Below are 52,890 nucleotides of genomic sequence, written 5' to 3'. Positions count from 1 at the left end.
GATCAGCGCAATCCGTGGCCGCCCGCGCAATCCCTCCGCTTCGAGTTCGGAGCCCGGCCGCGGTGGGAAAGGGACAGCGTCGCCATGGCAGACCTTCAGGAAGCCTCCGTCACCCTGCCGAGCGATCCCGCTTCGGTCTCCGTGGCACGGACATTCGTCGCCGACGTCGTCTCCGAGTGGGGCCTGCCGGCCGGGGGCGCGGCCGTGGAGACGATCCGGCTGATCGTCTCGGAGCTGGTGACCAATGCGGTCCAGCACACCTTCGGCCAGTCGCCCACCTTCACGGTGGACCTGGAGCTGGAGCGGGACGAGAGGCTGCGCATCGGGGTGACCGACAGTCACCCGCGCTGGCCCCAGCGGCTGCCCGCCGCCGTGCGGCAGGACAACGGCCGGGGGATGGTGATCGTCCGCGCGCTCACGGCGGAGAGTGGCGGCAGGCTCAGCGTCACACCCACCCGGGAGGGCGGGAAGACGGTCTGGATCGCCCTGCCGTGGCCGGCCGGGACGTCCGGCTGAGCGGCACCCGGCCTGCGCGGCAGGCCGGGCGTCGGGGCTCCCGCGTCCGGCGCGGGAGGCCAGGTCGTGGCCGCGACCTGGCTCCCCGGCCGGGCGGCGGGGCCCGGTGGCGGGCCGCCGGGGGTCCACCCGGCGGCCCGCACGGGCTCACTGCCGGTCCGTCAGCGCACCCGGCCGTACTTGACGCTCTTGCTCCAGATCTTGTCCAGCTTCACCCAGGACCCCTTCTTGGGCGAGTGCCAGATCTTTCCCTTACCGGCGTAGATGCCCACGTGGTAGACGTAGCCGCCGGAGTGGAAGAACACCAGGTCCCCGGCCTTGCGCCCGGAGGCCGACACGCGCTTGGTCTTGTTGTACTGCTGCTGGGCGGTGCGGGGCAGCTTCTTGCCCGCTCTCTTGTACGAGTAGAGCGTGAGCCCCGAGCAGTCGAAGCGGGACGGCCCGGTTCCTCCGTACCGGTAGGGCGCTCCCTTCTTGGAGGCCGCCACCTTGAGCGCCTTGCCCGCGTGGGACGTGGCGGCGTGCGCCTCGCTCGTGCCGCCCGGCACGAGCAGCGAACCGCCGAGGGCGGCGAGGGTGAGGGCCGATACGGCCCCCGCCCGGCTCATCAGAAACGGGACGTTTGTCTGCGCAGTCATGCGCAACCCTTCGTCAGCCGCCTGTGAAGGATGACCTGTCGGGTTCGGGCGGACGAAGGTGCCCGGCCGCGTGACGCGGCTTCACCCCGAGGGACGTCCGGACTTTCCGGCTGCCCCGTACTGCTCGGGTCCTCCACTCCTGCCGAAGCACTTCCATCGACCAGTCATCCGAAGCGGCGGCAGGACTCGGCGTCCGCTCGGACCGCCCCGCCGAGGTGACGGGGGCTTGTCGTCCCAGGGATCTTGACCCACGACATGGCGGAATTCCGAGCGGAAACGGCGTTATGTGAGTTTTAACACCCTTGGTCCGTTCAGGTGGACATGGCCTCCGGACGGTCCGGCCCTCGACACCCGAGCATGCCCGCACCAGGGCCGGAATAGAGCATTCCGAGAGATTGGCCACGGTGATGCGCAACTCGACCGTAGTTGGCGCCGAGGCCGCGAGTACATCAAAAGGAGTAGCTCGACCGTCACCCGTATGGCGGTTGACGAGGTTCCGCCGACCGCTCCGATTCGTCCGTTCCCGGGGGTTCACCGAGGGATGTACCGCTCACCGGTACTCGGCTCACCGGTTATTGGTTCGGTAAAGAAACAGCCGTACGGCCTGTTGCCGGTAGCACGTCAACCGCGAGGATCGCGGAGTACCCATGACAGAGAGGCAGTTCCAGGTGAGACGTACAGCGGTGTTCGGCGCGACCGGCACTCTGATGGCGGGCGCGCTCATAGCCGGGGCGATAGCCGCCCCGGTCGCCCAGGCCGAGGCCCGGCACTCAGGGGGGTCCGAGGCGCGCGGTGTCCAGATCGCGGCCGAACGCGCCGCCCGGCAGGGCATCGACTGGGCCGACTGTCCCGCCGACTGGGGACTCGCCAAGCCCATCCAGTGCGGCACGGTGACGGTTCCGCTCGACTACGCCCGCCCGAACGGCCGGCAGATCGAGCTGACCGTCGACCGCATCGGCAACACCGGCACCAAGGAGGAGCGCCAGGGCGCGCTCCTCTACAACCCCGGCGGCCCCGGCGGCTCGGGACTCCGCTTCCCCACCCGGGTCACCGGCAAGAACCCGCTCTGGGTGAACACCGCCAAGGCGTACGACTTCGTGGGCTTCGACCCGCGCGGCGTCGGCCGCTCCACCCCCATCTCCTGTGTCGACCCGCAGGAGTTCGTCAAGGCCCCCAAGGCCGACCCGGTCCCCGACAGCGAGGCCGACAAGCGCGCCCAGCGCGCACTCGCCGCCGCGTACGCGGACGGCTGCGCCGAGCGCAGCGGCTGGATGCTGCCGCACATGACCACCCCCAACACCGCCCGTGACCTCGATGTCATCCGGGCCGCCCTGGGCGAGCGGAAGCTCAACTTCCTGGGTGTCTCCTACGGCAGCTATCTGGGCGGGGTGTACGCGACCCTCTTCCCCGGCCATGTCCGCCGGATGGTCGTCGACAGTGTGGTGAATCCCTCACGGGAGAAGATCTGGTACCAGGCCAACCTGGACCAGGACGTCGCCTTCCAGATGCGCTGGGACGACTGGAAGAGCTGGATCGCCGCGAACGACGCCACCTACCGCCTCGGTGACACCCCCGAGAAGGTCGAGCGGCAGTGGCTCACCCTGCGCGCCGACGCCAAGCGCGCCCCGCTCGGCGGAGTCGTCGGCCCGGCCGAGCTGACCGGCTTCTTCCAGGGCGCGCCCTACTACGACTCCTCCTGGGCGCCGGTCGCCCGGCTCTGGAGCAAGTACGTGGCCGGTGACACCCGGCCGCTGATCGACGCCGCGTCGCCGGACCTCTCCGACACCGCCGGCAACATCCGCTCCGAGAACAGCAACGCCGTCTACACGGCTGTCGAGTGCGCGGACGCCAAGTGGCCCACCAGCTGGAAGAAGTGGGACCGCGACAACACCCGGCTCCACCGCGACTACCCCTTCATGACCTGGGCCAACGCCTGGATGAACCTGCCGTGCGCGACCTGGTCCACCCAGCAGCACACCCCGGTGGACGTCAGGAGCGGCAAGGGCCTGCCGGGCGTGCTCATCGTGCAGGCCGAGCGGGACGCGGCCACCCCGGTCGCCGGCGCCTACGAGCTGCACAAGCGGCTCAAGGGCTCGCGGGTGATCCTGGAGAAGGGCGCCGGTTCGCACGGCGTCACCGGGATCGTCAACGCCTGTGTCAACCAGCGCGTCGACGCCTATCTCCTCAACGGGACCCTGGACAGCCGCAATGTGACGTGCGAGCCGCACGCCGCGCCGAAGCCGTAATCCTCCCCGCCGCACCCGGGACAGGGGCCGCCGTCACCGGCGGCCCCTGTGTCATGTCCCGTCCCGGGCGCTCTCCCGGCTTCCGTCCCGGCCCCCGTCCCGCTTCCGGCCGCGGGCCTTCCTCGCCTGTTCCAGCTCCGCCTTGACGTCCGCCGCGTACCGGTCCACGTACTCCTGTCCCGAGAGCCCGAGGATCGCGTACATGATCTCGTCGGTGATGGCCCGGATCACCGCCTTCTCGTTCTCCATGCCCGCGTACCGGGAGAACTCCAGCGGCTCCCCGAAACGCACGGTCACCCGCTTGATCTTCGGCCAGGTCTGGCCGGGCGGCTGGATCTCGAAGGTGCCGACCATCGCGCAGGGGATCACCGGCACCCCGGCCCGGAGCGCCATCACCGCCACCCCGACCTTGCCCTTGTAGAGCCGGCCGTCGTGCGAGCGGGTCCCCTCCGGATAGATCCCGAGCAGCTCGTCCCCGCTCAGCACCCCGAGCCCCTCACGGATCGCCGCCTGCCCCGCCTCCTTGCCGGAGCGGTCCACCGGGATCTGCCCCGCGCTGCGGAAGAACGCGGCGGTCAGCCGGCCCTTGACCCCCGGGCCGGTGAAGTACTCCGCCTTCGCCAGGAAGGTGATGCGCCGTCTGAGGATCGCGGGCATCAGAAAGTGGTCGGAGAAGGAGAGATGGTTCCCGGCGACGATGGCCGCGCCCTCCTCGGGGATGTGCTCCAGCCCTTCGATCCGGGGCCGGAACAGCAAGCGCAGCAGTGGCCCGAGAAGGACGTACTTGAGCACGTGGTAGAACACCGAGGGGTCTCCCTGCTGGGGTGAATCCGGGCGAGGGCTACGTTCCTCCAGGCGCGGGGGAAACTCAAGCAGGCCCGCGCCCCGGGCCGGGGCCGTCAGCGCGTCCGCTCCGCTCCCCACAGCGGGAGCGTCTCGAAGAAGGCCACCGCGTCCTCCCGCCAGTACGGCCGCCAGGACGCGGCCTCGGCCGACGCCGCCCGCGCGTACTCCCGTGTCCGGGAGCGGAGGGCGGCGTCGATGCCCCGGGCCCGGGCGAGGTCCCGGAGCCGTTCGACGGTCTCCGCCGGGCAGTGGGGATCGCCCAGGGCCGAGGTCACGGCGGAGTGCTCGGCGCCGGTGGTCCCGTCCAGAAGGGCGCGGACGGTGTAGGTGTGGCGCCCGTCGCGCAGATCCGTCCCGACGGGCTTGCCCGTGGTCTCCTCGTCGCCGAAGAGGTCCAGATAGTCGTCCCGCATCTGCTCGGCTATCCCCACCAGCACCGCGTACCGCCGCAGCCGCGCGTCATGGCGGGCCGGGTTCGCGCCGGCGGCGATCAGGCCCATCCGCAGCGGTGCCAGGATCGAGTAGCGGGCGGACTTGTACTCGGAGACGGTGTGCAGGAAGTCCTCGCCGGGCAGCGGGGGGAAGTCCCGCTCCAGATCGACGATCTGGCCCAGAACCGCGTCGGACGCCGCCCGGACCTGGACGTCGAGCATCGCCTGCCGCAGCGTGGACGGCAGCTCCGCGTCGAGCAGCACCCGCAGCGAGAGGAAGGCGGCGAGATCGCCCGCCAGGACCGTCAGTCCGAGGGCGGTCCCGGGGTGGCCGGGGAACTCCTCGCGGTACGCGTAGTACGCCGAGGGGCCGCCCCGGCGGACGGGGGAGTCGTCGATGAGGTCGTCGTGCACCAGTCCGTGGGTGTGCAGCAGCTCGACACTGAGCGCGGCGGCGTCCAGACCGGGGACGTCGTCATCGGTCACCAGCCGGGCCGCCTCGTGCAGAAACGCCACCCGCAGCCGCTTCCCGCCCCGCAGGGAGTGGTCCCGCAGCAGATCCAGACAGCGCGGGGTGAACCGGGAGAGGCCGGGGGCGTCCAGGGACTCCCGCAGTCCGTCGAAGTACGCCGCGAACAGCGCGTCGAACCGGCGCCGGTAGCCGGCCACCCGCTCCCGGGTCCGGGCGGCGGCGTCGGTGGCGGCTCCGGTGGCGGTGCCGCCGGCGGCCTCGGTGCCGGAGCCGGTCCCGCCGGTACCGGCACCGGTGTCGATGCCGGTGCCGGCACCGGTGTCGTCGGTGTGTGTCACGGTGTCCCTTCTCTCCTCTCGGGCCGCTTCGCGCGGGCCGCACCGATGGTAGTGGGGGAGGGATCATCCTTTCCGGCGCTTGTCCCGTCCCGGCCCCGACCGCGCTGTGTTGCGGACGGCTCCACCCCGGGTCACGCTGGTCAGTGACCCGAAAGCGACAAGGGGTCACTCTCCGCACTCGGGGACCCTGTGGCCGACGAGAGGACCCGGTCGCGGTGAGGAGCCACGGTCATGCAGATTCAGGCCGCCTGCCGGTACGTCGTGGAGGTACGGGCATCCATCGAGCGGATTCCGCAGATCCGGCGCATTCTCGCGGCGCATCTGCGGTACTGGAGGCTCGAATCGCATATCGTGCCCGTCTGCCGGGCGGTCGACGAGCTGATCGGCAATGTCGTCCGGCATGTGCCCGGGGACAAGACCTGTGTGGTGGAGCTGCGCCGGACCGGCCGCCGTCTCACCGTCTCGGTCGCCGACAGCGGTCGCGCGCTGCCCCGGCTGACCAGCTCCTGCCCGCCGAGGGGCGGGCTCGCCGCGGTCGTGCTGCTCAGCGACAGCTGGGGCACCTGCGCCACCGCCACCGGCAAGGTCATCTGGTTCAGCCGCCGGGTGAAGCGGGCCGAACGGACGCCGCTGACCTCCCCGGCGCCGGGAAGCCCCGCGCCGGAGACCCGGCCGCTGCCCGCCGCCGTACCGGCCCGCCAGGGGCCGGGAACGGCGCCGGGCGCGCTGTCAGGTGCGCTGTGAGGTGACCACCCCGATCGTCACCAGGCCGAGCACCACCCAGCCGAACCAGAGCCAGCCATTGCTGCCGAGTGCCGCGGTGTACGCGGTCACGACCACCAGGGTCGAGACCGTGAGCACGCCCATCGCCTTCGTCGAACCGGACATATGCGCCCTCCTGGGCCGCTGTGGCCGCTGAAGGTCATCGTCACCCGGAGACCCCGGTTCGCGCTACCGGCCGCGCGCTTCGAGCGAGGCGAGATAGGCGTTGTACGCCGCCAGCTCCTTGTCGCCGTCCCGGTCGGCCGCCCGGTCGGTCCGGCGCGCCTGGCGCTGCTCGGAGCCGTACCACTGGAAGACCAGCGCGATCAGCACCAGCACCGAGGGAATCTCGCTGAACGCCCAGGCGATCCCGCCCGCCGCGTTCTGGTCGGCCAGCGCGTCGATGCCCAGGGACGCCGGCGGGCTGGCGTAGGCGCCGACCATCGGCTCACTCGCCATCATCAGCGCGATGCCGAAGAAAGCGTGGAACGGCATGCCCGCGAACAGCTCCAGCATCCGCATCACATAGCCGGGCCGGTGCGGCCCCGGGTCCACTCCCATGATCGGCCAGAAGAAGACCAGACCGGTGGCGAGGAAGTGCACCATCATCGCGATATGGCCGGGCTTCGACTCCATCAGGAGATCGAAGAGAGGGGTGAAGTAGAGCCCGTACAGACTCGCGATGAAGAGCGGGATGGTGAAGGCGGGGTGGGTCACGATCTTCATATAGCGGCTCTGGAGCAGGGCGAGCAGCAGCTCGCGCGGCCCCGTGCGGCCCCGCCCCGCGACCGGCAGTGCCCGCAGCGCCAGGGTGACCGGTGCCCCCAGCAGCAGCAGAATGGGGGAGACCATGCTGATGATCATGTGCTGCACCATGTGCACGCTAAACATGACCATGCCGTAGTCATTGAGCTTGGTGCACATCGCGAGCGCCACGGTCAGCACACCGGCGACGAAGAAGAGGGTGCGGCCCGGCTGCCAGGCGTCCCCGCGCCGGCGCAGCCGCAGGACCCCCCATCCGTACAGCGCCAGCGCCAGCAGACAGCCGGTCAGAAAGAACGCGTCCGGCGAGAACTCCAGCCCCCGCCCCAGCGTGAACGGCGGCAGGTCCATCGACGTGCCGTGCCCGCTGTGATCCATCCGCCGGCTCCTGTTTCGTCCTGGTTGTGCGGCTTGCCGGAACCAGACTAGAGCCGCCCCCGGCCGCGATCACGACCGGGGGCGGTTCCGCGCGGTTCACCGCCGCCGGGGGCTCACACCACGCACTGGGCCTCGGCGTACCGCTCGGCCGGGACGGTCTTCAGCGTCTCCACGGCGTGGGCCAGCGGCACCATCACGATCTCCGTGCCGCGCAGCGCGGTCAGCATGCCGAACTCGCCCCGGTGCGCCGCCTCCACCGCGTGCCAGCCGAAGCGGGTGGCGAGCACCCTGTCGTACGCGGTCGGGGTGCCGCCGCGCTGCACATGGCCGAGGATCACCGGCCGCGCCTCCTTGCCGAGGCGCTCCTCCAGCTCCACGGAGAGCTGGCGGGCGACCCCGGCGAAGCGCTCGTGGCCGTAGACGTCCTTGCCGCCCTCGTCCCAGCGCATCGAGCCCTCGACGGGCTTGGCGCCCTCGGCGACCACCACGATCGCGAACCGCTTGCCCGCCTCGAACCGCGCGCCGACCCGCTTCGCCAGCGCGCCGATGTCGAAGGGCCGCTCGGGCACGACGATCGCGTGCGCCCCCGCCGCCATGCCGGAGTGCAGGGCGATCCAGCCGGTGTGCCGGCCCATGACCTCCACGATCAGCACCCGCTGGTGGGACTCGGCGGTGGTCTTCAGCCGGTCCAGCGCCTCGGTGGCGACCCCCACGGCGGTGTCGAAGCCGAAGGTGACATCGGTCGACGCGATGTCGTTGTCGATGGTCTTGGGCACCCCGACGATCGGCAGACCGCCCTCGGAGAGCAGATGGGCCGCCTTGAGCGTGCCCTCGCCGCCGATCGGGATGATCGCGTCGAGCCCCAGGTCGGCGACGTGCCCCAGGGCGCGCTCCACCCCGCCGCGGAGATCCTCGGGGCGGACCCGGGAGGAGCCGAGGATGGTGCCGCCCCGGGCGAGAATGCCGCTCACGGCGTCCAGGTCGAGCTTGCGGTAGTCGCACTCCAGCAGGCCCCGCCAGCCGTCGTGGAAGCCGATGACCTCGTCACCGTGGTCGACGACAGCGCGATGCACGACGGAGCGGATGACGGCGTTCAGGCCGGGGCAGTCGCCGCCGGAGGTGAGCACACCAATGCGCATTGCCCGAAATACCTTTGCAACGTGGGCCGACTCCCGGACCACGTCGTCCGGCTGGTTTTCCGTCACCCTACCGGCGGTCGGTGGCGGGAACCGAATGGGGCGTCCCATCAGATGGGACGCCCCGGGAGCCCTCGGCGGGCCGGCCTCAGGCGGGCTGGGTCGCCGCGGCGATGCGCTCGTCGCGCAGCGCCTCGTACCAGCGGTCGTCCGTCGGCGGCAGCGCGTTGACATCGAGCGCCAGCTTCAGCAGCAGATCCGCGATCTGCGGGTTCCGGGCCATGACCGGGCCGTGCATGTACGTGCCGAAGATGGTGCCGTTGTACGCGCCCTCGGTGCCGTCGCCGGTGCCGTTGCCCCGGCCGATGAGGGTCCGGGCGAAGGGGCGGGCGGTGGGGCCGAGGTGGGTGACGCCCTGGTGGTTCTCGAAACCGGTCAGCTGCGGCAGCCCGAAACGGGGGTCGATATCGGCCAGTACGTCACCGACGCACCGCTCGCCCTCGCCCCGGGTGGAGACCACGTCGATCAGCCCGAGGCCGGGCTCGCGCTCACCGAGGTCGTTGATGAACTCCTGGCCCAGGATCTGGTAGCCGGCGCAGACCGAGAAGATGATCGCGCCGTTGGAGGCGGCCCGGGCGAGCCCCCCGTCCCGGCGCAGCCGCTCGGCGGCCAGCCGCTGCGGGCGGTCCTCGCCGCCGCCGATCAGGTAGATGTCGCCCGAGGTCGGGATCGGCTGGTCGCTGCGCACGTCGACTCGCTGCACATCGAGCCCGCGCTGCCGGGCCCGGCGCTCCACGACCAGGGCGTTCCCCTGGTCGCCATAGGTGCTGAGCAGGTCCGGGTAGACCCAGACCAGACGCAGACTGCTGTCGCTCATGTCTGTGATGTCCTTAAAGTCTCTGCGGCTCGTCGGATCAGTTGCCGACGCGGCGGCGCACGTCCTGGAAGGCGGTGTAGTTGCCGATCAGCTCGATCCGTCCCGGCGGGGCGTTGCGCACGGCGTCGTCCACGGTGTCGTACACCCGGAAGTCCAGGCCGGCGACCTCCAGCCGGACGGCCAGGTCGAGCCTGCGGTCGCCGATCACGGAGATCGGGTGGCCCGCGAGCCGGGTGTAGTCGACGTCCCAGAGCCAGGAGGTGTCGGTGCCGTCCGCGCCCCGGGCGTTGACCGCGAGGATCACCGGGGTCGGCGGCGGGTCGATCAGGGAGAAGGTCTCCAGCCAGCCCGCCGGGTTCTTGGCGAGCAGCAGCCGCAGATCGCGCTCCAGGAAGCTGACCACGTCGTAGCGGCCGGCCACGGCCTGCACCGAGTACATCCGCTCCAGCGCCACCTGCGGCGGAACGCCGAAGCAGGCGGCCACGGCGGCGGAGGTGGCGGCGTTGGCCTTGTTGGCGCGGCCGGGCAGCTGGAGCCGGATCGGCCAGGCCGAACCGTGCGGGTCCAGGACGTAGTCGCCGCTGAGCACCCAGCTCGGGGTGGGGCGGCGGAAGCCGCACTCGCCGCAGAACCAGTCATCGCCCGGGCGCTGCATCACACCGCCGCAGGACGGGCACGACCAGGCGTCGTCCTTCCACTCCTGGCCGGCCGCCACCCACACCACGTGCGGGGAGGAGGAGGCGGACCAGACGATCAGCGGGTCGTCGGCGTTGGCGATCACGACCGCCTTGGAGCCGGCCAGCCCCTCCCGCCACTTCTCCGCGAGCATCCGGGTCTCCGCCGCGCGGTCCAGCTGGTCGCGGGAGAGGTTGAGCAGCGCGATCGCCTTGGGCGTCACATCGCGCGCCACCCCGGCGAGGTACTTCTCGTCCACCTCGATCACACCGAACTTGGCATCCGAGCCGCCCGCGAGGGCGGAGGTGATACCGGCCGGCATATTGGCGCCCAGCGCGTTGGAGACGACCGGGCCCGCGGCGCGCAGCGCCTCGGCGATCAGTCGCGTGGTGGTGGTCTTGCCGTTGGTGGCCGACACGAGGACGACGTCCAGGTGTTGCGCCAGCCGCCCGAGCAGATCCGGGTCGAGCTTGAGCGCGACCCGGCCGCCGATCACCGAGCCGCTGCCGCGTCCGGCGGCGCGGGAGACCGCCGCTGCGGCTCTGCCGGCCGTCACGGCGAGCTTGGCGCGCGGCGTCAGTGGCTCCGAGTTGCCTGACATCGTCCTTGATCCTCCTTGCATCGGTCGGCCCAAGCCTATCCACGTCCGGACCCGCCCCCGAACCTCGGCACCGCCCGGAACGCCGGACCCCCGGCTGAACGTAGGCTTGGCGCCATGCGAAACCGGCCGATCCCCGGCAGTTCCGGACTCGTGCGGCCCATGAGCCTGCTCGGGGACGCGGTGCTGCACAGCCCCTGTGAGAGTGTCACCGACTTCGGTCCCGCGCTCGGGCGGCTCATCGAGGACCTGTACGCCACGATGTACGCCGCCCAGGGTGTGGGGCTCGCGGCCAACCAGGTCGGCGTGGGGCTGCGGGTCTTCGTCTACGACTGCCCCGACGACGACGATGTACGCCATCTCGGACATGTCGTCAATCCGAGGCTGACCGAGGCGGACGGGGTGGTGGTGCGGGGCCCCGAGGGGTGTCTGTCGCTGCCGGGCCTCGAAGCGGGGACGGAGCGGTTCGACCACGCGGTGGTGGAGGGGGTGCGGATGGACGGTACGCCGGTGCGGGTGGCGGGTACCGGCTTCTTCGCCCGCTGCCTCCAGCACGAGTACGACCATCTGGAGGGGCTGGTCTATCCGGACCGGCTCACCGGGCTGCGCCGTTCCCGGCTGCTGCGCTCGGCCCGCCGGGCGCCCTGGTCCCGCCCCGGCGACCGCTGAGCACCGCCGCGCCGCACCGGGTCCGCGGTGCGGACGGGGCCGGAGGGGGTGCCGGAAGGCGGGTGGATCGGGCGGGGTGCCGGAAGGCGCGGGCGGGCCGGAGGGGGCGCCGGAGGGCGGGTGGATCGGACGGGTGTCAGAAGCCGGGCCCGCCCGCCCGGTCCGGGACCGCGGCGAGCCGCCCCCAGAGCAGATCCGCCAGGCTGCGCACCAACTCCGCGCGCGAGCAGGGGCGCTCGTTCAGCCACCAGTCCCCGGCGGCGTGCATCATGCCGACGATGCCATGGCCCCAGACCCGGGCCAGCCGCTCCCCGTCGGGTCCCAGGTCGACCCGGTCGTGGATCACCTTCGCCAGCTCCTCGCCCAGCCTCCGCAGCAGCGGCGCCGAGTGGCGGCCCACGTCGAAGCCGGCCTCGGGCGAGCCGGGCTCCGGCTGCTGGGTGTCCTCCGCGGGGTGCATCAGGAAGCGGTACACCTGCGGCCGGGTCTCGATGGCCGCGAGATAGGTGTCGAGCGTCGCCTCGATCCGCTCCCGCCGGTCCGCCGGCGCGTCCAGCGCGGCGCGCAGGGAGTCGAGCAGCGCGTCGGTGTGGCGCTTGGCCAGGGCCCGGTAGAGGCCGCCCTTGTCGCCGAAGTGCCGGTACAGGATCGGCTTGGTGATCCCCGCCTCCGCCGCGATGGCGTTCATGGAGGCCTTCGGGCCGTCCCGGAGCACCACCCGGTCCGCGGCTTCCAGCAGCTCCCGGCGGCGCTGATCGGCCGGCCGAGCCTGATCGGAGGACTGCTGTGTGATCTCCATCGGTGCATCTCCCCGCCCGAGCGATTGCGTCACGCCTGCGCAAACTAACACTCCGCACCCGGCCGGGGGATCGGTCCCGTCCCGGTTGACACACCCTTCCCACCGGCAACACACTGCCGTTACCGCAAGTAACGTCCAGTGCCTCCGTCCGGGGGCTCCGCAGCGCTGGAGGGGACATGGCCGGGTTCACCCTCGAACTCAACGACGACCAGACGCAGATCCGCGACTGGCTCCACGGCTTCGCCGCCGAGGTCATGCGCCCGGCCGCCGCCGAGTGGGACGAGCGCGAGGAGACCCCCTGGCCGGTGATCCAGGAGGCGGCCAGGGCCGGCATCTACTCGCTCGACTTCTACGCCCAGCAGTTCTTCGATCCCACCGGCCTCGGCATCCCGCTGGCCATGGAGGAGCTGTTCTGGGGCGACGCGGGCATCGGCCTCTCCATCGTGGGCACCGGACTGGCCGCCGTCGGCGTCCTCGCCAACGGCACCGAGGAACAGATCGGCACCTGGATACCCCAGATGTACGGCGACGCCGACGATGTCCGGGTCGCGGCCTTCTGCTCCTCCGAACCCGACGCCGGCTCGGACGTGGGCGCCATGCGCACCCGGGCCGTGCACGACCCGGCCAGGGACGAATGGGTGCTCAACGGCACCAAGACCTGGGCGACCAACGGGGGCATCGCCGGTGTCCATGTCGTCGTCGCGGTCGTCGACCCCGGGATCGGCACCAAGGGCCACGCCTCCTTCGTCGTCCCGCCCGGCACCCCCGGCCTCACCCAGGGCCAGAAGTTCAGAAAGCACGGCATCCGCGCCTCCCACACCGCCGAGGTCGTCCTCCGGGACGTCCGGGTCCCCGGGCACTGCCTCCTCGGCGGCAAGGAGAAGCTGGACGAACGCCTCGCCCGCGCCCGGGAGTGCCGCGCGGACGGCCCGGGGCGCGGCGGCGAGCGGCTGAGGAACGCCGCCATGGCCACCTTCGAGGCCTCCCGCCCCGCCGTCGGCGCGATGGCGGTCGGCACCGCGCGCGCCGCCTACGAGGTCGCCCTCGACTACGCCCGCACCCGCACCCAGTTCGGCCGTCCGATCATCGACAACCAGGGCATCGCCTTCCAGCTCGCCGACATGCGCACCCGGATCGACGCGGCCCGCCTCCTGGTCTGGCGCGCCTCCTGGATGGCGGCCACCGGAAAGCCCTTCACCTCGGCCGAGGGCTCCATGTCCAAGCTCTACGCGAGCGAGACCGCCACCGCGGTCACCGCCCAGGCGGTCCAGATCCTGGGCGGCAACGGCTACACCCGTGAGTACCCGGTGGAGCGGATGCACCGGGACGCGGCGATCTACACCATCTTCGAGGGCACCAGCGAGATCCAGCGCCTGGTCATCGCCCGCACCCTCTCCGGCCTCCCGATCCGCTGACTTTCACCAGGTCAGTGGCTAGCCATCGTGCCGCCGACTGAGCCAGCTGATGGCGCTGCCGAACATCGCTGGGCAGCGGCCAGAGCTTCTGGGAGATTTTTGGGAGATCGTTTCCGCCGACCGGGTGCCAGGGGCGGATAGGGGCCGTACTCACGACGATCCGGTACCACCTTGAGTGAACTCTCCCAGAGGTGCTGAAGACGCGCCGCGATCGCCAGCTCCATCGAGACGGTCACATGGGAGTACGTCCCCTCAACGCCCGGCAGCACATGTCCCATGCGAGCCTCTACCGCTACTCGGGGGTGGCCGCCCTCGTCAAGCCACACCTTCTGGCTGTGCCGCAGACCGTGAGGGGTGAGTCCTTCTGTCCCCGTCACAGGCCGGATGCCCAGCCGGGCCTTGGCCCCTCGCACTATGCCGCGTGGTGCTCGGCCAACGCACATGGGATGCCATATATACGAGTACCAGTCGCCACCCCGCAGGAGACGGCCTCCTTTGGGGGCGGTGAAAACCCACTCCCCGGCCGGCCGATAGCCGATGACCTGGCTGAGGAGGCTGGCCAGGAACGGCGGGATGATGAGCCCCCGTCCCGAGTCGTACTTCGCCGGAATCTGGGTGAAGGCCCCATGGACGTACTGCGCCTGGTCTCGCAGGAAGATCCGTGCTCCAGCGCCGGCGTCTTTGAGCTGCAGCTGGTCCCGATGGAGCCCGGCCACCTCGCCGATCCGTAGACCGGTGTACGCGGACGTCAGGACGAGGGCGTACTGGTTGATGCCGTGCATCGCCAGCCCGTTGCGCGCGATGAGAAGGGCCTGGCGAGGCGTTGCCGTGACCCTCTCCTCAGCCGTGGTGCGCGGAACGTACCGCCCCCGACGCCCTCCCTTGCGGGTGCCAACGGGATTGTCGGCACGAAGCCTCTCGCTGACGGCGTCTTCCATCAGAGTTCGAAACGTGGACATGATGCCGTCCGCGTAGTTCTTCGAGAAACGAGAGCGCAGCTCCTTCTCCCATGCCGCGATCTCTGCCCTGGAAAGTTCCCTGATCTTTACGGCACCCCACTCCGGAAGGATGTGATTCTTGATTCGAAGGCGGTACTCCTTCTCCGTTAGCGGTCCGACGTCGATGGCCTTCAGCCAGATCGCAACCCATTGAGCGAGCGTCCTATCGCCGTCGCGAGGGTTAATAAAGGTGCCGCGGTGTACGTCGGTCTCCTGCGCGTGGCCATACTTTTCGGCTGACCTCTCCGTTGTGAAGCGGTTGCCAGCATCATCTCTGCTTGTCGACCCGTATCTGCCATTGGGCAACTTGTACTTAACTCGCCAGTACCAGCGCTTGTCTTTTTCGGACCATCGTTTCTCGGCGTGAGCCACGACCTAGATCCCCTCCCGGCGCACCCACGTCTTGGAGCGCTTGATGAGGAACCTCTCGTACGCACGTCGGCCGGCCTCTGTGATCTCGTCCTCGTGGAAGACGATGGTGACGACATCCAGGGCGTCTTGGATCATCACACGGGCGCCTTGGGGGAGATCGCGGCGGCGGATGACACGGATCTGAGGCGCTGGAGGCAGGGCGGCGAGTAGTGACGGGTCGACTACCTCGTACCAACCCTGAGCCTCGATGGTGAACCCGGCGGACAGTTCGTCCACGACAGTCGGGGCGAGATCATCTTCGTTGAAACCGAGGACTGTCTCAATCGGCTGTCGCAGTCCTGCTGCCTCTGCCTCTTCGGTGTAGGTGTCCTCTGCGGTCACTGTCCCGGACGGGATCTTGTGACTGCGCACCACGCGGACGCGCATATGCATGACAATGCCCCCCAAGATACGAAGGTGGCCCCCTCGTTGGTGGGATCATGCAATCATATGCTTCCGCTTCTGTGGAGTGCTTTTTTGAAATGATGAACTGTCAGGAAGTCGAATCCCCTTCGCCGGATTCCAACTTCCTTAGGGCTCGGTCCTTTTGGCGCCAGGCTTGAGCATAGCGACGCATGTCTTCAGGGGTGGCATCCGACGGGCCTTTAACGATCACGATCAGCTGGGCTGATGATCCCTCTTGGGTCAGGTCGTAGACGCCCGACCCCAGGATTTGCCCCTCCCGCAGCTCTTCGGCAATGAGCGGGGGGAGCGCGGGTGTCTCCTGCTCCTCCTGGGGAGGCTCATCCCCGCCCGCGCGGGGGTAGTCCTCCACATAGGACGGTTCTTCACCCGCGAGCACGGCCTCGGGGGAGTCCTCCGTCCAGCCGACGATCCGAGCCATGGCTCGGATCGTCGGCGTCACTTTGGCGAACGGCTTGCCGGCCTCGACGGACTGCACGGTCGACAGGGAGACGCCTACCCGGTCCGCGAGTTGCGGCTGTGTCATGCGGCGCGCTTCTCGGGCTGCTTGCAGGTGGTTACCGAGCGCTGGCCAGTTCCATGTCATGCCTCCACATCTTGCCGCAGTTTTATGCAACCACACAGCCAGCTTTCGGGCGTGTGACCTGGGCGCATGGCTCAGAAACTGTGGCCCGAGGTTGCATGCGGACGCTTGTTCCCACGGAAACTGTGGGTAGATCGTAGGCACATTGCTTGCACCTTGGGGGTGCAACCCTTAGATTCTGGGTGTGACAGTGAACGGCGCAGCAGTGCGAGCCCTCAGGGAAGCTCAGAATCTGGGCCTTCGAGGGTTGGAGACGAAGACCGGCCTCACTCGCGGCTACCTCTCGCGACTGGAGCGCGGAGAAGTCAGGCGACCTGCCCCGGAGAAGATCCGGCGGATCGCTGAAGCACTGCGGGTGCCGACTGCCGCTATCGATCCTCCAGAGGAGACGCAGTGAGCACGATCACCCAGGGGCGCGAAACTGCCCCCGACGAGGCTCTGATCAGGCACTACACGCCAGAGGAGCTGGTCGATCCCAACGGCCCGTTCCGGCTCCCCACCACCGCCCGGATGCTCCGCGAGGCCGCCTACGCCCGCCGCATCCCCTTCTCCCGGTGGGGCGGTCGGATCACCTTCCGTATCGAGCACGTCCGCGCGTTCGGCGAGCAGTTCGACGTACAGCCGCTCTCGATCAAGAAGCCTCGCCGCGCTGGCTGACCCAAAAGAGTCGGGGCCGCCCCGGACCGGGCCTGGTCCGTACGCGACCCCTGCGCATCACACCCATTCCGATCGCAACACCGATCGAAAGGACGGACACATGTCCTCCATCATCACATCCCTCGGCCGCTCTCGGCGGCCCGCCCAGGGCCCCGGTGATCTCCGATGACCGCGACGGCCAGCCTGCCCAGCGCGTGGACCGCTCAGGCGGCCGAGGCACTGCGTGCGGCCGCCGATCACCGCGCGGCGATCACCGCGATGCTCGGCTACTTGCCCCTGCCGGCGCCCACCGTCGTGGCCCGCCCGGAGGCGGTCTACGTGTCCGTCGCGAAGGCGGATGACCTCGGGTGCTGGCTGGAGGCGCTCGGCGGAGAGATCCACCGGTCCGTGCCGTTCGAGGGCGTGCAGCTGTGGAGCCTCCGAACTTTCACCCCACCGGGGGCCTCTGGGGCCCGAGTCCCGATCCGTGTGTCGGTGCCGTTGCCGGTGGGCGAGTCCGTGATGCCGGAGCTGGCGCGCGCCCTGGCGGTGGCGGCGTGAGCGGGGCGATGCGTGCGGCCGCTGGTGTGATCCAGGCGGCGCAGGAGCAGGGCCAGCTCTCGGCGGCGGCGATCGCGGCGGCTCTGGATGCGGCGCGTCTGCTCCAGTCCCCGGAGACAGCGGGCGAGCTGGTGGAGCTGCGGGAGACGTTGGAGCAGCGGACGGAGCTGCTGCTCGCGGTCCAGTCGATGGCGCGGAAGCTGCGTCGGGAAGCCGGCGGGCGCAAGGAGTACGGGGCGCGGCTGAAGGCCGAGAACGCCGAGCTCGCCAATCGCGGTGCGCGCGGGACCGCGCTGCTGGGTGAGCGGACGCGGGACCTGATCGCGATGGAGCGGGCGCGGAACACCGCAATCGGTCGGGCCGCCGACGAGACGGCTGAGCTGGACCGTCTCCGGGGCCGGGTCGCGGAGCTGGAGACGGAACTCGCGGAGTACGTGGGCCTGGAGCCCACGGTCGCCGAGGAGCTGGCGTTCCTGCGCGGCTGCGTGGGGGCGGTGCACGACGTGTGCGACGCCGCGGCGCGGCGCGGGATCGTCTCCGGCGGGCCCTTCACGGTGGAGGCGGTGCGGGTCGCCGCTGACGGCGGGGCCGCATACGCAGGGACTACGCCTCCGCCCCGGCGGGACAAGGCGCTGCCTGCGCGGGATGTTCTGTGCTCCTGCGGTCATACCGGTGTGGATCACCACCACGGTGATACGAAGCGCTGGGCTCACCTGCCGAAAGAGCTCGGCGATCCGATCTTGATCTGCCCCTGCGCGTCATTCTCCGTGACCTCCCCCGAGGGCGGTGACCGGTGATGCTCGTGACCCGCATCGTGATCGTCGCGCTCTGCGCATACGGCATCGGGCTCGCGTTGGTGTTCCGCGCTCTGCCCGCGCTGGCGCACCTGATCCACCACCGCGCTGAGGCGCCGGCCGTGCCGTCCCTGATCACCCTCTCCACCTGCACCGCGTGCCCGCGCCCCGTGCCGACCGGTACCGCGCGCTGTGGCTACTGCCACCCGACTCCTCTGGGAGACTCCCATGTCTGACCGTGCCGTGTCCGGGCCGATCCCGATCTACATCGACTCCACCCCGAGCGGACCGGTGCTCGACCTGTCCGCGCTCACCTCGCTGGCGATCGCCGACGTCCTGGAGGCGCTCCTCGACCCGGCCGACGCTGATCTGTGGGACCGGCTGGTGGACCTGGCGACCGAAACCCGGGCGCCCGCCGAGGGCCGGCTCCCGTTCGAGGAGCTGGTGGCCGACCTCACGGGCCGCGCCTCCAGCAGGGTCCCGCTGTACGGGACGAAAGCCCGCGAGCTGGCGGAGCGGCTCATCGCCGCCGCCGGGCCCCGCGCGGTGACCTCCGAGCGAGGTGCCGCATGAGCGCCCGTGACCCCCGATCCTTCGTCGCTGAGCTAGTCGTCCGTCTTGGCTACTCGCACGACACGGCGGAAGCTCTCGTGCAGCAGGCGCTGGACGCCGAGCGCGCCGAGGTGCTGCGGGAGGCTGCCGACCAGCTCGATCTGGCTGCCGAGTGCATGACGGCATCGGCTTGGTCGCCGACCGAGCACGCTGCGGCCCGCGAGTGGCGCGCCGCCGCCGACGAACTCCGCCGCATGGCCGACGAGACCGCCGGAGGGAAGGACACCCAGCCGGGCGAGTCCACCAGCCCGGCCGAGTCGACTCCGCTCACCGTCTACCGCGCATCGCACGACTCGATCGGGGTGGGCCTCTACACCACGGCCGCTGCCGCGCGTGCGCACTGCGAAGCGTACGTCCGCCGCGAGATCGGCGACGAGGGAGCTCTGGACTGGATCGAGGACGACGAGGACGGCGTCGCCGAGCTGGTTGCCGAGATCGGCGGCGCCGAGGACACGACGGGCTACGTCGTGATGTCGCTGACCGTGGCCTCCGTGTATGACGAGGAGGCTGACGAGTGACGATGACACCGATGGCCGGGCCCACCACGGGCCCGGCCCCCGGCCGCCGGGTCACACCCACCGGCCGCCTCATCCTCCCCGCCGACGCCGACCGCGCCGACTGGCTCCGAGCCCGCACCTACGGCATCGGCTCCTCCGACACCCCCGCCCTCCTCGGCGTCGTCAAAGAGCGCACCCCCACCCACGTCTACCTCGACAAGCGCGGCGAACTCCCCGACGACGCAGGCGAGCCCGCGTTCTGGGGCACCATCCACGAGGAGCCCGTCGCCCGCCACTGGGCCATGCGGAACCGCAGCGTGATCCGCCGCGTCGGACTCGTCGCCCACGTCGACCACCCCCACCGCATGACCACCCTCGACCGGCGCGTCACCGAATGCCCCCTCGCCGAAGACGGGCGCATCCCGTGCGCGCTGGAGGTCAAGACCCGCTCCGCGTTCAAGGCCGCGCGGTGGCACGCCGGACCGCCTGACGACGTCCTCGCGCAGATCCTCCACCAGATCAGCGTCTGCGGCTACGAGCACATGCACTACGCCGTCCTCATCGGCGGCAACGAGTATCACCAGGGCGTGGTCCGCGCGGACCAGTACGCGGACGTCACCGCCGACATCGAGGCCGCCGTGGACCGGTTCTGGTTCGACCACGTCCGCGCCGCCGTGCCCCCGCCGCTTGCCGGCGACGGTGACGCACTCGCCGCGATGTTCCGGCGGATGCACCCGACCCGGGCCGGCGCGGTGGACATCGACCGCCACGGCGACGCCCTCGACGCCCTCGCGGACTACGAGCGCGAGCGCACCGCCGAGGGAGCGGCGAAGAAGGCGAAGGCCACCGCGCGGGCCCGGCTCCTCGCCGTCCTCGGCCCGGCGCAGCAGGCTCTCATCGGCGGCGAGCGCGCCTTCTCCGTCGAGCCGACGGCCGGGCGCCCGGCGGTCGATCTCGAACTCCTCGCCGAGCGCTACCCGGACGCCTACGCGGCCTGTGTCATCGCCAAACCGGGCGAGCGCCTCGACATCGCCAAGACCTTTAAGGGGATCTGACATGGGACTGCGCGAGAACGCAGCCGCAGCCGCCGGCCGAGATGTGGACACCACGCCACTCAGCACAGATATAGAGCAGAGCCCGTTGTCAGACCCGTTGGCGGACTACGAGCCCGGCGACGACGACCCGGAGATGGTGCCCGTCCACATCGCGTGGCTGCGGGTCCGGAAGGAAGTCCGGGCCATCGCCAAGGGCGAGTTGTACAACGGTGGCGGAACCCGCTTCAACTTCCGCGGCGTCGACACCGTCGTCAACACCTTCGGGCCGGTCACGCTGAAGCACGGCGTCAACGTCTTCCCCGTCGGCATCGAGGCGGAGCACCGGGACACCACCACGTCCAAGGGCAACAAGATGCGCGAGTGCACCGTCACCGTGTCCTGGATGATCCTGGGCCCGATGGGCGACACCCTGCCCGCTCTGCTGAAGACCCGGGGCGAAGCCCTCGATTCGGCCGACAAGGGCACCGCGAAGGCGCAGTCTGTCGCGCTGCGGGTGCTGTTGCTGACGGGCGGGCTGACGCCGACGCACGACAAGGACCCTGATGCCTCGCACGTCGACCGCGGCGCGGACCCGCTGCCGACTGCGACCGACTACCGCGACGAAATCCTGAAGCCCGGAACCTCCCGGCAGCGGCTCGCACAGATCAACTACGAGATCAAGCAGAACGGCATCTACGGCACGATCATCGTGAACGAGGTCAACGAGGACGAGCAGCTCGGCGCGTTCCTGTTCCGGATCGGCCAGGAGCGCATCCAGGGCGGTGCCGCATGACCTGGCACCTCGGCCGCATGTGCGGCTTCGACCTGGAGACCACCGGCGTCGACACCGAGCAGGACCGCATCGTCACCGCCTGCGTCGTCCAGTGCGGCGGCAGCCAGCCCACCGCCTCCGCGACCTGGCTCGCCGACCCCGGCATCGACATCCCCGATGGCGCGGCCGCCGTCCACGGCATCACCACCGACCAGGCCCGGACCGACGGCCGCCCGGCCGCCGAGGTCGTAGAGCAGGTCATCGCCGCGCTCACCCAGGTCGTCCGCGACGGCATACCCGTCGTGGCGATGAACGCTGCGTTCGACCTCACCATGCTCGACCGCGAGGCGCGCCGGCACGGCGTCCAGCCGCTGACCGACATCGTCGGCGACCAGCTGCGTGTCATCGATCCGCGGGTCCTCGACAAGCACACCGATCCGTACCGGCGGGGTGGGCGGAAGCTCGACGACCTCTGCCGCACCTACCGCGTGCCGCTGGACGGGGCGCACTCGGCAGACGCCGACGCCATCGCCGCATGCAGGGTCGCATGGCGTATCGGACAGGGCGTGCCGGAGATCGGCGGCGCGGCGCTCGATGTCCTCCACGGCCGGCAGATCGAGTGGGCCCGCGAGCAGGCCGAATCCCTGGCCGCGTACTTCGCCCGGACGCCCGGCAAGGAGTCGTGGGCGGCCGGCGTGCGGACCGAGTGGCCGCTGATCCCCCACCCCCGAGGCGGTGTCCAGTGACCGCCCCCACCACCCCCGTGGCCGGGATGCCCACCCTCCCGGCCACGGCCGGGCCCCGGCCCCGGCCCCGGCCCCGGGTCATCGGCCTCGATGTCGCTATGGGCATCACCGGCATCGCCGGAGAGGGCTGGACCGACCACGTCAAGGCGAAGGGCACCAGCCAGCACAGCAGGTTCGAGCAGCAGCTCGCGGGCATCGGGGACCACATCCGTCACGCCGACTTCGTGGTGATCGAGGGCGCCGCCTACGGCCACAACAACAGCGGCGCCGACGCGCTCGCCGCGATGCGCTGGATGGTCCGCCACGACCTCTGGAAGCGCCGCATCCCGTACGCCGTCATCACCCCCGGCCAGCGCATGATCTACGCCGTCGGCACCGCCGCCCCCAAAGACGAGACGACCGGAGCCCGGCTCCGCGGGGACGCCCTGAAGGGCGCACTCCGCACCGCCGTCGCCAAGACCTACGGCATCCACACCGAGGGCACCGCCCGGTACGACGAGGCCGACGCCTACATCCTCATGGCGATGGGTGTGCACTGGCTCGGATGGCCGCTCGCCGTCGTCGGCGACGACCGCCGGCGGGCGCTCGACTCGGTGCGCTGGCCCGACCGCGCCACGGTGGTGACCCAGTGAAGCCCCGCGCGACCCACATCGCTGCGCTCCTGCGCGCCGGGCACTCGAACGCCGACATATCCCGCCGGACCCACGTCGACCCCCACACCATCGCCGCGATCCGCACCGATCTCGGCATCCCGAAGACCCGCCGTGGCCGGAGCCCGGTGTTCGCATCCCCCGAGGCCGCGTACTGGGCCCGCACCACACCAGACGGCGTCCACCTCCAGTGGACCGGCCGCAGGGACACCTTCGGGACTGCGGTCTTCGATCACCGCTGCCGTACTCACACCGCGCTGCGAATCGCGTTCCAGATCCGGCACGGCCGCGAGCCAGTGGGCAAGGTCCGCGCCGGCTGCGACTACCCGCGCTGCGTCGCCCCCGGCTGCGTCGAAGACCAGCCCATGCGCGCCCGCAACAAGACGGCCTTCGCCGCGATCTTCGGGCAGGCGTCATGACCGGGCGCCAGACCCTGACCGGCGCACTCGCCGTCGACCTCGGCGACGGCCGCGAGATCCGCCACGGCCAGCGCGCCGGCCACATCCACTACACCCGCCAGCCCCGCGCCGTCTACACCTGCCTCCTCTGCCACCAGCAGGAAGGCCCCGTCACCGGCGCCGAAACCGTACAGCGCTTCGTGGACTCGGTCCGCACCATTCACGCCGCCCGCTGCACCGCGGCAGCACCCACCACCGAAAGGCAGGCCGCATGATCCACATCGACGCCGACATCAAGTTCGACTCCAAAGTCCTCACCGACGTAGCCGAGGCACTCGAACCACACGCCACCGAGATGTTCCGTCAGCGGCGCGGACGGTGGATGGCCGTCGTTGAGCTGGCCCACGTCGAGCGCACCGAGCCTGGGCCCGATGAGGACAAGGCCCCCGCTGTCAAGGTCCGCATCACCAGCATCGAAGTCGCCGGAGACGAGATCAGCGGCGGACGACTCCGCGGCATCCAGCGGGAGATGTACGACCGGCGCACCAGCAGCGGGACGCTCTTCCAGAGCGACGCCCAGAGCGCCTGATGGCCGGCCGTCGCACGCCGGGCGCCGCCGACTCCCGGTGCCCGGCGTGCACGGCCCCCATCCTCCGCCAATGGGTCGGCCGCGTAGCCGCACTCCACGTCACCGCGGACCTCACCCCCATCGATCCCGCCCGCGAGCACGAGCACCGCGCACCCAACCGGCTCACCTGGTGCCTGCTCACCGGCCCCTGGCGGCCCCCCGAACTCCGCTGGCGCTGCTGGAGCCGCACCTGCGGCCACCAGATCGTCACCGAACACCGCTGCCCACCCGCCGACCCCACCACCCTGTTCTGAACTGAGGAGCCCGCACCGTGGAGAACGTCCGCCACATGAACCACCGCGACCCAGCGGACCCGGCGGACTTCGACGTCCTCAGCACCCAGGCCCCTCACGACACCGAAGCCGAAGCGCTCGTCATCGGCGCCGTCATGCACGACGCAGCCGCCTACCACGCCTGCGCCGCGATCATCGACCGAGACGACTTCTACCACCCCGCCCACCGGCTCCTCTGGGACACCGTCGCCGGACTCGTCGCCGCCGGCACCCCGCCCCACCCCGTCCTCATACGCGCCGAGATCGACAACCTCGGCCGTCTCCGCGAGGTAGAGGGCGGCAACACCATCAACAGACTCGGAGCCGACTACCTTCCCGCCACCAGCGCCCCCCACTTCGCCGAACAGATCTCCGAAGCCGCCCGCAAGCGGCGCTACGACGAACACGCCAACCGGCTCAAGTCGGCCGTGCTCAGCGGCGCCCCCGGCGAAGACCTCGACGCCCTCGTCGCCGACTTCACCCACGCCGAGCAGCTCCGCGAGTCCACCGGTCACGGCCCCGCACACCTCGTCGCAGCCATCCTCAACTGGGGCACCTTCTTCGCCACCGACTTCGGAGCCATCCAGCTCCTCCCCGGCAAGCTCATGGGCCCCGGCCAACAGATCACCGTCGTCGGCGACGGCAAAGCGGGCAAGAGCCTGTTCTGCCAGGAATGGATGTGGCGCATGGCCACCGGACAGTCCTTCCTCGGAGACAAGCCACAAGCCCCCGTGCGCATCCTCTACCTCGACGCCGAGAACGGCCAGGAACAGGTACAGGAACGATTCCTGTCCTTCGGCGCCGGACCGCTCACCATGGGCGAACTCCAGTACGCCTCCTTCCCACCCGTACGCCCCCTCGACACCGCCGCCGGCGGCGCCGACCTTCTCGCCCTCGTGAAAGCCACTGAAGCCGACCTTGTCGTCATCGACACCGTCTCCCGCTTCATCTCCGGCCCCGAGAACGACGCCGATACCTGGCTCGGGCTGTACCGCCACACCCTGCTCCCCCTCAAACGCGATCGCGTCGGCTCCATCCGCCTCGACCACTTCGGCAAGGACAAGGACCGCGGCGGACGCGGCTCCTCCGCGAAGACGCAGGACGTCGACCACGTCTGGGAACTCTCCTACCAAGGCGGCGGCGCCCTCACCCTCAAGCGCACCCACACCCGCACCGGCATCGGCCCCGACCACTTCAGCCTGCTCCGCCAGTCCCAGCGCGACGGCGACAACTGGGCCGTCGGCGGCACCCGGCACGTCGTCATGACCCACGAGGCCCCGAGCGGCATGGCCGCCGTCCCCGGGACGGTGGAGCACATCATCAGCGTCCTCGACCGCGCGCGCGTGCCCAACGACGCGAGCAACAGGGCAGTCCGTCAAACCCTCGTTGACCTCCAGGTGCCAGCGGGCAACGCCAAGATCGCCGACGCCGTCGCGATTCGCAAAGCGCGTCCGGAATCATCCAGTATCGACCGTTCCCCGAAAGCGTTCCCCGAGCCCCTTCCCGAGGGCGTTCCCGGAACGCGTTCCCGGAACACGCCCGGAACAGAAGAAACCCCAGCTCAGATGGTTCCCGGAACACCTGCGGAACACCCAGGAACACCCCCCGTTCCCCACGTTCCCCCCTCGAAGAGGGGGAACGGGGAGGGAACGCCGGAACGCACAGACCCCCTCTGCACCACCTGCACCCGCCCACTCGACCCCACCTGGGCCGCCTACGGCCACACCACCCACACCACCTGCACCACCACCTGACCAACCACCCCACCACCAACCCCCCGGAGAGGAGCCCCCATGCCCACCCCGCCCTGCACCACCACCCCCGAACTGTGGTGGACCACCACCCCCACCGCCCAGCAGCACGCCGCCGCCATCTGCCACACCTGCCCCCTCCAAGCCCCCTGCGCCCTCCTCGGAGCCGACGAAAGGTACGGCGTGTGGGGCGGCCGCACCCCCACCGAACGCATCGCCGCCCAACGCGGGCCCGGCTGGTGGATCGACCGCCACGGCCACATCCGGCGGCCCTGCGGCGACGGCCCCGCGTACATGGAGCACCTCAAGCACGGCGAGCGCTGCACCACCTGCACCCGCGCCCGGGAGGAGCAGACCGACGCCCGCCGCCGCCGGGTACTCGCCCAGGAACACGCACTCCCGGCCGGCGGGTCGATCCGCGGCTACGAGACCCACCGAGCCCTCGGAGAGCGGCCCTGTGCTGCCTGCCTCGCCCAGATAGCCGTCCGGTCCGCAGCCAGCCGGGCCCGCCAGCAAACAGCAGCTTGACCCGACACCCACCGCACCAAGGAGGAGACGCCATGAGCATCAGCACCCGCTACCGACTCGGCCGCGACGACGAGCCCGAGCGGCGGACATCCGGTTCCACCGGCCCCGAGCGCGAGACGCCCGGCCCGTGGTACATCGCCCTGCACGCCGAGATCGAGATCTCCGGCGTCCGGTACTCCCACTGCACCCCCATCTCTGCCGGCACGTGGGAGATCGCTGACGACGTCCAGCGCGAGGCGTTCCGCGGCCTCGCCCGCAGCCAGCTCGCCAGCCACCTGGCGACCGTGCTGCCCATCGTCGTCACCGAGGAGCCGACGCCGTGAGCGTCAGCTCGCTGCACCAGTCCCCGACTACCCGCGACGGCCGGCCGCGCCGCACCGGCTACATCCTCGACACCCCAAAGGAGACATCCTGATGCCCGTCGATGGCCCGGCCCGGCGTATGGCCGACACCCAGATCCGCACCGCAGCCGAGGAACTGGCCCGCGACGCCGAACGGCTGGCCGATGACGCCGCCGCCTACGCCCGGGCGGTCACCGCCGGCTCCGGCTCGGCCTCCCGCGGGGCGTCGTCGCTGGCACAGGGCGCCATCCAGGTGTACGCCCGGGCCGCCCAGCTCGACGCGCTCCGCGAAATGGCGCCGCTCGTCAGCCCGCACACGGCCCTGGCGCCGCATCCACATCATCCGACCACTACGGAGGTACCCGTGACCCACCCCCGCCGCTTCCATCTCCAGCGCCACACAGACATCACCGGAGCATCCGGCACTGGCCGAGTCGCCGACGGCGTGCTCTGGGCCGATGGCACCGTGTCGATCCGCTGGCTCGGAGATCGACCGTCCATCGTGTTCTGGCAGTCGCTGGATGACGCACTCGCCGTCCACGGACACGGAGGCCACACCGAGATCGTCTGGGACGATCCGCCGTCCGAGCACTCGCGGTGATCGGCTCGTCGCCTATCCCACGCGGTGCCCTGCACCGCTAGCCCGACACAGGACGAAGGGGCGCTCCCCCGTCCGCCACAGACCAGGAGCGCCCCTGCTCGGTGGGATCACCGTACCGGCCCATCCACACCCCGGAGCACTCGATGACTACCGCCGCCCAGCACCTCCGCACCATCGCCCGCACCTGGCCCGACCTCCACGAAGCCCTCGGCACCCCAGCGATCCACCATGGCTTCGGCCAAGGGCTCCGTGACTACCTCGCCCAGCTCGACGCACTCGACGCCGAGGAGATTGAGGCACAGCGACACCACGCCGCCGCCCTCCGCCAGCTCGAACGCTCACCGGACCAGATCGGCGTACGACCCGTCCCGATCAGACTCGCCGTCCACGACACCATGCGCCTCGTCACCGCTGCCTTGGTCGAATGCGCCGACCGTCTCGCTGCCGACATTCAGCGCTCCCCAATGACCGACGCCCCCCGCTCATGGCCGGCCGCCGACCGCGCGCGCCGCGACCAGCTGGCGGAGGAGGACCGCAACAACCCCCAGAGGTGGCGCTTCACCGGCAACCGAACCGCGATCGACGCCGCCCTCTGGCTCTGCGCCCGCGCCGACGGGATACCCGGCCCACAGCGGCCTCTCACCGACGCGGAGCACAAGCGCATCGCCATCACCGCCGCCGGAGCCGTCGAGAGGATCGAACGGGTCCTCGACACCGGCGCCCGGACCGCCGCGCTCGCACCGCCGTGCCCCGACTGCGGCGGTCGGCTCACTGCCCACGGAGGCGCCGGCGCCGCCCCGACCGCCCATTGCGGCGGCTGCGGGCGCACCTGGGCCAGCCCAGCCTCTGCCGCCTGAAACGACCGCGGCCCGTACAGCGACGCAACCGCTGCACGGGCCCAGCACACGGAAGTGAACTCCATGGCTACCCCGAACCGTACCCGCGACAGCCGCGAGAGCGTCGCGGCCCGTCGCGCCCGCGTCGCGGAACTCCTTCGCGACAACCTGGCCCAGACCGAGATCGCCCGACGGCTGGAGGTCTCCAAGGACACCATCTGGCGCGACGTGAAGGCGATCCTCCGCGACACGTCGCGCACCACCGAGACCTTCGCGGAGCGTCGCGCGCGACGTGTCGCGGAGGCGGAGGGGGCCATGCGCGACATCGCGGACGCCGTCGCGCAGGTGATCGCGGCCCGGCCATCCCACGCGATCGTCGCGGATCACATCGCGCATCAATGGGAAAGCGATCTCCGCGAGTACAGCGCGGCGCTTGTCGCGCTCGCGGAAGCCTTCACGGAGTGTTACCCGCAGGGAGGTCGCGAAAGACACTGAAAGGCGAAGGTAGCTGGGGGTAGCTGAGTTAGCTACAGTTGGTCTGAGTTCGCTGGAGTCTTTTGGAGTCTCCTGGAGTGTTCTGGACGCGTACAGGGCGATCCCCACGCCATTGGGAGCCGTTCCACCGTCTCCAGCACAAAGGACCCGCCCCCGGCTGCAACCGGAGACGGGCCCTCATGCAGTTCACGAGCCCGGTCGACCACAAGTAGACCGGGCTCGCTGCATGCGCAGCTGCCGGCCTCGACCGTCTCGTCCATGGGCACCCGCTATCGGGCGAACTGACCCATGGCAGTGATGATCGCCAAGATCAGACCCAGCAGAGCGATCACAACCTGCCACTTTTCAGGGCTGGTCCATCTCTTCTTGCCAGGCTTTTCCACCTCAGGAATCACCACGTGCTCCTCCCTTTCTCCACCGGTCCGACTGCCGGACCGGAGTCCGGGAACTCACCTTCTCCGTGGCAGAGTTCGAGGAGATTGAACGAAGCGACCCCAGCATAGCGAGTGGTTAGCGAGCTACAGCACTGATACCGAGGGCCAACTTTTCCCCGGAGGTAGCTTCCTGGCCCCTACGAACCAGCCCGCCTGTCACAGTCCGATCACACGCCTGCACCCCGCCAGCTCCTAAGGGACGATGCATGCTCACCGCATTCACGTCCTTGGGGGGACCATGCGCCGCACCACCATCACCGCTGCCGCCGCCGTACTGCTCCTTGCGCTCACCGGATGCTCGGCAGAGGACAGCGGAAGCGCCAAGGAAGCCACCACCAGCCCGCCCGTGGTGGAGGGGCCCAGCAAGGACGAGCGCTTCATCAACAGAGTCCACGATGCCGACTTCACCAGTTGGCCCACTTCGCCGCCGCTCGAAGAACTCACCGCCCTACCTGTGCAGTGGTGTTCTGAGCTGGATGCCGGCCACAGCGTGGAGTACCTCTTCGATGAGGCCGGCCTCTACCCGATCGGCGAAAAGTGGGGGACTGAGCTGTCAGAGGCGCATGAACTGCTGCTGATCGGGGTCGACGTCTACTGCCCCGCCCTGCGCGACCAGGTCACCGCTGAACTGCGTGAGTCCGGGGTCTACTGACAGGGGGACACCCCCTGCCAGTACATCCCGCTGCTTCGCTGTCCTGAGCTGGCCACCTCGGCCAGCGCGGGAGCACGGACCGAGGTCAGCACCGTTCGTGGTTGCGTTCCGGTCCCGCGTGCCCCATACTCGACCGCAGATCTGGCGTGCCTGGAAACAGAAGCTGCCTCAGATGCTGTTGAGAATCGCCGTACGACGGTCTTGATACTCCGCATCCGTGATCGCCCCCGCCACACGCAGCTGGTCCAACGTCGCCAGACGAGACGCCACATCCTGCTGAGGAACATGAGCCGGAGCAGCAGGAGGAGCAGCTGGGCCAGCCAGAGCGCCTGCCAGACGTGCCCGTAGCTGATCAGCCAACGCCTTTCCCTGATCGCGCGGAACTGACTTGATCTCCGCCTTGTTCCCCGAGGCAAACACCGTCAAGGTGCCGCCGAGCATTCCGCCCGTCCACTGCACGGACGAGATGTTCCCCAGCGGGAAGTCCTCCAGCGTCTGAGACATCACCCCATGCTTGAAGAAGAGCAACCGCAGGTTCGTGAGCGCGATGAGCCCGTTGCCCTTCGCATAGAGGCCCGTGGCCAGCATGTCCACAGTCTCCCCCTCCCACAGGATCTCGGGCAGGCGGGCGATCTCCCGCTTCGAACCCAGCGTGCTCGGCAGCTTCGACACCGCGGCGTCGATGTCCGGACGGCCGTAAGTCATATGCGTCCCTCCCCAGTTGATGCCCGGATCGTATCTACGGATCGGGCCGCCCACATACGAATGCCCGAGCCGACCTGGCACGGCCGCACCACACGTCGGCCTTCTCGCATATCTGGAGGTGACCCATGGGGGGACAGCACCCACCCGTCACCGAAGACGACCGCGACGCCGTACGCCGACTCCACGCCGAAGGGCTCGGCCGCAACGAAATCGCCCGCCAGATCGGCCGCGCCCAGCGCACCGTCTCCGTCATCGCCGCCGAACTCGGCCTCGACTTCGACCGGACCATGACCGCCGTCGCCACCCAGGCTCGCGTCATCGACGGCAAGGCGCGGCGCGCGGCGCTGGTCCAGCGGTCCTACGCCCGGGCCGAGAAGCTCTACGACCGGCTCGAAGCCGACGAGTCCGACGGCTACCAGTACACCGCGGTCACCAGCAAGGGCATCGAGACCCGGTGTCTGGACCACGTCCCCGGCATAGAGGAGCGTGCCATCGCGCAGGCCGCCGGCCAGTACCTCACCCATGCCGCGAAGCTCGAAGCGATCGACGCGGACTCCGGCTCTGGTGAAGTCGGGTCCCTGCTGACGAGCCTGTTCGACCGTCTGCGAGACCGTCATGGGGACAGTTGACGCCCAGCTCTCGGAAAAGCAGGAGCGGTCCATCGGCCAGTCCACGGCGTGGCTGAACGTCTGGGAGGGCTCGGTCCGCTCGGGGAAGACGATCGCATCGCTCCTGCGCTGGCTGATGTACGTCGAGACCGCGCCCGCCGGCGGCGAGCTGGTGGTGATCGGGAAGACCTTCGACACCGTGGCGCGGAACGTCTTCGGCCCCCTCACAGATCCGAGCCTGTTCGGCCCTGCCGCAAAGATGATCAAGTACACGCGAGGCGCATCCGTCGCCTGGATACTCGGCCGGCAGATCGAGGTCATCACCGCGAACGACGCCAAGGCCGAAGGGCGACTCCGCGGCCTCACCGGCGCTGGCGCATATGTCGACGAGCTGACCCTGATCCCCAAGGAGTTCTTCAAGCGGCTCGTGGACCGCATGTCCGTCACCGGCGCGCTGATCTTCGCCACCACGAATCCCGACAACCCCGGCCACTGGGCGAGGAAGGACTGGCTCAACCGCGCCTCCGAGCTGGGCATCCGCTCGTGGCACTTCACGCTGGATGACAACCCCGCCCTCTCAGCCGAGTACGTCGCCCGGATGAAGAAGGCGTTCACCGGGCTCTGGTACCGCCGATTCATCCTCGGCCAGTGGGTGATGAGCGAGGGCGCGATCTACGAGGCGTTCGACCCCGCTCACCACATCGTGGACGACGTGCCGCTGATCGGCCGCTGGCTGTGCGACGCGATCGACTACGGCACGGTCAACCCCTTCGCCGATCTGCTGATCGGTCTCGGCATTGACCAACGTCTCTACGTCACCAGCGAGTACCGGCACGACTCCCGCACGGCGCGGAAGCAGATGACGGACGCCGAGTACTCGGCCGCTCGGCGCCGCTGGCTCGCCGCAATGCCGCACCCGCGGACCAACGTGGTCGGAGTCCAGCCCGAATGGACGGTGGTCGACCCCAGCGCAGCGTCCTTCATCGAGCAACTGCACCGCGACGGTGTCCCCGGCGTCACCCCCGCCGACAACACCGTCCTCGACGGAATCCGGACCGTGGCAACCCTGTTCGGCGCGGACCGTTTGCGCGTGCACCGCAGCGCCGCCGGCCTCATCGATGAGTTGCCCGGCTACTCCTGGGACGACGAAGCCGCAGCAAAGGGCGGCGAAGACAAGCCGATCAAGCAGGACGACCACAGCGTGGACGCGCTCCGGTACGGCGTCCGTACGACCGAGGCTCTGTGGCGGCCCCACATCCCGACTCTCCTGGAGGTCGCCGCGTGATCACCCCGCCCCTCCGGCTGTCCGTCCGACTCCAGATCGGCGACACCCCGCCATGCGAGGCCGGCTGGATCGAACTCGACGGCGAGCCGCCGACAGGCACCGTCATCGCGGACTTCCTGCGGGGCGTCGCCGACGTCTACGAACAGGTCGACCAGGAGGAGGTGCCCGGTGCCGCTGCCGACGGCTGACACCCCCTGGCCCCCGATCGACTCCCGTGTCCAGACCGCCCTGGCTGACTGGGCCGCCTGGTACTCCGCCGACCCTGCCAAGCTGGAAGACCGCTACACGGACCGGTACGCCGACCGCCTCGACCTTCGCCCCCCGCACCCCCGGCCCGCCCAGTACGCGGGCGGGCTCCGCGGCAGATTGGCCCGTTGGTTCTGGGGACAACCGACCCCGCTCGGAGAGAAGCGATCCAAATTGCACGTCCCGCTGGCGGGGGACATCGCCCGCGCCAGCAGCGAACTCCTCTTCTCCGAGCCTCTCAGGCTCACCGGCGGCAACCAGGCGACCCAGGCCCGGCTGGATGCGCTCACGGATACCGGTCTCCACTCCACCCTCCTCGAAGGCGGCGAGGTGTGTGCCGCGCTCGGGGGCGCGTACCTGCGAGTTGTCTGGGACGAGGAGGTGTCCGACAGGCCGTGGATCGATGTCGTGGCCGGCGACCGGGCTGTCCCGGAGTTCCGGTACGGTCGTCTCTCAGCGGTGACGTTCTGGACTGTGCTTCCCTCCGAGGACATCAACGACCGTCGTATCTTCCGGCACCTGGAGTGCCATGAGAAGGGCCGGATCTTCCACGGCCTCTACGAGGGCGGTCTCACCACTCTCGGAGCCGCGCGACCGCTCGGCGACCACCCCGTCACCGCGCCCCTCGCCACCGAGGTCGACGCCGATGGCGGACTCGACACAGGAGCCCCCGATCATCTGACCGCCGCGTACGTGCCCAATGTCCGTCCGGCCCGTGGCTGGCGGCACGTTCCGGGCGCCGCGCACTGGGGACAGTCCGACCTCCAGGGCATCGAGGGCATCCTCGACGCACTTGACGAGACGTACTCCTCCTGGATGCGGGACATCCAGAACGGCAAGGGCCGCGTCGTGGTCGCTGATGCGCTTCTCCAGTCCGCCGGCCCGGGGCAGGGTGCCATGTGGGACGAGGAACGGCGCATCTTCACCGGACTGAACATGTTGCCGCGCGCCGGCGAGTCGGACCCGCTCACCGTGGTCCAGTTCGCTATCCGTGTCCAGGAGCACAAGGAGACCTGCGCTGCTCTGCGCGACGAGGCCGTACGGCTCGCCGGATACTCAGCCGCCACCTTCGGACAGCCCGACGGGACGGCGGTCACCGCGACGGAGATCCGTGCCAGGAACCGACGGAGCTTCACCACCGGCTCCCGCAAGGCTCTGTACTGGCGCCCCGAAACCAGCGGCATCCTCAGCGCGCTCCTCGCCGTGGAAACGGGCTTCCGGTTCGGTGTGGCCGGTCTCGACACCGCGCCACCGAGGGTCGAGTTCGGTGACTCCGTCACCGAGGGCCTGACCGAGCTGGCGACCACCGCCGAGCTGCTGCGCAGGGCCGAGGCCGCGTCCACGGAGACGCTCGTCCGGATGCAGCACCCGGACTGGGACGACAAGCAGGTGACGACGGAGAAGGACGCGATCCTCGCCGAGTCCGGCCGGTCGGTCTCCGACCCCATGTTGACCGGAGCGGAGGGGGACCTCGATGCCCGTGTCTCCGGAGATGGCGGAGGGCCTCGCCCGTGAAGTGAGGGACCTGTACGACGAAGCGGAGAACGCGCTGCTGGAGAAGCTGGCCGCCGCGCTCGCTGCCGATGTCGAGAGCCCGCGCTGGGCGGAGTTGAAGCTCGCCGCGGTCGGCAACCTCCGCACCTCGGTCGAGGAGATCGCGACCGCGCTTCAGCAGGACACCGACGGCGCTGTTCGGCGGGCGCTCGTGGAGGCGTACGGCCGGGGCCGGCAGGCCGCGGTTGCCGAGATGGGCGGCCTGGACATCGGGCGGGAACTGGCGGCTCAGGGAGAGCTGCCGAACGCACCGGCCGTGGACCGGCTCGCCGCGTCCCTGGCGGACGACACCAAGCCGCTCTTCCAGCGCATCACGCGATCGGTCGCAGATACCTACCGGTCGGTTGTAGCTCGTGCTTCCGCCTCCACGCTTCTCGGCGGCCTTACCCGCAGACAGGCGTCACAGCGGGCACTCGACCAGTTCGCGGCACGAGGCATCACTGGCTTCGTGGACAGGGCCGGCCGCAGCTGGGACATGGCTTCGTACGCGGAGATGGCGGTCCGGTCTGTGACGGCGCGGGCCGCGATCGAGGGCCACACCGACGCGCTCACCGAGATCGGCGTGGGGCTGGTCATCGTTTCGGACGCGCCGCTGGAGTGTCCGATCTGTGCCCGCTGGGAAGGCGAGGTCCTCAGCCTGAACGGCCCGCCCGGCCCGCAGACGATCCGCACGGAGCACGCGGTACAGCGCCGGGGGCTCCTCGGGGTGATCGCCCCGCGCACTGCCGTGGTGCACGTCGCGGGGAGCCTGGCCGAGGCCCGCGCGGCGGGGCTCTTCCATCCCAACTGCCGGCACTCCCTCGCTGCGTATCTCCCCGGTGCGACGACCCGGCCGCCGCATCACCCCACCCCGGGCACGACGTACGCGGACACGCAGCGACAGCGGGAGATCGAGCGCCACATCCGCCGCTGGAAGCGCCGAGCCGCCGCAGCGATGGACGAGCCGACCCGCACCGCCGCGACCGCGAAGATCCGCGCTTGGCAGAAGGCCGCGCGCGAGCACGTCGCAGCGCACGATGCGCTCCGGAGGAAGCCCGAGCGCGAGCAGATCCAGGACACCCAGCCCGTGCAGGCTGCTGACCGGCTGCCGAACACCCCGGACGAACCCACGCCGACCGGCCCGAGCGATCCGGACCCACCGCCCCAGGCCGTCGCACCGCAAGGCATCCTCACCGATGTCAACCCCGACACCATCATCGGCGCCGCCGCCAGCCGCGTCCTCGCCGCCATCGGGCGCGTGCACCGCGTCCCCGACTGGATGAGGTCAGTCCCGCTCCGAGAGGTACCGCCCAGGGAGAGAGAGACCGAGCAAGGTGTGTATCAAGGGCTGTACCGCGGCTCCCGGCTGGAGCTGAACCCCGACGGCTTCTACCTCCACATCACGGCCGCCCACGAAATCGGGCACTTCATGGACCATGCGCTCCTCGGCCGCCTGTTCAATCCCGACGGCCGGGGCCTGGCCACATCGACCCAGACCACTGACGGCTTCCTCGCCGGGTGGTGGCGTGCAGTCTCCCGGAGCCGTCTGACGAGATCGTTCGGCATGCTCAAGCGTGCGTTCAAGCACGGGTCGCCGATGGTTGACTACCGGAGGGCCGACGGGACCGTGTGGTCACTGACGATGGATCATCCTCATGTCGACTACCTCGCCACGGCCACCGAGATGTTCGGCCGGGCTTATGCTCAATGGATCGCTGTGAGGTCCGGTGACCCCGTGCTCCTGGCTGAACTGCTGCGCGCGCGGGACGAGGCTCTCGGCCGCGAGGTGGTCCACGCTCGTGGCGGTGTCCGCGGCTACCCCGGATACTGGTCGGACCGGGATTTCGTGCCGATCGCTGAAGCGTTGGATGACGTGTTCCGGCAGCTTGGACTCCTGGGAGGCCCCGATGGATGACGCGACCCTCGCGCGCCTCCTGGCGCTGGAGAACGCGACCGACGAGGAGATCGAAGCCTTCGGCGCGGAATCTCTCCGAGAACTGGAGGAGTCCCGCGCGCGAGGGGACGCTCCGACCCACAGCTATCGGCCGTCGCAGGTGGAGGGCCGCTACTTCGATCCCTCCGAACTCGACTGACTGCATCACCCCCGAGGCCCCGCCAGAGTGCGGGGCCTTTCTCATGCCCGGAAGCCGCACGGCCCCGGGCCGATCCCGGAACGGGAGACGCCATGTCCACACCCACCCCTGCCCCTCCGCCCGGCGAGCCCACCGAGGGTGGCAGCAGCACGGGCGGCGACGCGTCCGCCGGAACACCCGCCGTGCCCACGCCCGCGCCTCCGGCCGTCCCCGCAGACAGCGGTGACAGCACGGACTGGAAGGCCATGGCCCGTCAGTGGGAGAAGCGCGCCAAGGAGAACAGCACGGCCGCCGCCGAGCTGGAGAGGCACCGCAAGGCCGCGATGACCGAGCAGGAGCGTGCGGTCGCCGAGGCCGAGACGAAGGGCCGCACGGCCGCCGCCTCGGAGTACGGGACCAAGCTCGCGGCCGCCGAGTTCCGCGCGGCCGTCGCCGCTGCCGGGGTCGACCTCGGTGAAGCCGCCGATCTCATCGACACCAAGCAGTTCGTCGGCGACGACGGCGAAGTCGACACCAAGGCCATCAAGGCCGCCGTCACCAAGCTCACCAAGCTCGCGCCCCCGCGCGGAGCCGGCCGCTCGGGCGGGGACCTCAGCGGGGCCGGGGGCTCAGGCGATCAGCACGCGTCCCTCGACAAGAAGATCGCCGAGGCCACTGCCGCGAAGCAGTGGTCCCGCGTGATCTCCCTCAAGCGGCAGCGCGCCGCACAGACCACGTAAGGAGTCACCATGGCCGGGATTACCGGGATGGGCACCACATTCAACCTCCCCAACTACGTCGGGGAACTCTTCGCGATCACTCCCGAGGACACCCCGTTCCTCTCGGCCATCGGCGGCCTCACCGGTGGCGGTATGACCACGTCGCAGGAGTTCGAGTGGCAGACCTATGACCTGCGGGACCCGGGCCAGCGCACCAAAGTGGAGGGTGCTTCGGCGCCCACCGCCGAGGAGCGAGTCCGCGCGAACGTACGGAATGTCGTCCAGATCCACCAGGAGAAGGTCAGCGTCTCCTACACCAAGCAGGCGGCGATCGGGGCGCTGTCGACACCCAGCAGCGCGCCGTTCAGGGGCGTCGACGGGTCGAACCCCGTCAATTCCGAGCTGGACTGGCAGGTCGCACAAGCCCTGAAGTCCATGGCCCTGGACGTGAACTTCAGCTTTCTCAACGGCGAGTACGCCAACCCCACCACCAACGCGACCCCACGCAAGACCCGAGGACTGCTGGACGCCATCGTGACAAACCGAATCGCCAAGGGCGTCACGGTCACGGGCGCCACCAGCGCCACGGACACCATCACAGCGACCGCGCACGGCCTCATCGACGGCGATCGGATCGTCTTCCGGGACACTGGCGACACCACCACCGGGATCATCGCCGGGCGCGTCTACGTCGTGCGGGACTCGGCCACCAACACCTTCAAGGTCGCCACCACCGCCGGCGGGACCGCCATCACCCTGGGAACCGCCTCCGGACTCGCCTTCACGGAGCCGTGGACGACGGCGCTCACCACCGACCACGTCTCCGACCTGCTTCAGCTCGCCTACGACAACGGAGGCATCTCCGAGCAGGAGACGGCGACGCTGCTGTGCAACAGCGTGCAGAAGCGGCGGGTCACCAAGGCGTTCGCCTCAGCGTACGGACAGTTTCACGAGCAGAGCCGGACCGTCGGTGGCGTGAACGTCACCACGATCGTGACCGACTTCGGGACCCTGAACGTCATGCTCGACCGTCACATGCCTCAGGACACCCTGGGGGTGGTCTCCCTGGAGCAGTGCACCCCGGTCTTCCTCAACATCCCTGGCAAGGGGACCTTCTTCGAAGAGGATCTCGCCAAGACCGGTGCAGCCGACGAGAAGCAGCTGTACGGCGAGGTTGGCCTGAAGTACGGCAACGAGCGTGCTCACGCGGTGATGAACGGACTGGCGGTGGTGTGACCATGGCGATCTACGAACGCGGCTCCGGAGCCCATGTCGCCGAGCGGGTCCGCCCGGCTCCCGGCAGCAGGGAGGCGGAGCGGTATGCCGCTCTGGTCGCCGACCCCGCCTCGGGCTGGCACTGCGCCGAGTCCGAGCGGGAGCCGGAGCCCGAGGCGCTGGAGCGGCCGGCGAAGTCGGGGTCCAAGGCGGATTGGGTGGCCTTTGCTGTCCAGTCGGGCATGGGCGCCGAGGCCGCCGAGTCGATGACCCGCGACCAGCTCGCTGAGCTGCACATGGAGGGAGGCGGACCGGGTGCCAGTGACAACTGATCTCGGGATCTCGGCCAGCGTCTACCAGTCCAAGGCGCAGGATCTGACCGTGTCGGAGGACAAGCTCGCGTTCCGAAGGGCAGTGCACCTGGCCTCCGGGACCGGAGCGGGGAAGGCTGACCGCGTCTATCACGACCGGCGCTCGCTGGCCGCGTCCGCGTCGGAGGATCTCGACCTCGCTGGTGTCCTTCTCGATGCGTTCGGGACGATGATCACCTTCGTCCGGGTGAAGGGCATCTTCGTGGCGGCGGCCGACACCAACAGCAACAATGTGATCATCGGCAACGCGACCTCGAACGCCTGGAGCAGCCTCCTCGGTGCGACGGGCACCATCACCCTCCGGCCGGGCGCCAGTATCGGCGCAATGGCCGGGGTCGCTGACGCCACAGGCTACGCGGTGACGACGGGGACGGCGGACCTGCTGAAGATTGCCAACAGCGCGGCGGGCTCGTCCGTGTCCTACGACATCGTCATCGTCGGAGCGTCCGCGTAGGAGGTGGTCTGTCATGGCCCGCGTCTACGCGACCGCCGCCCAGTACGAGACCTACACCGGTGTCGCGGCCCCCACCGACATCGACCGACTCCTTGCGGACGCCTGCCGGATGATTGGCAGCAGAGTGTTCCGGCTGTGCTGGTACGAGGTCGACCCCGACGGCTACCCGGAAAACGCTTTGGTCCGGGCCGCGTTCACCAACGCCGTGTGCGCTCAGGCCAAGTGGGCTGCCGACACCGGTGATGCCGTCGGACCGGAGATGGTCGGCTGGACAGTGGTCGAGCTGGGGTCCGCGAAGATGGCGCGTACGGCCGACGCCGCGCGCGCGGACGCTGCCCCGGGGGAGCAGATCGCACCTGCTGTGTGGGACGCTCTCCGAGCCCCTGACCTCACCCCGGACATCTTGATCATTGGGTTGGTGGCGTCGTGAGGTTGCTGCGGCTGTGGTTCCGGCACACGGTGGTGGTGGAGCCGTATGTAGGGAGCGGCCCGACCGGGCCCGTGTACGGTCCGCCGATCACGGTGCGCTGCCTCGTGGACGACCAGACGAGGCTGGTGCGCTCGGCGACCGGCGACCAGGTCACTTCCACCAGCACCCTCTACGCCAGGCTGGAGACGGTGTGCCCGGCCAAGAGCAGGGTCACGCTGCTGTCCGGGCGCCGGACGGTGGTGATCGCCGCTCTCCGGCGTGACGGCGGTGGCCTGCCTACGCCGGATCATCTGGAGGTGCAACTTCAGTGAGCCCCCGGCACGTGCGCATGACGTTCGAGGGCCAGCGGCTGTGGACCGCTCGCGGCCGGCGGCTTGCCGAGCGTGGGCTTCAGCGGGCGCTGGAGCACACTCTCGGCGTCTCCAACTCCCGCGTCCCGCTCGATGAGGGGACACTGGAACGGTCCGGCCGGGTCAATGTCGACGGCCTCAACGGTGCGATCTCCTACGACACCGTCTATGCGGTGAGACAGCACGAAGAGCTGGAGTGGAAGCACGCCCCCGGCCGGCAGGCGAAGTTCCTGGAATCGGCGATGAACGACCAGCGCGCGGTGATGCTGCGGCTGATGGCCGTCCCCTTGAGGGACTGGCTCCGCGGCTAGCCCCACCTCGTACCGCCCGGCGGGCGCCGACCATCTGGGAGGTTCCATGGGGTACACCGCTGATCTTCTCGGCGGACTCAGTGCGCTGCTCGCGGACGCCGGGCTCGGCGTCTATCGGCCGGGCGGGATCTACGCGGACGGGGAGACCGGGATTTTCCACGGGGTGATACCGGAGGGCCCGGACCGGGCGATCTGTCTGACCCCGTACCCGGTGGAGGACACCGACCTCACCGACACGATCACGGGCGTACAGGTCCGGCTCCGCGCCGGGCCGGAGACGGCCAGTGTGCTCGACCTCGCGGACGGGGTCTTCGCGGCTCTTCACAACCGGCGGGCGCTCGCCTTCGGCAGCGTCCGCGTCGCGCTGATCTGGCGCCAATCACAGGCCCTGCTCGGGCAAGACCCGCACGGGCGCACCGAGCTGGCCGGCAACTACTACGCGCGGACGACACGCACCGCGCCTCACCTGATCGACTGAGGAGGACGCGTCATGTCGACGCCGACTGAGACCGCGCTCGCCAGACGGTGGCGCCTGGACATCAACATGGGTACCGACCTGGCGCCCGACTGGGCCCTGGTGCCCGGCGTCACCGAGTTCCAGTGGACTGCCGAGCCGAATCACGAGGACGCCACGAGCTACGACACGGACGGATGGAAGGAGAACACCAAGACCGGCCAGGAGTGGGAGGTCGAGGCGACGTTCAACCGGAAGGCATCGCCGGACTCCACCACCTACGCGGCCACGCACGAGAAGCTCCGGCTCGCCAGCTTCGCCTACGGCGACGCCTCCAAGGTGCCGGTCCGGTTCTACGACCGCAACGGCCTGCCGGAGGCTTACACGGGCACCGCGCTGGTGACCTGGGAGCCGCAGGGCGGGGAGTACACCGCCCTGGACCAGGTCCAGGTCACCCTGACCGGAACCGGGCCGCTGACCCCGATCACGAACCCGGTGACCCCCTGATGGCCTTCAAAACGCTCGACGAGTTCCTCGGCGACTCCCTCGACCTCCCGATCAAGTGCCGGGACAGCAAGGTCCGCACCTTCCACATCGCCGCCTGCTCCGCCGAGGACGGCCTGAGGGTCGAGAAGCTCATGGAGACCGGCCTCCGCATGGCCGCCGACGGCGCCGAGCCCGATGCCGAGGTACTGGACGACGCCGCCGAGCTCGACCTGTACCGGATCACTCTCGGTGACGCCCACGACGAGATCCGCAGCCATCTGGACTGGCCCCGGTTCCGGCATGTCGCCCTCACCGCTGTCATCTGGATCACCCAGGGGCTCGACACCGCCGAGGCGTACTGGAACGCGGACGGCGACCCTTCTCAGGTGGGCCCGGCGAACCGAACGGAGCGCCGGGCCTCATCCCGTGTGGCGAAATCGACTCCGAAACAGGACTCGCAGAGTGGTACGAGTACCCGCAAGGGCACCGGCCGCGCCCGCAAGGCCGCCAAGACCTGACCTGGGGCCTGCTCCTCGCCGAGTGGGCCCTCATCGAGGCCGACCTCCACGAGACGTACGGCATCGACCTCTCCGCCCCGGGGCTCCTGCGCGAGCGCTCGTGGCGGTGGCTGAGGATTCGCATCCTCGGCCTGCTGAGCACGGAGTCCCGGCTCGCTCGGCACTTCGCACCCCCTGACACCACATAGCCGAAGGGGAGTGCGGGATGGCCCTCAACGTCGGCGAACTCGTCGCTGGACTCCGCGCGGACGACTCAGGCTGGCGCACCGGTCTGGCTGCCGCTCAACTCCGCATGCGCGGACTCACCCGCGACGCCGAAACCAGGCTTAGCGCCCTTCGGCGGCTATTCGTCTCCGAGGGCGACGCCGCCGGCCGGGGGCTCGCGGATGGGATTCGTGAGCACTCCGAAGCCGCGATGGCGGCGGTCAAGAAAGTCGGCCCGGCGGTCGGTGGCATATCGGTCGGGCTTCCGGCCGTGGCCGCGGCCACAACGGCGCTGGGCGGTCTGGCCGCAGGTGCCGTTGCCGCCGGCATCGCGGTTCGAGCGTTCAGCCTGGCCGCCGGGCCTCAGCTTGAGGAGGTCGCCAACGTCGCCGAGCTGGCGGCGGCTGCCGAGGAGGCGGTGGCGGCCGGGGCGGAGGATGCGGCGGAAAAGCAGCAGGCGTACCGCGATGCGCTTGCCGAGCTTCCGCCCGCCACCAGGGAAGCCGCGCGGGAATTCATTGCTCTGAAGGCGGGGCACAGGGAGTGGTCGGATGAGATGTCCGGAACCACCATGCCTGTCTTCACCAAGGGCATGCAGGTGCTGCGGAACCTTTTGCCGCAGGTCACCCCGTTTGTCGAGGCAGCCGGGCACGTCTTCGGCGACACCCTCGACCGGATCGCCGTCGGTGTCCGATCGGCCCGGTTCCGGGAGTGGGCGACCGACACGGCCGCCGCGTCCGGCCCGGCGCTGTCCAACCTGATCACCTTCCTGGGCAACATGGGACAGGGCTTCAGGTCCCTGCTCCAGGCGTTCCTTCCCACCTCGGCTGGGGTGACCAGCGGACTGGTCAGCATGTCGGATGCCTTCGAGGACTGGGCGGCCGGCCTCAAAGGCTCCGAGGGGTTCGCGGACTTCCTCGACTTCGCCGGGGACGGCGCGGACACCCTGGGCGCGCTCGGCGGAGCCGCCGTGCAGGTGCTGGTGGCTCTGGGGCCGCTGATCGGTGTCGGTACCCAGCTCCTCCTCATCTTCGCGAGCATCGTCAGCGCGGTCCCGACACCGGTCCTCACCGCGCTGGCGGCGGTGATTGCCACGACGGCAGTGGGGATGCGGCTGTACGCGGTGGGCGCAGCCATCGTGGCTACCGCGAACATGGTCATGGCGTCCTCGGCGTGGGCGGCCATCGCCGGATGGACACGGATGATGGCCGTCGGGCTGATGGCCTACGCCCGGATCGGAGCCGCAGCACTCGCGAGCGCGACGGCGACAGCGGCGGCCTGGATGGGCTCGGCACTGCTGTCGATCGGGACGTGGGTCGCGGCCGTCGTCCGGGCCGCCTTGGTGAGCACAGCGCAGTTCGCCTTGATGGCCGCGCGCGCGGTGGCATGGGCTGCGGTGATGGCGGCTCAGTGGTTGATCGCCATGGGCCCGGTCGGCTGGGTGATCGCCGCCGTGGTCGGGCTGGTCGCCGCGATCGTCCTCAACTGGGACAACATCAAGAAGTACACCAAGGCCGCGTGGGACTGGCTGTGGGGAAAGATCAAGGGCATCGCCCAAGGGCTCTGGGACTTCTTCCTGAACTGGACGATCGCCGGCCTCTTCATCAAGCACTGGTCGGCGATCAAGGAAGGCACCATCCGCAAGGCCCTGGAGATGGTGGCCTGGGTCGCCGGGCTGCCGGGCAGGATCAGCAATGCTGTCGGCTCGCTGAGTCGGCTGCTGGCCGGTGCCGGCCGAGATGTGGTCGCCGGCCTGTGGAGCGGCATCCAGGGCATGGGCGGCTGGCTCCGCGGCAAGCTGATGAGCTGGGCGAGATCGGTGATTCCCGGGCCGATCGCCCAAGCGCTGGGTATCAGCTCCCCGTCGAAGGTCACCAAGGCGCAGGGGCGATGGATCGCCCGAGGACTGGCCGACGGTATGACGGGCTCCTCGAAGCAGGTCAAGGCAGCTTCGAGGCGGCTGGCTGATATCGTCCGCGACTCCCTCAAGGGCGGCCGGGAAAAGCGCGCGCTCTCCCGCATCGCCCGGGATTCCCAGGTGCTCTCCGACCTGGCGAAGCAGGAGGAGCACCTCGCCAAGCGGCTCAAGTCCGCGTCGAAGAAGCTCGCCGACATGGTCAAGGCCCGGGACAAGCTCGCAGCGTCGGTGAAACAGGGAGTGCTCGACGCCGCGGACATCACCCGCCAGCAGGGCGACGGACCGGTGACAGCGGACGGCATCCTCACCGGCCTGAACGACAAGCTCGCCGCCGCCCGCCAGTTCGCCGAGCAGCTGGCCACACTCCGGAAGAAGGGTGTGCGCGGCGATCTCATCGCCCAGATCGCCGAGTCCGGAGTGGAGGGCGGCCTCGGCGCGGCGAACGCGCTGGCGAACGCGTCCTCGAACCAGATCAAGCAGATCAACTCCAGCCAGTCGCAGCTGGTGAAGGCCGCCGGTTCGGCGGGCGCCACCGCCGGCACCGCCCTGTACGGGGCCGGTATCCAGGCTGCGCAGGGTCTCGTGCGGGGGCTCAAGGCGGAACAGTCGGCGATCGAGGAGCAGATGCTCGCGATCGCCAAGAGCATGACCAAGGCGATCAAACAGGCGCTCGGCATCAAGTCCCCGTCTCGGGTGCTCGCGGACCAAGTCGGCCAGTGGATTCCCAAGGGCATCCTCCAGGGCATTGACGCTGAGACGCCCGCGCTCGACCGGAGCATGGCGGCCCTTGTCACCCCGCCCTGCGGGCCCGCGCTCGGCACCGGGGCCGGTGTCAGGCCGGACGTCCTGGCCGCAGCCGGTGGGCGCCCGATCGTGCTGGAGATCCGATCGTCCGGCTCTCGGACAGACGATCTCGTTCTCGAATCGCTCCGTCACTCGGTGAAGGTCCGCGGCGGCGATGTCCAGGTGGTCGTGGCAGGAAAGAGGTAGACGGCATGGCGTTCCCTGAGGACCGTCTGGACCTGCGGGCGGAGTTGGAGATCAGCGGCGCCCGGGTGGACGTGACAAGCCGGGTGTTCACCCGGGACCCGATCACGATCGTGTCGGGCATGAGCGCGGAAGGCACCCAGGTCGATCCGTCGTCGTGCTCACTGACCCTGAACAACAAGGACGGCGAGTTCTCGCCTCGTAACCCGCTCGGGCCGCACTACGGGCGGCTCGGCCGCAACACACCGCTCCAGATCTCCGTGCCCTCCGTCGACTCCTACCTCGACCTCGATGGCGATCCGGTGAACCTGGCGATCACCCCCGATCACACGGCACTGGACATCACCGGCGATCTCGACCTCCGGGCCGAGGTCGAGATGGACTGGGCCGAGCTGGACATCAACCAGGTACTCATTGCGAAGTGGGACAACACTGGCCAGCGCTCCTACAGCCTGCGCATCATCAACAATCTCGCGGTCATCGGCTGGTCCGCAGACGGCGTCAGCGGTTTCTCCGCCAGCGCGAGCCTGCCCACCCTTCCGGCGCGCGCGGCCGTCCGCGCCACGCTGGACGTCAACAACGAGGCAGCAGGCCGCACGGTGCGCTTCTTCTGGGCGACATCACTGGCCGGGCCCTGGACACAGTTCGGCGAGGCAGTTCAGGCCGGGACCACCTCGGTCTTCGCGAGCACCGCGCCCCTGCGGATCGGCAGCCCGGACGCGACCACCGTTCCCCCGCGGGTCCCCTTCCGGGGACGCGGGTACCGCTTCGAGGTCCGGTCCGGGATCAACGGCACGGTGGTGGCTCACCCGGACCTTCGGGCCCTGCTGCCCGGTACGACTGCCTTCACCGACTCAGCCGGACGCCCGTGGACCCTCACAGGGACCGCTTCCGTGCGCGACCGCGAGTACCTGTTCACCGGGGAGGTCAGCTCCTGGCCGGCGCGATGGTCTCCGTCCGGGCAGGACATCTGGACCCCGATCGAGGCGGCGGGCATCCTCCGCCGCCTGGGGCAGGGCCGCAAGGCGCTTGAGTCCACGCTCCGGCGGCGTATCCCCTCCGATCCGGACCTGGTGGCGTACTGGCCCATGGAGGACGGCAAGGACTCCACGTCCGCTGCCTCACCCTTGCGCGGGGTCGCGCCCCTGACGGTGTCCGGTCTCGACTTCGCGGCGGATGACTCCCTGGGCGGGTCCTCCCCGCTGCCGCGGGTGGTCGCCCCCGCCTCGCTCCGGGGCACCGTGCCGCGCAGCTCGTCCTCCGGCTGGCAGGTGGAGTTCGTGTACTTCCTGCCGGCCATGCCTGTAGCCCAGACGGAGATCCTCCGCGTCACTGTGGCTCGATCCCCCATGCGGCAGGCGATTGTCTACGCGAGCACAGCGGGTATCCGTATCGAGGCCCGCGATGAAGAGGGCACGGTCATCGCGGCGCATACCGCCACCGGCGCCGACGCGATAGCGGACTTCTGGGGCAAGTGGAACAGGCTGGCGATTTACACCGGTCCCACCGCCGGCGGGTTCAGGTTCTTCGCCAGCTGGCGGGACATCACCGCGAACAGTTGGTGGACCATGGCGATCACCGTCACCGAGTCGACGCAGCAGGGCGCGGTAATCGGAGTCGCCGGATCATGGGGCGCCGCTGCTGCGGACATGACGCTCGGCCACATCGCGGTGTTCGACACGCCCGCCACGGACGACGCGACCTCCGCCCGGCCCGGGTCGGCGATCTTCAACGGCGCCGACGACGGCTTCGCCGGAGAGACCGTCCTGTCCCGGCTGGCCCGCCTGGCGGGGGAGGAGCCCAGTGTCCCGGTCGCGTGGATAGATGGGGACATGACCCGCAGCTCCGCGCGCATGGGTCCCCAGCGGCCGGCGGTACTGACTGACCTGATCACCCAGTGCGCCGAGGCCGATGGAGGGATTCTCTCCGAGCGGCCCGACCGGCTCGGGCTGCTGTACCGGGACCTGGCCAGCCTGGAGAACCAGGAGCCCACCCTCGTACTGGACTACGATGCCGGGCACGTTGCGCCCCCGCTGGAGCCAGTGGAGGACGACCAGTCCGTACGCAACGACATCACGGTGACCCGCGACGGCGGCAGCTCCGGACGGGTCGTCATTGAGGAGGGGCCGCTGTCGGTCCTGCCGCCCGAGCAGGGCGGTGTGGGCATCTATGACGAGGCGCTCACCCGCAATGTCTGGGCGGACGCGCAGTGCGTCCAGATCGCCGGATGGCTCGCCCACCTCGGGACCTGGGACGAGGCCCGCTACCCGTCGGTAAAGATCCTTTTGCACCAGCATCCGCAGCTCATCCCGGCGGTTCTCCAGCTGCGCATCGGGGACAAGGTCCGCATCCTCGGCCTGCCCCTCTACAGCGGCAGCGCCGGTCAGCCGGTCGACCTCCACGTCCAGCAGATCACCCATGTTCCCCAGCCCCGCAGCTGGGAGGTCACCCTCGTCTGCGCCCCGGCCGGACCATGGGCCGTCGGAGTGGAAGGGGCAGCACGATCGGACACCGCCGGCTCCCAGCTGGCCGCAGGCGTATCCCCGACCGCGACCACGCTATCGGTGACCACGACAACCGGGCCGCGATGGATGACCTCGGCGGCGTACCCAGCCGATTTCCCCTTCACCGTTCGGGCTGGAGGAGAGGTCATGAGCGTGACCGCGATCACCGGGACCGGCAACACGCAGACCTTCACCGTCGTCCGGAGCATCAACGGCATCAGCAAACCGCACGGGGCGGGCACGGACGTCCGGCTTGCCGAGCCCGCCATCGTCGCCCTGTGAGGAGGCATCCATGACCCTCTGGCTCTCCGGCATGCGCATCACCTCGGACCGCCTCAACAACGATGATCCCGACGAGGAGACCAGTGCCGGGCTCGTCGCCGGGTCCGGTTTCAGCACGCTGTCGTTCCAGGGTCGCCGGTACCGGGGCGTCGTCTACATCAACGCCCTCCTGACGAAGAACTCCGGAACGATCGAGGCGGTCGCCGGGTCCGGGAATCTGTCTCCGGAGCCGACCATCGGCACTCTGCCCGATGGGTGGCGCCCGCCGGAGTCCCTGGGCGTCTCCTGGGACAACGGCACGGTGGAGGGGGTGCTCCTCGTGAACACGAACGGGACGCTCGTGTTGCGGACGATCACCTACAACCAGGCAGTCGCCAACGCCACCAACATCCGCTTCAACACGAGCTGGATCAAGGCGTAGAGCTCGTTCCAATCCCGCCCCAGGCCGCCGGCCCGGGGCTTTTTGCTGCCCTGGAGGCCACCATGCAGCTCATCCGGCGCACCGCCTGGGGCGCCCCCGCCACCTCACCCGCCGCCCACATCGCATCCACGCGCGGCGTCAAGGTGCACTACCTCGGCGCCCCGTACTCGTCCCGGGCACATGACCGGTGCGGCGCTTCCGTCCGCCAGATTCGCGCCGCGCACCTCGCAAACGCGGCCGAGGGCTACTCGGACATCGCCTACAACCTCATAGTGTGCGAGCACGGCCACGTGTTCGAGGGACGGGGCGCGCACCGCCGCACCGGCGCCAACGGCACCGCCGCGCTCAACGCCCGGCATTACGCGGTGTGCGCGCTCCTCGGCTCCTCCGGCCTCACCCAGCCGCCGGCCGCCATGCTCACGGGACTCCGGGACGCGATCGACTGGCTCCGCGCCGAGGGGGACGCCGGGGCCGAGATTCTCGGGCACCGCGACGGGCACCCGACCGCCTGCCCGGGGGACGCGCTGTACGCCTGGGTCCGCCGGGGCGCGCCCCGCCCGGGCAAGCCCCCGGCCCCGGCCAAGCCCCCGGCGAAGAAGTACGAGCCGTTCCCCGGGGCCGCGTTCTTCGCGGCCGGCCGCCGCAGCCCGGTCATCACCGCGATGGGCCGACGTCTGGTCGCGGAGGGCTGCGGCCGGTACGAGGTCGGGCCCGGCCCCGCATGGTCCGAGGCCGATCGGAAGTCGTACGCCGCGTGGCAGCGCAAGATCGGCTACAACGGTGCGGCGGCCGACGGCATCCCCGGGGCGAGCAGCTGGGCGCGGCTCCGCGTCCCCAAATCCTGAACGGAGACCACCATGACCTCTCGCCTTCTGCTCGACACCGCCGAGCGCACCATCGGCACCTACGCGGTGACCTTCCTCGGTCTCATCCTCGCGACGGGCTTCGACCTCACCGACATGACCGCGCTCCGGGCCGCCGCGCTGGCGTCGATACCGGCGGCGCTGTCCGTGGTGAAGGCCGCCGTCGGCCGGCTGATCGGCGACCCGCGTACCGTTGGCTGGCTCCCGGGGGGCTGCTGATGACCCCGGCGGAGTCCGGCCAGGTCGCGGTCGAGCTGGAGCGCATCAGAGGGACGATGGAGGCCGGGTTCGCCCGGGTCGACGGCTCGCTCGCGCTGCTGGTGCAGCGCGGGGACCAGACCGATAAGCAGCTCGACGACCACGAATCGCGCCTGGACGCGCTGGAGAAGGCGCGCTGGCCGCTGCCGACGATCGGAGTGCTGGCGGGGCTCGGTGGCGCGGTCACCGGGCTGATCGCGCTGCTCCGCTGAACCAGGCCCACCAGCCCCCGCCGCACCCGTGAGGGAGCGACGGGGGCTGCTTCTCTGCGCGCCCGCTGATTCCGTCCCTTGGCGATCTGGTCCACCCGGGGCCGTTAGCTGGGCTGGATTCCCGCTTGGCGGGTGATCTGGCGGATGCGTTCGCGGGAGTAGCCGGTGATGGCCACCACCTCGACCTGCTTCACCCCGGCGCTGTGGGCCGCGACGACGGCTGCGTGGACGTCGCGGAGAGCGGCCTCCGCTTCCTCCTTCATGCGGTCGTAGCGGGCCTGGGCGATCTTGAGCTGGGCTATTGGATCGGTTTCCATGCACCCGATGATGCCACCTGGATTTGGCCAAGTCAAAGTGGCCAACTACATTTGACATGCCAAGCGGGGTTGGCATAAGCTGATGCCACAAGCCGAGGGGGAGACCCGGAGGCACAACTCAAAAGGGGAAAGGAGGGAAAATGACTCCTGGGGAGATCAGCGTGATCATCGGATCGCTCTCCGCCGCACTTTCGACGGCGAGCATCCTGATCACCGTCCGACGCGGAAGCCGGAAGACGCGGAAGAACCGCCGAGGCCGACACCGCAAGAGCTGACACCAAAGGGGCCCGGAGAAGCCACTAACTACTCCGGGCCCCGCCCCAGAGTCCCCCACCTCCCCACCCCGCCGCAACTGACAGAGAGGACATGACCGTGACCCGACTCCAGTGGGCCGCGCTCGGACTCGCCGCCGTCGCCCTGGCCATCGCCACCGCGACGCAGAGCGACGCCGACGCCACCTGGGCGACGATCGCCCTGTGGATCGCATGGCCCGTCTGGGCCATCGGCGCCGGCGTCGCCATCCACCGGCACCGGACCCAGAAGTAGGCCGCTGGCCAGCCGCGAGCTGGCCGACGACAAAGCCCCCTCCCGCCCTTGCTGGGCGCGAGGGGGCTTCGCCTGTACTGCCTCACCCCGCTGCGCGGGGAGCACACGGCGATGTACGGGTAGGGCGGGTAGCCGTGGGGACCACCCCCGCTGCGCGGGGAGCACACTTCCTGAACTGGCACGATACCCAGCCACAGCCCGGATTTCATTCACTTCGCCCCGGCTACTCGCCTCCCTCTTCCGCCTATCCGGGCCGGGGGGCGTCGCCGATGCTGGGCGCCATCGTCAGGGAGAGGAGCACGTGCGGCTGGGTCTGGCCGGGCCGCGTGGCCGGGCCGATGGTCCATCGGCGGTCACGCACCACGTAGGTCTGGGTGTCCTCCCACCCGTTCCCCTCTGCGTCCTCGTAGGTGTCTGACCAGAGGATCTCCTCGCCCGGGAGAGGGACGGCGGTCATCGTCACGTACTCCTCCGGACGGCCACCCGCGAACTCGAACCCCACATCGATCTGGGGGTTGTGCTGTGCCAGCCCGGAGGCCCGCGCCGCAGCCCGCGCCTCGTACTGACGGCTGACGCAGTCGCACAGCTGCGCCTCCCGCGCCCCGACTGTCCCGGTGCCCAGGCAGTCGGGACAGTCAGGGACCGCTGTCGGCCCGCCGCGGGGCGTCGGGCGCTCGGCCGGTGAGCTGGAGCCCTGCTCTGCCCGGGTCTCGATGATCTCCGCGAACGCACGGGCGGCGGCCGGTGGGAGGTACAGGCTGGTGTGGGTCGGCATGGATGATCCGTCCACCCCCCCCGGATGCCCAGCTGGTCGGCGAGAGACCACGGCATGAGCGGGCGCTGGATGCCCAGCTGGTCGGCGAGATCGTCGGCGGCCTGTGGGCTCACCTGGAGGCGCACCCGGTCGCCCATGGACCCGGCGGTGGCGTCGATCGCGAGGCTCCGTAAGGCGGCGACGATCCGGTCGCCCAGGGCCTCAAGGGCGTCGGGCCCATCGGCCGTGGGCGCGTCCTGGGCAGGAGGGGTATCGGTCATGCGCCCATCGTGGTGGACCCGCCGCACCGGCGGGGCCGAAACGGCTCACTCAGGTGCGGAAGGGAGTTCCGGCGGACTCGGGCCTATGTGCCGCTACCGGCACGGCTGTCGCTGAGCGACGCAGCAGCGCTACCGTGCGTGCACCAATCTCAACTCCTCACGAGAGGAAGAGTCATGGCTCGTAGGCTCCGCATGCTCGGCACCACCAGTCGAGAGGGCAAATGCCCGACCCTGTACGAGGACCTCGACACCGGGGAAATCATCGTCCAAGGCCGCACCGTCACCGACACCAGCTCCCTCAGTGGAGCGGTGGATGTCCTCCGCCATGAGTCGTTCGTCGCGGTTCCGCGCGACCTGCTCACCCGCTTCACCCCGAGGTCTGACCGGCCCCGGGGCGGCGTCGAGTTCATCGCCGACGAGACGTTCGGGAGCTACTTCGAGAGCTTCAAGCACACCGCCTGGAGATTCGAGTCCCGGCGCGGATACGCCTCGGACCGCGACTCGCAGGAGTACCAGCGCTGGCTGGCATCGGGGGATGTCGAGGCCAATCCCTCCAGTCCCTGGTACGCGAACATCGAACGCCAGGTGGCACTCGGCAAGCGGATCGGCCGTGTTCGGGTCGTCGACTCCCCGCTCACCGAGGAGCAGAGGTACCTCACGGCCGCCGCGACCGTCGACGGGGCCGCAGGAGAGGACATCCGACACCTCTGGCGCCCCGACGCGCAGCGACTCCAACTCCCCGGAGAGGATTTCTGGCTCTTCGACTCCCGCTATGCGCTGGTGCTCCACTTCGATGACGCCGACGAGTATCTCGGAGCCGAACTGGTGGAAGACCCGGTGGTCATCGCCCGGTTCTGCCAGATCCGGGACGCCGCGTGGCACCACGCGGTCAAGCACACGGACTTCCTTCACCAGTTGTGAGCACCGACTTTCAGCATGCCCGGGAGAGTCTGGGGGCCCGCCTCCGTGAGCTGCGCACCGAGGCCGGGCTGACGGGTAAGGACCTGGCCGAACGGCTTGGCTGGCAGCGGTCCAAGGTGTCCCGCCTGGAGAACGGACGCCAGACGGCCACGCCCGCGGATCTGGACGCATGGGGGAGCGCGCTCGGTGCGCCCCTGGCCTCGGCCGACTTGAAGCGCCAGCTCGACACGATGGAGACGCACTACCGGTCCTGGAAGCGCGTGCTCGCTGCGGGGCACCGGACGGTCCAGGACACACACGCGGTCCAGGAGCGCGACGCGGCGGTCGTGCACATCTTCGAGTCGGGCATCATCCCCGGAATCTTCCAAACACCCGAATATGTGCGGAGTGTGCTCACTGACGTGGCAGCCCAGCACGGGACCCCCACAGACATCGAGGAGGGGGTCCGCGCCCGGTTGCGTCGGCAGGAGGTGCTCTACCGGCGCGGGCACCACTTCCACGCGCTGCTCTGGGAGCCGGCGCTCTACGTCATCCAGTGCCCAGATCCTGCCGACTCCTCCGCCCAGCTGGATCGCCTGACCGTCCTCGGGGGCCTGGACACCGTCACCCTCGGAATCGTGCCGCTCGGCATCCGGATGCCGGTCTCACCCAAACACGGCTTCTGGATCATGGACGGTGACCTCGTCGTCGCTGACACCTGGAACGCCGAACTCTCGCTCGACTCGGCCGAGGACGTAGCGCTCTACCAGGCAGCGTGGGAATCGCTGCGAGACGTCGCCGTGTTCGGCCATCAGGCGAACCACCTGATTGCGCGAGCCCGGCAACGTGTGAGCAATCCGGAGCACCCGTAGGAGCTGATGCGCAATCCCGCGCAATCACCCCGCGTGCGCGCAATCAGGCTTCCTAGGGTCGTCTTCACCGCTTCGCCCATCCGACTGGGGAGCCAGATGACGACCACGACGGACAGCGCGCTCGGCCACTGGCTGGCCGAGGCGCTCCCCGCCCCGCAAGAGGCCATGCACGACTGGCGCGCCAGCCCTATCACGATGCTGCCGACCGGCCGAAGGTTCGACGCCGTCCGCATGCCCGGGGACCTCGTCCACGCCGCCGTCGGCGCCACCGACCACGCCACGGTCAGCGGCGCCCTGGCTGCGGCCCTCGCAGGGCCCGTCATCTGCGACACCCGCTGGTACTACGCCCTCGTACCACCCCGCACCAGCGAGCGGTGGACGTGCGGACTCGCCCGCTGCCTCAGCACCGGCGCCTGGCTCACCGTCCCCCGCCCGGACCGCACCGACGACACCGGCACCGGCATCCACTGGTGCGTACCCATGGCCTACCCCGGCCGCCTGTGCGACTCGGCCGCCGTCGACCAGCTGCTCCAGGACGGCCACGAACGCCTCACGCCCGCCCCGTGCGAGTTCCGGCGGCCCGCCTCATGACCACCCCCACGC

The 52,890-nt window shown here is 70.0% G+C and carries 69 protein-coding genes and 1 riboswitch; of the genes, 53 read left to right on the top strand and 16 right to left on the bottom strand.

Translation table 11 applies throughout. The features are described from left to right. Positions 1 to 84 precede the first annotated feature (84 nt). A complete protein-coding gene (locus ABT122_RS17775) occupies positions 85 to 516 on the top strand; it encodes an ATP-binding protein (RefSeq protein WP_351552375.1) in 432 nt (143 codons plus the stop codon). A gap of 161 nt (positions 517 to 677) precedes the next feature. Here the strand turns inward: ABT122_RS17775 and ABT122_RS17770 are convergent, their stop codons facing one another. Then, positions 678 to 1,154 carry a C40 family peptidase gene (locus ABT122_RS17770; RefSeq protein ID WP_351552372.1) on the bottom strand — a complete coding sequence of 159 codons (477 nt, stop codon included), beginning with the start codon at positions 1,152 to 1,154 and terminating at the stop codon, positions 678 to 680. 3 nt (positions 1,155 to 1,157) lie between these two features. Further along, positions 1,158 to 1,314: riboswitch (cyclic di-AMP (ydaO/yuaA leader) on the bottom strand. A gap of 487 nt (positions 1,315 to 1,801) precedes the next feature. On the opposite strand from ABT122_RS17770, the gene ABT122_RS17765 reads away from it, so the two are divergent. Beyond that, positions 1,802 to 3,400 carry an alpha/beta hydrolase gene (locus ABT122_RS17765; protein WP_351552369.1) on the top strand — a complete coding sequence of 533 codons (1,599 nt, stop codon included), beginning with the start codon at positions 1,802 to 1,804 and terminating at the stop codon, positions 3,398 to 3,400. Positions 3,401 to 3,451: 51 nt separating this feature from the next. On the opposite strand, the gene ABT122_RS17760 is transcribed toward ABT122_RS17765, so the two are convergent. Together ABT122_RS17760 and ABT122_RS17755 are read right to left on the bottom strand one after the other, a co-directional pair. Next, the gene (locus tag ABT122_RS17760; protein WP_351552366.1) at positions 3,452 to 4,204 is read right to left on the bottom strand and encodes a lysophospholipid acyltransferase family protein; all 753 of its coding nucleotides are present in this window, start codon (positions 4,202 to 4,204) and stop codon (positions 3,452 to 3,454) included. A gap of 95 nt (positions 4,205 to 4,299) precedes the next feature. After that, complete coding sequence (locus ABT122_RS17755) at positions 4,300 to 5,346, bottom strand: polyprenyl synthetase family protein (protein WP_351552446.1); 1,047 nt, start codon at positions 5,344 to 5,346, stop codon at positions 4,300 to 4,302. A 372-nt stretch (positions 5,347 to 5,718) separates the two neighbouring features. On the opposite strand from ABT122_RS17755, the gene ABT122_RS17750 reads away from it, so the two are divergent. Then, a complete protein-coding gene (locus ABT122_RS17750; RefSeq protein WP_351552363.1) occupies positions 5,719 to 6,231 on the top strand; it encodes an ATP-binding protein in 513 nt (170 codons plus the stop codon). Here the strand turns inward: ABT122_RS17750 and ABT122_RS17745 are convergent. The 5 genes from ABT122_RS17745 to ABT122_RS17725 all read right to left on the bottom strand — a co-directional run bounded on the left by ABT122_RS17745 (position 6,217) and on the right by ABT122_RS17725 (position 10,678). Beyond that, the gene (locus tag ABT122_RS17745) at positions 6,217 to 6,375 is read right to left on the bottom strand and encodes a hypothetical protein (RefSeq protein WP_351552360.1); all 159 of its coding nucleotides are present in this window, start codon (positions 6,373 to 6,375) and stop codon (positions 6,217 to 6,219) included. The two genes, ABT122_RS17750 and ABT122_RS17745, sit on opposite strands and share 15 nt — an antisense overlap. Before the next feature lie 63 nt (positions 6,376 to 6,438). Further along, complete coding sequence (locus ABT122_RS17740) at positions 6,439 to 7,389, bottom strand: cytochrome c oxidase assembly protein (protein ID WP_351552357.1); 951 nt, start codon at positions 7,387 to 7,389, stop codon at positions 6,439 to 6,441. Positions 7,390 to 7,502: 113 nt separating this feature from the next. Next, entirely contained in the window at positions 7,503 to 8,528 is a 1,026-nt protein-coding gene (locus tag ABT122_RS17735; protein WP_351552354.1) for a 6-phosphofructokinase, read from the bottom strand. Positions 8,529 to 8,673: 145 nt separating this feature from the next. Beyond that, entirely contained in the window at positions 8,674 to 9,402 is a 729-nt protein-coding gene (locus ABT122_RS17730) for a type 1 glutamine amidotransferase (RefSeq protein ID WP_351552351.1), read from the bottom strand. Between the two features lie 37 nt (positions 9,403 to 9,439). Beyond that, the gene (locus tag ABT122_RS17725; protein WP_351552348.1) at positions 9,440 to 10,678 is read right to left on the bottom strand and encodes a MurT ligase domain-containing protein; all 1,239 of its coding nucleotides are present in this window, start codon (positions 10,676 to 10,678) and stop codon (positions 9,440 to 9,442) included. A gap of 114 nt (positions 10,679 to 10,792) precedes the next feature. Between ABT122_RS17725 and def the strand changes: the two genes are divergently transcribed. After that, positions 10,793 to 11,344: a peptide deformylase gene (gene def / locus ABT122_RS17720; RefSeq protein ID WP_351552345.1), complete on the top strand. Its 552-nt coding sequence runs from the start codon at positions 10,793 to 10,795 to the stop codon at positions 11,342 to 11,344. Positions 11,345 to 11,480: 136 nt separating this feature from the next. On the opposite strand, the gene ABT122_RS17715 is transcribed toward def, so the two are convergent. Beyond that, a complete protein-coding gene (locus ABT122_RS17715) occupies positions 11,481 to 12,143 on the bottom strand; it encodes a TetR/AcrR family transcriptional regulator (protein WP_351552342.1) in 663 nt (220 codons plus the stop codon). 176 nt (positions 12,144 to 12,319) lie between these two features. On the opposite strand from ABT122_RS17715, the gene ABT122_RS17710 reads away from it, so the two are divergent. Beyond that, on the top strand, positions 12,320 to 13,558 hold the full coding sequence (locus ABT122_RS17710) for an acyl-CoA dehydrogenase family protein (protein WP_351552339.1): 1,239 nt from the start codon (positions 12,320 to 12,322) through the stop codon (positions 13,556 to 13,558). Between the two features lie 11 nt (positions 13,559 to 13,569). Here the strand turns inward: ABT122_RS17710 and ABT122_RS17705 are convergent, their stop codons facing one another. The 3 genes from ABT122_RS17705 to ABT122_RS17695 all read right to left on the bottom strand — a co-directional run bounded on the left by ABT122_RS17705 (position 13,570) and on the right by ABT122_RS17695 (position 15,976). Next, the gene (locus ABT122_RS17705; protein WP_351552336.1) at positions 13,570 to 14,928 is read right to left on the bottom strand and encodes a tyrosine-type recombinase/integrase; all 1,359 of its coding nucleotides are present in this window, start codon (positions 14,926 to 14,928) and stop codon (positions 13,570 to 13,572) included. A gap of 3 nt (positions 14,929 to 14,931) precedes the next feature. After that, a complete protein-coding gene (locus ABT122_RS17700; RefSeq protein WP_351552333.1) occupies positions 14,932 to 15,354 on the bottom strand; it encodes a hypothetical protein in 423 nt (140 codons plus the stop codon). 106 nt (positions 15,355 to 15,460) lie between these two features. Next, entirely contained in the window at positions 15,461 to 15,976 is a 516-nt protein-coding gene (locus ABT122_RS17695; protein WP_351552330.1) for a helix-turn-helix transcriptional regulator, read from the bottom strand. Between the two features lie 181 nt (positions 15,977 to 16,157). On the opposite strand from ABT122_RS17695, the gene ABT122_RS17690 reads away from it, so the two are divergent. The 21 genes from ABT122_RS17690 (at position 16,158) to ABT122_RS17590 (ending at position 28,125) form a co-directional block, all read left to right on the top strand. Then, positions 16,158 to 16,370, top strand: a complete 213-nt coding sequence (locus ABT122_RS17690) for a helix-turn-helix domain-containing protein (protein WP_351552327.1) — start codon at positions 16,158 to 16,160, stop codon at positions 16,368 to 16,370. After that, positions 16,367 to 16,630, top strand: a complete 264-nt coding sequence (locus ABT122_RS17685) for a hypothetical protein (protein WP_351552324.1) — start codon at positions 16,367 to 16,369, stop codon at positions 16,628 to 16,630. Before ABT122_RS17690 ends, ABT122_RS17685 begins: the two co-directional genes overlap by 4 nt. A 165-nt stretch (positions 16,631 to 16,795) precedes the next feature. Further along, positions 16,796 to 17,170: a hypothetical protein gene (locus ABT122_RS17680; RefSeq protein ID WP_351552321.1), complete on the top strand. Its 375-nt coding sequence runs from the start codon at positions 16,796 to 16,798 to the stop codon at positions 17,168 to 17,170. A gap of 8 nt (positions 17,171 to 17,178) precedes the next feature. Continuing rightward, positions 17,179 to 17,967, top strand: a complete 789-nt coding sequence (locus ABT122_RS17675; RefSeq protein WP_351552318.1) for a hypothetical protein — start codon at positions 17,179 to 17,181, stop codon at positions 17,965 to 17,967. 5 nt (positions 17,968 to 17,972) lie between these two features. Continuing rightward, the gene (locus ABT122_RS17670; RefSeq protein WP_351552315.1) at positions 17,973 to 18,200 is read left to right on the top strand and encodes a hypothetical protein; all 228 of its coding nucleotides are present in this window, start codon (positions 17,973 to 17,975) and stop codon (positions 18,198 to 18,200) included. Beyond that, entirely contained in the window at positions 18,193 to 18,537 is a 345-nt protein-coding gene (locus ABT122_RS17665) for a hypothetical protein (protein ID WP_351552312.1), read from the top strand. The genes ABT122_RS17670 and ABT122_RS17665 overlap by 8 nt, the downstream gene beginning before the upstream one ends. Then, positions 18,534 to 19,094 carry a hypothetical protein gene (locus ABT122_RS17660; protein WP_351552309.1) on the top strand — a complete coding sequence of 187 codons (561 nt, stop codon included), beginning with the start codon at positions 18,534 to 18,536 and terminating at the stop codon, positions 19,092 to 19,094. The genes ABT122_RS17665 and ABT122_RS17660 overlap by 4 nt, the downstream gene beginning before the upstream one ends. A 2-nt stretch (positions 19,095 to 19,096) precedes the next feature. Then, complete coding sequence (locus ABT122_RS17655; RefSeq protein ID WP_351552443.1) at positions 19,097 to 20,128, top strand: YqaJ viral recombinase family nuclease; 1,032 nt, start codon at positions 19,097 to 19,099, stop codon at positions 20,126 to 20,128. Between the two features lie 85 nt (positions 20,129 to 20,213). After that, positions 20,214 to 20,900, top strand: coding sequence for an ERF family protein (locus tag ABT122_RS17650; RefSeq protein ID WP_351552306.1), 687 nt, complete (start codon positions 20,214 to 20,216; stop codon positions 20,898 to 20,900). After that, entirely contained in the window at positions 20,897 to 21,625 is a 729-nt protein-coding gene (locus tag ABT122_RS17645; protein WP_351552303.1) for an exonuclease domain-containing protein, read from the top strand. The genes ABT122_RS17650 and ABT122_RS17645 overlap by 4 nt, the downstream gene beginning before the upstream one ends. Continuing rightward, positions 21,622 to 22,257, top strand: coding sequence for a hypothetical protein (locus ABT122_RS17640; protein WP_351552300.1), 636 nt, complete (start codon positions 21,622 to 21,624; stop codon positions 22,255 to 22,257). Before ABT122_RS17645 ends, ABT122_RS17640 begins: the two co-directional genes overlap by 4 nt. Then, positions 22,254 to 22,694 carry a hypothetical protein gene (locus ABT122_RS17635; protein WP_351552297.1) on the top strand — a complete coding sequence of 147 codons (441 nt, stop codon included), beginning with the start codon at positions 22,254 to 22,256 and terminating at the stop codon, positions 22,692 to 22,694. The genes ABT122_RS17640 and ABT122_RS17635 overlap by 4 nt, the downstream gene beginning before the upstream one ends. Beyond that, positions 22,691 to 22,948, top strand: a complete 258-nt coding sequence (locus tag ABT122_RS17630) for a hypothetical protein (protein WP_351552295.1) — start codon at positions 22,691 to 22,693, stop codon at positions 22,946 to 22,948. The genes ABT122_RS17635 and ABT122_RS17630 overlap by 4 nt, the downstream gene beginning before the upstream one ends. Next, positions 22,945 to 23,262 (top strand): hypothetical protein, encoded by a 318-nt coding sequence (locus ABT122_RS17625; protein ID WP_351552293.1) that lies wholly within the window; start codon positions 22,945 to 22,947, stop codon positions 23,260 to 23,262. The genes ABT122_RS17630 and ABT122_RS17625 overlap by 4 nt, the downstream gene beginning before the upstream one ends. Next, entirely contained in the window at positions 23,262 to 23,555 is a 294-nt protein-coding gene (locus ABT122_RS17620) for a hypothetical protein (RefSeq protein WP_351552291.1), read from the top strand. Before ABT122_RS17625 ends, ABT122_RS17620 begins: the two co-directional genes overlap by 1 nt. A gap of 17 nt (positions 23,556 to 23,572) precedes the next feature. Next, positions 23,573 to 25,327: an AAA family ATPase gene (locus tag ABT122_RS17615; RefSeq protein ID WP_351552288.1), complete on the top strand. Its 1,755-nt coding sequence runs from the start codon at positions 23,573 to 23,575 to the stop codon at positions 25,325 to 25,327. Positions 25,328 to 25,366: 39 nt separating this feature from the next. Further along, complete coding sequence (locus tag ABT122_RS17610) at positions 25,367 to 25,852, top strand: WhiB family transcriptional regulator (RefSeq protein WP_351552285.1); 486 nt, start codon at positions 25,367 to 25,369, stop codon at positions 25,850 to 25,852. A gap of 32 nt (positions 25,853 to 25,884) precedes the next feature. Beyond that, positions 25,885 to 26,175 (top strand): hypothetical protein, encoded by a 291-nt coding sequence (locus tag ABT122_RS17605; RefSeq protein ID WP_351552282.1) that lies wholly within the window; start codon positions 25,885 to 25,887, stop codon positions 26,173 to 26,175. Positions 26,176 to 26,266: 91 nt separating this feature from the next. Then, entirely contained in the window at positions 26,267 to 26,794 is a 528-nt protein-coding gene (locus ABT122_RS17600; RefSeq protein WP_351552279.1) for a hypothetical protein, read from the top strand. A gap of 143 nt (positions 26,795 to 26,937) precedes the next feature. Continuing rightward, on the top strand, positions 26,938 to 27,651 hold the full coding sequence (locus tag ABT122_RS17595; RefSeq protein WP_351552276.1) for a hypothetical protein: 714 nt from the start codon (positions 26,938 to 26,940) through the stop codon (positions 27,649 to 27,651). A 63-nt stretch (positions 27,652 to 27,714) separates the two neighbouring features. After that, the gene (locus tag ABT122_RS17590; protein ID WP_351552273.1) at positions 27,715 to 28,125 is read left to right on the top strand and encodes a DeoR/GlpR family DNA-binding transcription regulator; all 411 of its coding nucleotides are present in this window, start codon (positions 27,715 to 27,717) and stop codon (positions 28,123 to 28,125) included. 269 nt (positions 28,126 to 28,394) lie between these two features. Here the strand turns inward: ABT122_RS17590 and ABT122_RS17585 are convergent, their stop codons facing one another. Next, positions 28,395 to 28,523: a hypothetical protein gene (locus ABT122_RS17585; RefSeq protein ID WP_351552270.1), complete on the bottom strand. Its 129-nt coding sequence runs from the start codon at positions 28,521 to 28,523 to the stop codon at positions 28,395 to 28,397. Positions 28,524 to 28,797: 274 nt separating this feature from the next. On the opposite strand from ABT122_RS17585, the gene ABT122_RS17580 reads away from it, so the two are divergent. Then, positions 28,798 to 29,211 carry a hypothetical protein gene (locus ABT122_RS17580; protein ID WP_351552267.1) on the top strand — a complete coding sequence of 138 codons (414 nt, stop codon included), beginning with the start codon at positions 28,798 to 28,800 and terminating at the stop codon, positions 29,209 to 29,211. Between the two features lie 168 nt (positions 29,212 to 29,379). On the opposite strand, the gene ABT122_RS17575 is transcribed toward ABT122_RS17580, so the two are convergent. Then, complete coding sequence (locus tag ABT122_RS17575) at positions 29,380 to 29,916, bottom strand: PH domain-containing protein (protein WP_351552264.1); 537 nt, start codon at positions 29,914 to 29,916, stop codon at positions 29,380 to 29,382. Positions 29,917 to 30,041: 125 nt separating this feature from the next. On the opposite strand from ABT122_RS17575, the gene ABT122_RS17570 reads away from it, so the two are divergent. The 22 genes from ABT122_RS17570 to ABT122_RS17465 all read left to right on the top strand — a co-directional run bounded on the left by ABT122_RS17570 (position 30,042) and on the right by ABT122_RS17465 (position 48,617). Further along, on the top strand, positions 30,042 to 30,545 hold the full coding sequence (locus ABT122_RS17570; RefSeq protein WP_351552261.1) for a helix-turn-helix domain-containing protein: 504 nt from the start codon (positions 30,042 to 30,044) through the stop codon (positions 30,543 to 30,545). Then, positions 30,532 to 31,809: a PBSX family phage terminase large subunit gene (locus tag ABT122_RS17565; protein WP_351552258.1), complete on the top strand. Its 1,278-nt coding sequence runs from the start codon at positions 30,532 to 30,534 to the stop codon at positions 31,807 to 31,809. The genes ABT122_RS17570 and ABT122_RS17565 overlap by 14 nt, the downstream gene beginning before the upstream one ends. Further along, entirely contained in the window at positions 31,806 to 31,997 is a 192-nt protein-coding gene (locus ABT122_RS17560) for a hypothetical protein (protein WP_351552255.1), read from the top strand. Before ABT122_RS17565 ends, ABT122_RS17560 begins: the two co-directional genes overlap by 4 nt. Beyond that, positions 31,978 to 33,570: a capsid protein gene (locus ABT122_RS17555; RefSeq protein ID WP_351552253.1), complete on the top strand. Its 1,593-nt coding sequence runs from the start codon at positions 31,978 to 31,980 to the stop codon at positions 33,568 to 33,570. The genes ABT122_RS17560 and ABT122_RS17555 overlap by 20 nt, the downstream gene beginning before the upstream one ends. Beyond that, positions 33,530 to 35,503: a phage minor capsid protein gene (locus ABT122_RS17550; RefSeq protein WP_351552250.1), complete on the top strand. Its 1,974-nt coding sequence runs from the start codon at positions 33,530 to 33,532 to the stop codon at positions 35,501 to 35,503. The genes ABT122_RS17555 and ABT122_RS17550 overlap by 41 nt, the downstream gene beginning before the upstream one ends. Beyond that, on the top strand, positions 35,496 to 35,681 hold the full coding sequence (locus ABT122_RS17545; protein ID WP_351552248.1) for a hypothetical protein: 186 nt from the start codon (positions 35,496 to 35,498) through the stop codon (positions 35,679 to 35,681). Before ABT122_RS17550 ends, ABT122_RS17545 begins: the two co-directional genes overlap by 8 nt. Before the next feature lie 92 nt (positions 35,682 to 35,773). Then, complete coding sequence (locus ABT122_RS17540) at positions 35,774 to 36,400, top strand: hypothetical protein (protein WP_351552246.1); 627 nt, start codon at positions 35,774 to 35,776, stop codon at positions 36,398 to 36,400. 9 nt (positions 36,401 to 36,409) lie between these two features. After that, the gene (locus ABT122_RS17535) at positions 36,410 to 37,615 is read left to right on the top strand and encodes an SU10 major capsid protein (protein WP_351552243.1); all 1,206 of its coding nucleotides are present in this window, start codon (positions 36,410 to 36,412) and stop codon (positions 37,613 to 37,615) included. 2 nt (positions 37,616 to 37,617) lie between these two features. Continuing rightward, complete coding sequence (locus ABT122_RS17530; protein WP_351552241.1) at positions 37,618 to 37,926, top strand: hypothetical protein; 309 nt, start codon at positions 37,618 to 37,620, stop codon at positions 37,924 to 37,926. After that, on the top strand, positions 37,910 to 38,419 hold the full coding sequence (locus ABT122_RS17525) for a hypothetical protein (RefSeq protein WP_351552238.1): 510 nt from the start codon (positions 37,910 to 37,912) through the stop codon (positions 38,417 to 38,419). The genes ABT122_RS17530 and ABT122_RS17525 overlap by 17 nt, the downstream gene beginning before the upstream one ends. Before the next feature lie 13 nt (positions 38,420 to 38,432). Continuing rightward, positions 38,433 to 38,849, top strand: a complete 417-nt coding sequence (locus ABT122_RS17520) for a hypothetical protein (protein ID WP_351552235.1) — start codon at positions 38,433 to 38,435, stop codon at positions 38,847 to 38,849. Next, a complete protein-coding gene (locus ABT122_RS17515; protein ID WP_351552232.1) occupies positions 38,846 to 39,160 on the top strand; it encodes a hypothetical protein in 315 nt (104 codons plus the stop codon). Before ABT122_RS17520 ends, ABT122_RS17515 begins: the two co-directional genes overlap by 4 nt. Continuing rightward, on the top strand, positions 39,157 to 39,510 hold the full coding sequence (locus tag ABT122_RS17510) for a hypothetical protein (RefSeq protein WP_351552229.1): 354 nt from the start codon (positions 39,157 to 39,159) through the stop codon (positions 39,508 to 39,510). Before ABT122_RS17515 ends, ABT122_RS17510 begins: the two co-directional genes overlap by 4 nt. Positions 39,511 to 39,556: 46 nt before the next feature. Then, a complete protein-coding gene (locus ABT122_RS17505; protein ID WP_351552226.1) occupies positions 39,557 to 39,988 on the top strand; it encodes a minor capsid protein in 432 nt (143 codons plus the stop codon). 12 nt (positions 39,989 to 40,000) lie between these two features. Then, positions 40,001 to 40,471: a phage tail tube protein gene (locus tag ABT122_RS17500; protein ID WP_351552223.1), complete on the top strand. Its 471-nt coding sequence runs from the start codon at positions 40,001 to 40,003 to the stop codon at positions 40,469 to 40,471. Next, a complete protein-coding gene (locus tag ABT122_RS17495) occupies positions 40,471 to 40,968 on the top strand; it encodes a DUF7426 family protein (protein ID WP_351552220.1) in 498 nt (165 codons plus the stop codon). Before ABT122_RS17500 ends, ABT122_RS17495 begins: the two co-directional genes overlap by 1 nt. A 205-nt stretch (positions 40,969 to 41,173) precedes the next feature. Further along, positions 41,174 to 44,080: a phage tail protein gene (locus tag ABT122_RS17490; protein WP_351552217.1), complete on the top strand. Its 2,907-nt coding sequence runs from the start codon at positions 41,174 to 41,176 to the stop codon at positions 44,078 to 44,080. Between the two features lie 5 nt (positions 44,081 to 44,085). Next, entirely contained in the window at positions 44,086 to 46,863 is a 2,778-nt protein-coding gene (locus tag ABT122_RS17485; protein ID WP_351552214.1) for a hypothetical protein, read from the top strand. Positions 46,864 to 46,873: 10 nt separating this feature from the next. Continuing rightward, a complete protein-coding gene (locus tag ABT122_RS17480; RefSeq protein ID WP_351552211.1) occupies positions 46,874 to 47,284 on the top strand; it encodes a hypothetical protein in 411 nt (136 codons plus the stop codon). A 62-nt stretch (positions 47,285 to 47,346) separates the two neighbouring features. Beyond that, positions 47,347 to 48,129, top strand: a complete 783-nt coding sequence (locus ABT122_RS17475; RefSeq protein ID WP_351552208.1) for a peptidoglycan-binding protein — start codon at positions 47,347 to 47,349, stop codon at positions 48,127 to 48,129. Positions 48,130 to 48,141: 12 nt separating this feature from the next. Further along, a complete protein-coding gene (locus ABT122_RS17470; RefSeq protein ID WP_351552205.1) occupies positions 48,142 to 48,366 on the top strand; it encodes a holin in 225 nt (74 codons plus the stop codon). Further along, positions 48,366 to 48,617 carry a hypothetical protein gene (locus tag ABT122_RS17465; protein ID WP_351552202.1) on the top strand — a complete coding sequence of 84 codons (252 nt, stop codon included), beginning with the start codon at positions 48,366 to 48,368 and terminating at the stop codon, positions 48,615 to 48,617. The genes ABT122_RS17470 and ABT122_RS17465 overlap by 1 nt, the downstream gene beginning before the upstream one ends. A gap of 104 nt (positions 48,618 to 48,721) precedes the next feature. On the opposite strand, the gene ABT122_RS17460 is transcribed toward ABT122_RS17465, so the two are convergent. Next, the gene (locus tag ABT122_RS17460) at positions 48,722 to 48,934 is read right to left on the bottom strand and encodes a hypothetical protein (protein ID WP_351552199.1); all 213 of its coding nucleotides are present in this window, start codon (positions 48,932 to 48,934) and stop codon (positions 48,722 to 48,724) included. 366 nt (positions 48,935 to 49,300) lie between these two features. Between ABT122_RS17460 and ABT122_RS17455 the strand changes: the two genes are divergently transcribed. After that, positions 49,301 to 49,480 (top strand): hypothetical protein, encoded by a 180-nt coding sequence (locus tag ABT122_RS17455; RefSeq protein ID WP_351552196.1) that lies wholly within the window; start codon positions 49,301 to 49,303, stop codon positions 49,478 to 49,480. Between the two features lie 244 nt (positions 49,481 to 49,724). Here ABT122_RS17455 and ABT122_RS17450 read toward each other — a convergent pair whose 3' ends face one another. Next, positions 49,725 to 50,255 (bottom strand): hypothetical protein, encoded by a 531-nt coding sequence (locus ABT122_RS17450; RefSeq protein ID WP_351552193.1) that lies wholly within the window; start codon positions 50,253 to 50,255, stop codon positions 49,725 to 49,727. 434 nt (positions 50,256 to 50,689) lie between these two features. On the opposite strand from ABT122_RS17450, the gene ABT122_RS17445 reads away from it, so the two are divergent. The 3 genes from ABT122_RS17445 to ABT122_RS17435 all read left to right on the top strand — a co-directional run bounded on the left by ABT122_RS17445 (position 50,690) and on the right by ABT122_RS17435 (position 52,878). After that, positions 50,690 to 51,436 (top strand): DUF6879 family protein, encoded by a 747-nt coding sequence (locus tag ABT122_RS17445; protein ID WP_351552190.1) that lies wholly within the window; start codon positions 50,690 to 50,692, stop codon positions 51,434 to 51,436. Beyond that, complete coding sequence (locus tag ABT122_RS17440) at positions 51,433 to 52,287, top strand: helix-turn-helix domain-containing protein (RefSeq protein ID WP_351552187.1); 855 nt, start codon at positions 51,433 to 51,435, stop codon at positions 52,285 to 52,287. The genes ABT122_RS17445 and ABT122_RS17440 overlap by 4 nt, the downstream gene beginning before the upstream one ends. Before the next feature lie 96 nt (positions 52,288 to 52,383). Next, complete coding sequence (locus ABT122_RS17435; protein ID WP_351552184.1) at positions 52,384 to 52,878, top strand: hypothetical protein; 495 nt, start codon at positions 52,384 to 52,386, stop codon at positions 52,876 to 52,878. The last annotated feature ends 12 nt before the right edge of the window (positions 52,879 to 52,890 follow it).

The organism is Streptomyces sp. NPDC001985 (genome assembly GCF_040296845.1).
Taxonomy (GTDB): domain Bacteria; phylum Actinomycetota; class Actinomycetes; order Streptomycetales; family Streptomycetaceae; genus Streptomyces.
Note: the sequence above shows the minus strand (reverse complement) of the source record. Positions and strands in the feature narration are given on the sequence as shown.

What these genes read in the sequence shown, in the direction of transcription:
- ABT122_RS17700 (WP_351552333.1), bottom strand. Translation starts at nt 15,354, where the DNA reads ATGCGCGTCCGCGTGGTGCGCAGTCACAAGATCCCGTCCGGGACAGTG.
- ABT122_RS17730 (WP_351552351.1), bottom strand. Translation starts at nt 9,402, where the DNA reads ATGAGCGACAGCAGTCTGCGTCTGGTCTGGGTCTACCCGGACCTGCTC.
- ABT122_RS17630 (WP_351552295.1), top strand. Translation starts at nt 22,691, where the DNA reads ATGACCGGGCGCCAGACCCTGACCGGCGCACTCGCCGTCGACCTCGGC.
- ABT122_RS17495 (WP_351552220.1), top strand. Translation starts at nt 40,471, where the DNA reads ATGGCCTTCAAAACGCTCGACGAGTTCCTCGGCGACTCCCTCGACCTC.
- ABT122_RS17450 (WP_351552193.1), bottom strand. Translation starts at nt 50,255, where the DNA reads ATGCCGACCCACACCAGCCTGTACCTCCCACCGGCCGCCGCCCGTGCG.
- ABT122_RS17460 (WP_351552199.1), bottom strand. Translation starts at nt 48,934, where the DNA reads ATGGAAACCGATCCAATAGCCCAGCTCAAGATCGCCCAGGCCCGCTAC.
- ABT122_RS17490 (WP_351552217.1), top strand. Translation starts at nt 41,174, where the DNA reads ATGGCCCTCAACGTCGGCGAACTCGTCGCTGGACTCCGCGCGGACGAC.
- ABT122_RS17590 (WP_351552273.1), top strand. Translation starts at nt 27,715, where the DNA reads ATGGCTACCCCGAACCGTACCCGCGACAGCCGCGAGAGCGTCGCGGCC.
- ABT122_RS17620 (WP_351552291.1), top strand. Translation starts at nt 23,262, where the DNA reads ATGGCCGGCCGTCGCACGCCGGGCGCCGCCGACTCCCGGTGCCCGGCG.
- ABT122_RS17740 (WP_351552357.1), bottom strand. Translation starts at nt 7,389, where the DNA reads ATGGATCACAGCGGGCACGGCACGTCGATGGACCTGCCGCCGTTCACG.
- ABT122_RS17660 (WP_351552309.1), top strand. Translation starts at nt 18,534, where the DNA reads ATGAGCGCCCGTGACCCCCGATCCTTCGTCGCTGAGCTAGTCGTCCGT.
- ABT122_RS17695 (WP_351552330.1), bottom strand. Translation starts at nt 15,976, where the DNA reads ATGACATGGAACTGGCCAGCGCTCGGTAACCACCTGCAAGCAGCCCGA.
- ABT122_RS17675 (WP_351552318.1), top strand. Translation starts at nt 17,179, where the DNA reads ATGCGTGCGGCCGCTGGTGTGATCCAGGCGGCGCAGGAGCAGGGCCAG.
- ABT122_RS17435 (WP_351552184.1), top strand. Translation starts at nt 52,384, where the DNA reads ATGACGACCACGACGGACAGCGCGCTCGGCCACTGGCTGGCCGAGGCG.
- ABT122_RS17595 (WP_351552276.1), top strand. Translation starts at nt 26,938, where the DNA reads ATGACTACCGCCGCCCAGCACCTCCGCACCATCGCCCGCACCTGGCCC.
- ABT122_RS17725 (WP_351552348.1), bottom strand. Translation starts at nt 10,678, where the DNA reads ATGTCAGGCAACTCGGAGCCACTGACGCCGCGCGCCAAGCTCGCCGTG.
- ABT122_RS17565 (WP_351552258.1), top strand. Translation starts at nt 30,532, where the DNA reads ATGGGGACAGTTGACGCCCAGCTCTCGGAAAAGCAGGAGCGGTCCATC.
- ABT122_RS17480 (WP_351552211.1), top strand. Translation starts at nt 46,874, where the DNA reads ATGACCCTCTGGCTCTCCGGCATGCGCATCACCTCGGACCGCCTCAAC.
- ABT122_RS17645 (WP_351552303.1), top strand. Translation starts at nt 20,897, where the DNA reads ATGACCTGGCACCTCGGCCGCATGTGCGGCTTCGACCTGGAGACCACC.
- ABT122_RS17605 (WP_351552282.1), top strand. Translation starts at nt 25,885, where the DNA reads ATGAGCATCAGCACCCGCTACCGACTCGGCCGCGACGACGAGCCCGAG.
- ABT122_RS17665 (WP_351552312.1), top strand. Translation starts at nt 18,193, where the DNA reads ATGTCTGACCGTGCCGTGTCCGGGCCGATCCCGATCTACATCGACTCC.
- ABT122_RS17775 (WP_351552375.1), top strand. Translation starts at nt 85, where the DNA reads ATGGCAGACCTTCAGGAAGCCTCCGTCACCCTGCCGAGCGATCCCGCT.
- ABT122_RS17470 (WP_351552205.1), top strand. Translation starts at nt 48,142, where the DNA reads ATGACCTCTCGCCTTCTGCTCGACACCGCCGAGCGCACCATCGGCACC.
- ABT122_RS17750 (WP_351552363.1), top strand. Translation starts at nt 5,719, where the DNA reads ATGCAGATTCAGGCCGCCTGCCGGTACGTCGTGGAGGTACGGGCATCC.
- ABT122_RS17520 (WP_351552235.1), top strand. Translation starts at nt 38,433, where the DNA reads ATGGCCCGCGTCTACGCGACCGCCGCCCAGTACGAGACCTACACCGGT.
- ABT122_RS17575 (WP_351552264.1), bottom strand. Translation starts at nt 29,916, where the DNA reads ATGACTTACGGCCGTCCGGACATCGACGCCGCGGTGTCGAAGCTGCCG.
- ABT122_RS17500 (WP_351552223.1), top strand. Translation starts at nt 40,001, where the DNA reads ATGTCGACGCCGACTGAGACCGCGCTCGCCAGACGGTGGCGCCTGGAC.
- ABT122_RS17530 (WP_351552241.1), top strand. Translation starts at nt 37,618, where the DNA reads ATGGCGATCTACGAACGCGGCTCCGGAGCCCATGTCGCCGAGCGGGTC.
- ABT122_RS17540 (WP_351552246.1), top strand. Translation starts at nt 35,774, where the DNA reads ATGTCCACACCCACCCCTGCCCCTCCGCCCGGCGAGCCCACCGAGGGT.
- ABT122_RS17770 (WP_351552372.1), bottom strand. Translation starts at nt 1,154, where the DNA reads ATGACTGCGCAGACAAACGTCCCGTTTCTGATGAGCCGGGCGGGGGCC.
- ABT122_RS17765 (WP_351552369.1), top strand. Translation starts at nt 1,802, where the DNA reads ATGACAGAGAGGCAGTTCCAGGTGAGACGTACAGCGGTGTTCGGCGCG.
- ABT122_RS17545 (WP_351552248.1), top strand. Translation starts at nt 35,496, where the DNA reads ATGGATGACGCGACCCTCGCGCGCCTCCTGGCGCTGGAGAACGCGACC.
- ABT122_RS17580 (WP_351552267.1), top strand. Translation starts at nt 28,798, where the DNA reads ATGCGCCGCACCACCATCACCGCTGCCGCCGCCGTACTGCTCCTTGCG.
- ABT122_RS17680 (WP_351552321.1), top strand. Translation starts at nt 16,796, where the DNA reads ATGACCGCGACGGCCAGCCTGCCCAGCGCGTGGACCGCTCAGGCGGCC.
- ABT122_RS17445 (WP_351552190.1), top strand. Translation starts at nt 50,690, where the DNA reads ATGGCTCGTAGGCTCCGCATGCTCGGCACCACCAGTCGAGAGGGCAAA.
- ABT122_RS17715 (WP_351552342.1), bottom strand. Translation starts at nt 12,143, where the DNA reads ATGGAGATCACACAGCAGTCCTCCGATCAGGCTCGGCCGGCCGATCAG.
- ABT122_RS17710 (WP_351552339.1), top strand. Translation starts at nt 12,320, where the DNA reads ATGGCCGGGTTCACCCTCGAACTCAACGACGACCAGACGCAGATCCGC.
- ABT122_RS17570 (WP_351552261.1), top strand. Translation starts at nt 30,042, where the DNA reads ATGGGGGGACAGCACCCACCCGTCACCGAAGACGACCGCGACGCCGTA.
- ABT122_RS17455 (WP_351552196.1), top strand. Translation starts at nt 49,301, where the DNA reads ATGACCGTGACCCGACTCCAGTGGGCCGCGCTCGGACTCGCCGCCGTC.
- ABT122_RS17485 (WP_351552214.1), top strand. Translation starts at nt 44,086, where the DNA reads ATGGCGTTCCCTGAGGACCGTCTGGACCTGCGGGCGGAGTTGGAGATC.
- ABT122_RS17550 (WP_351552250.1), top strand. Translation starts at nt 33,530, where the DNA reads ATGCCCGTGTCTCCGGAGATGGCGGAGGGCCTCGCCCGTGAAGTGAGG.
- ABT122_RS17735 (WP_351552354.1), bottom strand. Translation starts at nt 8,528, where the DNA reads ATGCGCATTGGTGTGCTCACCTCCGGCGGCGACTGCCCCGGCCTGAAC.
- ABT122_RS17655 (WP_351552443.1), top strand. Translation starts at nt 19,097, where the DNA reads ATGACACCGATGGCCGGGCCCACCACGGGCCCGGCCCCCGGCCGCCGG.
- ABT122_RS17625 (WP_351552293.1), top strand. Translation starts at nt 22,945, where the DNA reads ATGATCCACATCGACGCCGACATCAAGTTCGACTCCAAAGTCCTCACC.
- ABT122_RS17505 (WP_351552226.1), top strand. Translation starts at nt 39,557, where the DNA reads ATGGGGTACACCGCTGATCTTCTCGGCGGACTCAGTGCGCTGCTCGCG.
- ABT122_RS17475 (WP_351552208.1), top strand. Translation starts at nt 47,347, where the DNA reads ATGCAGCTCATCCGGCGCACCGCCTGGGGCGCCCCCGCCACCTCACCC.
- ABT122_RS17600 (WP_351552279.1), top strand. Translation starts at nt 26,267, where the DNA reads ATGCCCGTCGATGGCCCGGCCCGGCGTATGGCCGACACCCAGATCCGC.
- ABT122_RS17610 (WP_351552285.1), top strand. Translation starts at nt 25,367, where the DNA reads ATGCCCACCCCGCCCTGCACCACCACCCCCGAACTGTGGTGGACCACC.
- ABT122_RS17745 (WP_351552360.1), bottom strand. Translation starts at nt 6,375, where the DNA reads ATGTCCGGTTCGACGAAGGCGATGGGCGTGCTCACGGTCTCGACCCTG.
- ABT122_RS17535 (WP_351552243.1), top strand. Translation starts at nt 36,410, where the DNA reads ATGGCCGGGATTACCGGGATGGGCACCACATTCAACCTCCCCAACTAC.
- ABT122_RS17465 (WP_351552202.1), top strand. Translation starts at nt 48,366, where the DNA reads ATGACCCCGGCGGAGTCCGGCCAGGTCGCGGTCGAGCTGGAGCGCATC.
- def (WP_351552345.1), top strand. Translation starts at nt 10,793, where the DNA reads ATGCGAAACCGGCCGATCCCCGGCAGTTCCGGACTCGTGCGGCCCATG.